53 protein-coding genes (2 of these 53 cut by a window edge) are annotated in these 56,384 nt (G+C 63.5%); 34 read left to right on the top strand and 19 right to left on the bottom strand.

Going from position 1 to position 56,384, the window contains the following annotated elements; translation table 11 throughout:
• The 3 genes from acnD to PQQ53_RS27055 form a co-directional block, all read left to right on the top strand.
• Positions 1–92: the 3' portion of a Fe/S-dependent 2-methylisocitrate dehydratase AcnD gene (gene acnD, locus PQQ53_RS27065; protein ID WP_408327431.1), read on the top strand. It extends 2,506 nt beyond the left edge of the window; 92 of the gene's 2,598 nt are visible here — the last part of the coding sequence; the start codon falls outside the window, past its left edge; its stop codon occupies positions 90–92.
• 150 nt (positions 93–242) lie between these two features.
• A complete protein-coding gene (prpF, locus tag PQQ53_RS27060) occupies positions 243–1,430 on the top strand; it encodes a 2-methylaconitate cis-trans isomerase PrpF (protein ID WP_408327428.1) in 1,188 nt (395 codons plus the stop codon).
• A 60-nt stretch (positions 1,431–1,490) separates the two neighbouring features.
• Positions 1,491–1,841, top strand: coding sequence for a VOC family protein (locus tag PQQ53_RS27055; RefSeq protein ID WP_408149959.1), 351 nt, complete (start codon positions 1,491–1,493; stop codon positions 1,839–1,841).
• A 35-nt stretch (positions 1,842–1,876) separates the two neighbouring features.
• On the opposite strand, the gene PQQ53_RS27050 is transcribed toward PQQ53_RS27055, so the two are convergent.
• From PQQ53_RS27050 to PQQ53_RS27025, 6 genes are all read right to left on the bottom strand, one after another.
• Positions 1,877–2,353, bottom strand: coding sequence for a hypothetical protein (locus tag PQQ53_RS27050; protein ID WP_408327425.1), 477 nt, complete (start codon positions 2,351–2,353; stop codon positions 1,877–1,879).
• A 258-nt stretch (positions 2,354–2,611) separates the two neighbouring features.
• Positions 2,612–2,812 (bottom strand): hypothetical protein, encoded by a 201-nt coding sequence (locus tag PQQ53_RS27045; protein ID WP_408327422.1) that lies wholly within the window; start codon positions 2,810–2,812, stop codon positions 2,612–2,614.
• A 297-nt stretch (positions 2,813–3,109) separates the two neighbouring features.
• Complete coding sequence (locus PQQ53_RS27040) at positions 3,110–4,105, bottom strand: MDR family oxidoreductase (RefSeq protein ID WP_408327420.1); 996 nt, start codon at positions 4,103–4,105, stop codon at positions 3,110–3,112.
• Between the two features lie 49 nt (positions 4,106–4,154).
• Positions 4,155–4,970: an enoyl-CoA hydratase/isomerase family protein gene (locus tag PQQ53_RS27035; RefSeq protein WP_408156253.1), complete on the bottom strand. Its 816-nt coding sequence runs from the start codon at positions 4,968–4,970 to the stop codon at positions 4,155–4,157.
• A 12-nt stretch (positions 4,971–4,982) separates the two neighbouring features.
• Positions 4,983–6,485 carry a class I adenylate-forming enzyme family protein gene (locus PQQ53_RS27030; protein WP_408327417.1) on the bottom strand — a complete coding sequence of 501 codons (1,503 nt, stop codon included), beginning with the start codon at positions 6,483–6,485 and terminating at the stop codon, positions 4,983–4,985.
• Positions 6,486–6,551: 66 nt separating this feature from the next.
• A complete protein-coding gene (locus PQQ53_RS27025) occupies positions 6,552–7,952 on the bottom strand; it encodes a short-chain fatty acid transporter (RefSeq protein ID WP_408327414.1) in 1,401 nt (466 codons plus the stop codon).
• A gap of 244 nt (positions 7,953–8,196) precedes the next feature.
• Here PQQ53_RS27025 and PQQ53_RS27020 point away from each other — a divergent pair, with 244 nt between their 5' ends.
• Complete coding sequence (locus PQQ53_RS27020; protein ID WP_408327411.1) at positions 8,197–9,450, top strand: MFS transporter; 1,254 nt, start codon at positions 8,197–8,199, stop codon at positions 9,448–9,450.
• 102 nt (positions 9,451–9,552) lie between these two features.
• A complete protein-coding gene (locus tag PQQ53_RS27015) occupies positions 9,553–10,173 on the top strand; it encodes a TetR/AcrR family transcriptional regulator (protein WP_408156245.1) in 621 nt (206 codons plus the stop codon).
• A gap of 124 nt (positions 10,174–10,297) precedes the next feature.
• On the opposite strand, the gene copM is transcribed toward PQQ53_RS27015, so the two are convergent.
• Both copM and PQQ53_RS27005 read right to left on the bottom strand, forming a co-directional pair.
• Positions 10,298–10,696 (bottom strand): CopM family metallochaperone, encoded by a 399-nt coding sequence (copM, locus tag PQQ53_RS27010; RefSeq protein WP_408149977.1) that lies wholly within the window; start codon positions 10,694–10,696, stop codon positions 10,298–10,300.
• 94 nt (positions 10,697–10,790) lie between these two features.
• Complete coding sequence (locus tag PQQ53_RS27005; protein WP_408149979.1) at positions 10,791–10,988, bottom strand: heavy-metal-associated domain-containing protein; 198 nt, start codon at positions 10,986–10,988, stop codon at positions 10,791–10,793.
• A gap of 270 nt (positions 10,989–11,258) precedes the next feature.
• On the opposite strand from PQQ53_RS27005, the gene PQQ53_RS27000 reads away from it, so the two are divergent.
• From PQQ53_RS27000 to PQQ53_RS26965, 8 genes are all read left to right on the top strand, one after another.
• Positions 11,259–11,483, top strand: coding sequence for a hypothetical protein (locus tag PQQ53_RS27000; RefSeq protein WP_408149981.1), 225 nt, complete (start codon positions 11,259–11,261; stop codon positions 11,481–11,483).
• A gap of 20 nt (positions 11,484–11,503) precedes the next feature.
• Complete coding sequence (locus PQQ53_RS26995) at positions 11,504–11,839, top strand: hypothetical protein (RefSeq protein WP_408149983.1); 336 nt, start codon at positions 11,504–11,506, stop codon at positions 11,837–11,839.
• Positions 11,840–11,972: 133 nt separating this feature from the next.
• Positions 11,973–12,287 carry a heme-degrading protein HmuQ gene (hmuQ, locus tag PQQ53_RS26990; RefSeq protein ID WP_121320886.1) on the top strand — a complete coding sequence of 105 codons (315 nt, stop codon included), beginning with the start codon at positions 11,973–11,975 and terminating at the stop codon, positions 12,285–12,287.
• A gap of 416 nt (positions 12,288–12,703) precedes the next feature.
• Positions 12,704–13,249: a fimbrial protein gene (locus PQQ53_RS26985; protein ID WP_408327408.1), complete on the top strand. Its 546-nt coding sequence runs from the start codon at positions 12,704–12,706 to the stop codon at positions 13,247–13,249.
• 131 nt (positions 13,250–13,380) lie between these two features.
• Complete coding sequence (locus PQQ53_RS26980) at positions 13,381–14,115, top strand: fimbria/pilus periplasmic chaperone (RefSeq protein WP_408327405.1); 735 nt, start codon at positions 13,381–13,383, stop codon at positions 14,113–14,115.
• 3 nt (positions 14,116–14,118) lie between these two features.
• Entirely contained in the window at positions 14,119–16,743 is a 2,625-nt protein-coding gene (locus PQQ53_RS26975) for a fimbria/pilus outer membrane usher protein (RefSeq protein ID WP_408327403.1), read from the top strand.
• Positions 16,740–17,801 (top strand): fimbrial protein, encoded by a 1,062-nt coding sequence (locus PQQ53_RS26970; protein ID WP_408327401.1) that lies wholly within the window; start codon positions 16,740–16,742, stop codon positions 17,799–17,801. The genes PQQ53_RS26975 and PQQ53_RS26970 overlap by 4 nt, the downstream gene beginning before the upstream one ends.
• Before the next feature lie 223 nt (positions 17,802–18,024).
• The gene (locus tag PQQ53_RS26965; RefSeq protein ID WP_408149994.1) at positions 18,025–19,032 is read left to right on the top strand and encodes a zinc-dependent alcohol dehydrogenase family protein; all 1,008 of its coding nucleotides are present in this window, start codon (positions 18,025–18,027) and stop codon (positions 19,030–19,032) included.
• 94 nt (positions 19,033–19,126) lie between these two features.
• Here the strand turns inward: PQQ53_RS26965 and PQQ53_RS26960 are convergent, their stop codons facing one another.
• On the bottom strand, positions 19,127–19,750 hold the full coding sequence (locus PQQ53_RS26960; RefSeq protein ID WP_408149996.1) for an ABC transporter ATP-binding protein: 624 nt from the start codon (positions 19,748–19,750) through the stop codon (positions 19,127–19,129).
• A 365-nt stretch (positions 19,751–20,115) separates the two neighbouring features.
• Here PQQ53_RS26960 and PQQ53_RS26955 point away from each other — a divergent pair, with 365 nt between their 5' ends.
• The gene (locus PQQ53_RS26955) at positions 20,116–21,429 is read left to right on the top strand and encodes an MFS transporter (protein WP_408327398.1); all 1,314 of its coding nucleotides are present in this window, start codon (positions 20,116–20,118) and stop codon (positions 21,427–21,429) included.
• Between the two features lie 3 nt (positions 21,430–21,432).
• Here the strand turns inward: PQQ53_RS26955 and PQQ53_RS26950 are convergent, their stop codons facing one another.
• On the bottom strand, positions 21,433–22,470 hold the full coding sequence (locus PQQ53_RS26950; RefSeq protein WP_408327395.1) for a helix-turn-helix domain-containing protein: 1,038 nt from the start codon (positions 22,468–22,470) through the stop codon (positions 21,433–21,435).
• A 311-nt stretch (positions 22,471–22,781) separates the two neighbouring features.
• Here PQQ53_RS26950 and PQQ53_RS26945 point away from each other — a divergent pair, with 311 nt between their 5' ends.
• Together PQQ53_RS26945 and PQQ53_RS26940 are read left to right on the top strand one after the other, a co-directional pair.
• Positions 22,782–23,066, top strand: coding sequence for a hypothetical protein (locus PQQ53_RS26945; protein ID WP_408150002.1), 285 nt, complete (start codon positions 22,782–22,784; stop codon positions 23,064–23,066).
• Between the two features lie 763 nt (positions 23,067–23,829).
• Positions 23,830–25,734, top strand: a complete 1,905-nt coding sequence (locus tag PQQ53_RS26940; RefSeq protein ID WP_408150004.1) for an ATP-dependent metallopeptidase FtsH/Yme1/Tma family protein — start codon at positions 23,830–23,832, stop codon at positions 25,732–25,734.
• A 123-nt stretch (positions 25,735–25,857) separates the two neighbouring features.
• On the opposite strand, the gene PQQ53_RS26935 is transcribed toward PQQ53_RS26940, so the two are convergent.
• Both PQQ53_RS26935 and PQQ53_RS26930 read right to left on the bottom strand, forming a co-directional pair.
• Positions 25,858–26,118 (bottom strand): hypothetical protein, encoded by a 261-nt coding sequence (locus PQQ53_RS26935; protein WP_408327393.1) that lies wholly within the window; start codon positions 26,116–26,118, stop codon positions 25,858–25,860.
• Between the two features lie 96 nt (positions 26,119–26,214).
• The gene (locus PQQ53_RS26930; protein WP_408327390.1) at positions 26,215–27,402 is read right to left on the bottom strand and encodes an acyltransferase family protein; all 1,188 of its coding nucleotides are present in this window, start codon (positions 27,400–27,402) and stop codon (positions 26,215–26,217) included.
• A gap of 586 nt (positions 27,403–27,988) precedes the next feature.
• On the opposite strand from PQQ53_RS26930, the gene PQQ53_RS26925 reads away from it, so the two are divergent.
• Together PQQ53_RS26925 and PQQ53_RS26920 are read left to right on the top strand one after the other, a co-directional pair.
• Positions 27,989–29,122: an OpgC domain-containing protein gene (locus PQQ53_RS26925; protein ID WP_408327448.1), complete on the top strand. Its 1,134-nt coding sequence runs from the start codon at positions 27,989–27,991 to the stop codon at positions 29,120–29,122.
• Positions 29,123–29,247: 125 nt separating this feature from the next.
• Positions 29,248–30,792 carry a tannase/feruloyl esterase family alpha/beta hydrolase gene (locus tag PQQ53_RS26920; protein ID WP_408327446.1) on the top strand — a complete coding sequence of 515 codons (1,545 nt, stop codon included), beginning with the start codon at positions 29,248–29,250 and terminating at the stop codon, positions 30,790–30,792.
• Between the two features lie 233 nt (positions 30,793–31,025).
• On the opposite strand, the gene PQQ53_RS26915 is transcribed toward PQQ53_RS26920, so the two are convergent.
• Positions 31,026–31,454 carry a hypothetical protein gene (locus PQQ53_RS26915; RefSeq protein ID WP_408150010.1) on the bottom strand — a complete coding sequence of 143 codons (429 nt, stop codon included), beginning with the start codon at positions 31,452–31,454 and terminating at the stop codon, positions 31,026–31,028.
• A 421-nt stretch (positions 31,455–31,875) separates the two neighbouring features.
• On the opposite strand from PQQ53_RS26915, the gene PQQ53_RS26910 reads away from it, so the two are divergent.
• The 3 genes from PQQ53_RS26910 (at position 31,876) to PQQ53_RS26900 (ending at position 35,040) form a co-directional block, all read left to right on the top strand.
• Positions 31,876–32,802 (top strand): ABC transporter ATP-binding protein, encoded by a 927-nt coding sequence (locus tag PQQ53_RS26910; RefSeq protein WP_408150012.1) that lies wholly within the window; start codon positions 31,876–31,878, stop codon positions 32,800–32,802.
• Positions 32,799–33,560, top strand: a complete 762-nt coding sequence (locus PQQ53_RS26905; protein ID WP_168664700.1) for an ABC transporter permease — start codon at positions 32,799–32,801, stop codon at positions 33,558–33,560. Before PQQ53_RS26910 ends, PQQ53_RS26905 begins: the two co-directional genes overlap by 4 nt.
• A gap of 64 nt (positions 33,561–33,624) precedes the next feature.
• Complete coding sequence (locus tag PQQ53_RS26900) at positions 33,625–35,040, top strand: amidase (RefSeq protein WP_408327387.1); 1,416 nt, start codon at positions 33,625–33,627, stop codon at positions 35,038–35,040.
• A gap of 96 nt (positions 35,041–35,136) precedes the next feature.
• Here PQQ53_RS26900 and PQQ53_RS26895 read toward each other — a convergent pair whose 3' ends face one another.
• A complete protein-coding gene (locus PQQ53_RS26895) occupies positions 35,137–36,138 on the bottom strand; it encodes an autoinducer binding domain-containing protein (protein ID WP_408150018.1) in 1,002 nt (333 codons plus the stop codon).
• 183 nt (positions 36,139–36,321) lie between these two features.
• Between PQQ53_RS26895 and PQQ53_RS26890 the strand changes: the two genes are divergently transcribed.
• From PQQ53_RS26890 to PQQ53_RS26875, 4 genes are all read left to right on the top strand, one after another.
• Complete coding sequence (locus PQQ53_RS26890) at positions 36,322–37,233, top strand: helix-turn-helix domain-containing protein (RefSeq protein WP_408327385.1); 912 nt, start codon at positions 36,322–36,324, stop codon at positions 37,231–37,233.
• A gap of 577 nt (positions 37,234–37,810) precedes the next feature.
• Positions 37,811–38,236, top strand: coding sequence for a DUF3830 family protein (locus tag PQQ53_RS26885; protein ID WP_408150022.1), 426 nt, complete (start codon positions 37,811–37,813; stop codon positions 38,234–38,236).
• A gap of 193 nt (positions 38,237–38,429) precedes the next feature.
• Positions 38,430–39,650 (top strand): sensor histidine kinase, encoded by a 1,221-nt coding sequence (locus tag PQQ53_RS26880; RefSeq protein WP_408327382.1) that lies wholly within the window; start codon positions 38,430–38,432, stop codon positions 39,648–39,650.
• Between the two features lie 365 nt (positions 39,651–40,015).
• Entirely contained in the window at positions 40,016–43,294 is a 3,279-nt protein-coding gene (locus tag PQQ53_RS26875; protein ID WP_408327379.1) for a YadA-like family protein, read from the top strand.
• Positions 43,295–43,362: 68 nt separating this feature from the next.
• On the opposite strand, the gene PQQ53_RS26870 is transcribed toward PQQ53_RS26875, so the two are convergent.
• The 3 genes from PQQ53_RS26870 to shiA form a co-directional block, all read right to left on the bottom strand.
• A complete protein-coding gene (locus PQQ53_RS26870; RefSeq protein ID WP_408148972.1) occupies positions 43,363–43,497 on the bottom strand; it encodes an MFS transporter small subunit in 135 nt (44 codons plus the stop codon).
• A gap of 10 nt (positions 43,498–43,507) precedes the next feature.
• Positions 43,508–44,911 (bottom strand): L-lactate MFS transporter, encoded by a 1,404-nt coding sequence (locus tag PQQ53_RS26865; protein WP_408327376.1) that lies wholly within the window; start codon positions 44,909–44,911, stop codon positions 43,508–43,510.
• A gap of 360 nt (positions 44,912–45,271) precedes the next feature.
• On the bottom strand, positions 45,272–46,591 hold the full coding sequence (gene shiA, locus PQQ53_RS26860; protein ID WP_408156210.1) for a shikimate transporter: 1,320 nt from the start codon (positions 46,589–46,591) through the stop codon (positions 45,272–45,274).
• 391 nt (positions 46,592–46,982) lie between these two features.
• Between shiA and PQQ53_RS26855 the strand changes: the two genes are divergently transcribed.
• The 6 genes from PQQ53_RS26855 (at position 46,983) to PQQ53_RS26830 (ending at position 51,692) form a co-directional block, all read left to right on the top strand.
• Positions 46,983–47,198 carry a hypothetical protein gene (locus PQQ53_RS26855; RefSeq protein ID WP_408148978.1) on the top strand — a complete coding sequence of 72 codons (216 nt, stop codon included), beginning with the start codon at positions 46,983–46,985 and terminating at the stop codon, positions 47,196–47,198.
• Positions 47,176–47,895 (top strand): GntR family transcriptional regulator, encoded by a 720-nt coding sequence (locus PQQ53_RS26850; RefSeq protein ID WP_408148980.1) that lies wholly within the window; start codon positions 47,176–47,178, stop codon positions 47,893–47,895. The genes PQQ53_RS26855 and PQQ53_RS26850 overlap by 23 nt, the downstream gene beginning before the upstream one ends.
• Before the next feature lie 364 nt (positions 47,896–48,259).
• The gene (locus PQQ53_RS26845; RefSeq protein WP_408327451.1) at positions 48,260–48,541 is read left to right on the top strand and encodes a thiamine pyrophosphate-dependent enzyme; all 282 of its coding nucleotides are present in this window, start codon (positions 48,260–48,262) and stop codon (positions 48,539–48,541) included.
• Between the two features lie 26 nt (positions 48,542–48,567).
• Positions 48,568–49,815, top strand: coding sequence for a formyl-CoA transferase (gene frc / locus PQQ53_RS26840; protein ID WP_408148982.1), 1,248 nt, complete (start codon positions 48,568–48,570; stop codon positions 49,813–49,815).
• A 60-nt stretch (positions 49,816–49,875) separates the two neighbouring features.
• The gene (locus tag PQQ53_RS26835; protein ID WP_408148984.1) at positions 49,876–50,697 is read left to right on the top strand and encodes a fumarylacetoacetate hydrolase family protein; all 822 of its coding nucleotides are present in this window, start codon (positions 49,876–49,878) and stop codon (positions 50,695–50,697) included.
• Positions 50,698–50,753: 56 nt separating this feature from the next.
• The gene (locus tag PQQ53_RS26830) at positions 50,754–51,692 is read left to right on the top strand and encodes an NAD(P)(+) transhydrogenase (Re/Si-specific) subunit beta (RefSeq protein WP_408148986.1); all 939 of its coding nucleotides are present in this window, start codon (positions 50,754–50,756) and stop codon (positions 51,690–51,692) included.
• A gap of 80 nt (positions 51,693–51,772) precedes the next feature.
• Here PQQ53_RS26830 and PQQ53_RS26825 read toward each other — a convergent pair whose 3' ends face one another.
• Both PQQ53_RS26825 and PQQ53_RS26820 read right to left on the bottom strand, forming a co-directional pair.
• The gene (locus PQQ53_RS26825; RefSeq protein WP_408327373.1) at positions 51,773–52,081 is read right to left on the bottom strand and encodes an HAD family hydrolase; all 309 of its coding nucleotides are present in this window, start codon (positions 52,079–52,081) and stop codon (positions 51,773–51,775) included.
• A 96-nt stretch (positions 52,082–52,177) separates the two neighbouring features.
• Entirely contained in the window at positions 52,178–53,125 is a 948-nt protein-coding gene (locus tag PQQ53_RS26820; RefSeq protein ID WP_175160082.1) for a LysR family transcriptional regulator, read from the bottom strand.
• A 398-nt stretch (positions 53,126–53,523) separates the two neighbouring features.
• On the opposite strand from PQQ53_RS26820, the gene oxlT reads away from it, so the two are divergent.
• The 3 genes from oxlT to PQQ53_RS26805 form a co-directional block, all read left to right on the top strand.
• Positions 53,524–54,867, top strand: coding sequence for an oxalate/formate MFS antiporter (oxlT, locus tag PQQ53_RS26815; RefSeq protein ID WP_408148990.1), 1,344 nt, complete (start codon positions 53,524–53,526; stop codon positions 54,865–54,867).
• A 30-nt stretch (positions 54,868–54,897) separates the two neighbouring features.
• Entirely contained in the window at positions 54,898–55,878 is a 981-nt protein-coding gene (locus PQQ53_RS26810) for a LysR family transcriptional regulator (protein ID WP_408327371.1), read from the top strand.
• A gap of 83 nt (positions 55,879–55,961) precedes the next feature.
• Positions 55,962–56,384: the start of an aldehyde dehydrogenase family protein gene (locus PQQ53_RS26805; RefSeq protein ID WP_408148993.1), read on the top strand. The gene runs 1,029 nt beyond the window's last position; only the first 423 of its 1,452 coding nucleotides appear in the window; the start codon lies at positions 55,962–55,964; its stop codon lies off the right edge, out of view.

Raw genomic sequence — 56,384 nt, 5'->3', positions numbered from 1 at the left:
ATACCGCTGAAGAGGCTTCCATCTACGAAGCCGGCGGCGTGCTGCAACGCTTTGCGCAGGACTTTCTCGAGTCGACGAAAGCGGCGGCTTGAGCGCGGTTCACTTGCATTTGACCGGCTCGATTGGATTGCATCGCTGGCATGCGCCGCAGCACGGCGGAGCAGCGATGAACATAATGCAGCATGGGCGGTGTGGCTTCGTTCGCGAGCCATGCCGCCCGCTCACATCAGGACAGGACATTCATGGCCCATAAACCGCAGATCAAGATTCCGGCCACCTATATGCGTGGCGGCACCAGCAAAGGCGTGTTCTTCCGCCTGCAGGATTTGCCCGAGGCGGCTCAGGTACCCGGCGCCGCGCGCGACGCGCTGCTGATGCGCGTGATCGGCAGCCCCGATCCATATGGCAAGCAGATCGACGGCATGGGCGGCGCGACGTCGAGCACCAGCAAGACGGTGATCATCGCGAAAAGCAGCCGGCCCGATCACGATGTGGATTACCTGTTCGGCCAGGTGTCGATCGATAAAGCCTTCGTCGACTGGAGCGGCAATTGCGGCAATCTCTCCGCCGCCGTCGGGCCGTTCGCGATCAGCGCGGGTCTCGTCGACGCGAGCCGCGTTCCGCGCGACGGCGTGGCCACCGTGCGCATCTGGCAGGCCAACATCGGCAAGACGATCATCGGGCGCGTGCCGATGACCGATGGGGCCGTGCAGGAAACCGGCGACTTCGAACTCGACGGCGTGACCTTTGCCGCGGCGGAAGTTCCGCTCGAATTCATGGACCCGGCCGCGGAGGAAGAGGGCGCGGGCGGCTCGATGTTCCCCACCGGCAATCTGGTCGACGACCTCGACGTGCCCGGCGTCGGCACGCTGAAGGCGACGATGATCAACGCCGGCATTCCGACCATCTTCGTGGAGGCGCAGGCGATCGGCTACACGGGCACGGAGTTGCAGGACGCGATCAATAGCGACGAGAAAGCGCTCGCGATGTTCGAAACCATTCGCGCGCATGGCGCGTTGCGCATGGGTCTCATCAAGCACCTCGACGAGATCGCGACGCGGCAGCATACGCCGAAGGTCGCCTTCGTCGCGAAGCCGGCCGATTACGTGGCGTCGAGCGGCAAACGCGTCGGCGCAGGCGACGTCGATCTGCTGGTGCGGGCGATGTCGATGGGCAAGCTGCATCACGCGATGATGGGCACGGCGGCGGTGGCGATCGGCACGGCGGCGGCGATTTCGGGCACGCTCGTGAATCTGGCTGCGGGCGGCGGCGAGCGTGAAGCGGTGCGCTTCGGGCATCCCTCGGGGACGCTGCGAGTGGGCGCGCAAGCGAGCCGCAAGGATGGCGAATGGACGGTGACGAAGGCCATGATGAGCCGCAGCGCGCGCGTGTTGATGGAAGGCTGGGTGCGAGTGCCGCAGGAGGGATGAGCCCCGGCTGGCTGGCGTACCGCTCAGGCATATGCTCGCTACACGGTTGCGGAGGGACCCATGAAAGTCAAAAGAATCGTCGCCAATATCGGCACGCAGGCAGTGGATGAAGCGACGCGCTTCTACCAGCAGATATTCGGCCTCGATCTGCTGATGGATCTTGGCTGGATTGCCACGTATGGGTCTTCCGAAACGATGACTGTGCAGATCAGTTTCGCGTCACAGGGAGGATCGGACACGCCTGTGCCCGATCTGTCGATCGAAGTCGACGATCTTGCCGCCGCGCTCGAACGCGTGAGGGCGGCGGCCATTCCGGTCGAATACGGACCGGTCGACGAACCGTGGGGCGTGCGGCGGTTCTATGTGCGCGATCCGTTTGGCAAACTCGTCAATGTGCTTGTGCACGTGTGACATGACGAGCAGTGTGGATCGCGCTGGCCTGTCATTCACGCCTGCACGGCAGCCGCTGGCGCAAAAGCCCTGAAATTCTCGGGCGTGGCGAAGGCCAGATACTGTCGCTGCATTTCTTCCGTCAAAACTTCGATCATGATGATGTCTTCGATCCACAACTCGATCACATCGAAGAAGTTGTGACCGCGCGTGCACCGAACCGCACGCCAACCCTCGCGCTCGCCGATTGCGAGAACCTCGTCAGGCGTCAGCTTGCTCGCGACGGCAAGGTGAAACGCGCTGTATTGCGCCGTCTTGCTCTCTGCCGGAACGAAGGAGTTCTGCCCACTGCCCGGGGAAATCACGCGATCGCTCGGATAGGTCTCGATGATCGAGCCACGGTCGTCGCCGGCGATCGCCATCCACGAATCGGGAAAGGAGGGGAATGGCGCGTGGAACCCGCCCCATAGTTCGGCAATGACGCGCGCGACGTTTTCCGGATTGCGAGCGGGGATGGACGCGTGAAAGAGCATGAGTGACCTCTGTCGAAGATTGGCGTGAAGAGTTCGGTCCTTGTATTGCGTCTTATAGATTGTTTTAGATGACCGCTTGCAGGCGGACTTGAGCGCCGTCTTTTGATGCTCGCATGCGGGAATAGCAGCGTCAAGTGGGGATAATCCAGCCGTTCAGGTCGGAGGAATTTGAAGTGTTCGATATACATCAGTGTCGGCCGCCGATGAGAGGTCGAGCTTCGCGACATCTCATCGGAGAGGCAGGCGAGCGTTGTCGGCTTAGAGCGGGTGAAGCTTGCCGTTGAGGTCCATCGACCACTTCGATCCATCGCCGAACGTGAGGACGCCGTTGATCGCGTCGATATGAGTCGGCTTGCCGGCCGGCTCTTTCTCTTTTCCGTCTCCGCCGACCACACGCGCCATCTCGGCGGAAGTCATTTCTTGATGGCGATGCAGTTCATCGATCCTGATTGCTTTCATGATGGTTCTCCTAAGGAAGGTTGCCTGATGAGCACGTTTTTCGGGTGCTCTCAGGCTGCATCGCATAGGGTGTGCCAATCATGCTTGACGGGCATCCACGTTGGATGAACAAGGGGCGCCGGCATGTTGAGCCGGTAGTTCGGTGGAAGAGTGGTGTAACGCACCCAACAGTTGAAAAATCGGCTGTCGGTGTGCGTGCGACAAACTGGGGGACTCGAACGGTTGCGCGGGCAGAACGAAACGCACGATCGCGTCGTCTTCCGTCCACCGCCCGCGAGCCCCGCCAACCACCAACACTCAATTCACATCCACCAGCACTCTCCCCTGGAACTTCCCGGCGAGCATCTCCGCTGCCGCGTCGCGCACTTCATCCAACGCGACCGTTTTCGACGTAATCCCGTCGAGCACCGACAGCGGCAAATCCTGCACGATCCGCTGCCATGCGTTGATCCGCTCTTTTGACGGCAACATGACCGAGTCCACGCCGATCAGTTTGACGCCGCGCAGAATGAACGGCATGACGGTGGTCGGAAGGTCGGCTCCGCCGGCCAGTCCGCAAGCGGCGACGACGCCGCCGTAGTTCATCTCGGCGAGCACGCGCGCGAGCACCTTCGAGCCGACCGTGTCGATCGCGGCGGCCCAGCGCTGGCCTTCCAGCGCACGCGGCGGCTCGGCCCACTCGGGACCGTCGATCACTTCCTGCGCGCCGAGTCGCTTCACGTAGTCGTGCTTGGCGGGATTGCCCGTCAGTGCGGTGACGTGATAACCGAGCTTGCTCAGAATCGCGATGGCCACGCTCCCCACGCCGCCAGCCGCGCCCGTCACCAGAACCGGGCCGCTTTGCGGCGTGATGCCAGCGGCTTCGAGCGCATTCACGCAGAGCATGCCGGTGAAGCCCGCCGTGCCGATCATCATTGCCTGCCGCGTGCTCAAGCCCGCCGGCAGCGGCACGAGCCAGTCGCCGCGCACGCGCTGATACTGACTGTAGCCGCCCCAGTACTTCTCGCCGACGCTCCAGCCGGTGAGCACGACTTTCTGGCCCACGTCGAGGTTCGGATTGGCGGTCTCGACCACTGTCCCCGCGAAATCGATACCGGGCACGAGCGGCCACGTCTTGACGATTTTCCCCGTGCCGGTGACGGCGAGCGCGTCCTTGAAGTTGATCGTCGAAAAGTCGATTTTGACGAGGGTGTCCTCGTTGGGCAGCGCGTCGAACGACAGTGTTTCGATCGTGGCCTTGGTCTTCCTGTCTTCTTCGCGAAGCAGCATTGCGTTGAAAGTCTGTGCCGACATATGAGTGATCCTCCAATAGGTCAAAAGGAAAGGGTTGTGCTTCGCGGCGTCAGCGGGCGAAGCGCCGGTCGCGCCATTGGATGGCTTCGCGCATACCCTGTTCGCGTGCGACCGCCATGAACGCCTTCTTGTCGGGCGAACCGGCGGATTCGATCGCGTGGTCGAGATCGAGTGCGTGTTGCAGCGCGGCCTTCATGCCGCGCGCTTCGAAATTGTGATTAATCGCGGCCTTCGTCACGCGCATGAGGTTGGGGTCGATCACCGACATCGTGTGCGCAATCCGTAGCGCTTCGCTAACATGCTCGCCTTCCGGCACGATGCGATTGACGAGCCCCAGCTCGCGCGCGGACTGCGCGTCGATGCGGTCGAGTCCGGTCAGGATGATTTCCTTCGCCTGTTTCGGGTTGGTCATCCACGGCAGCAGCATCGTGACGATGCCCGCGCCGAACTTCAGTTCCGGCTCGCCGAAGATCGCATCGGGTGTGGCGACCGTGATATCGCAGGCCAGCGCGATCTCGAACGCGCCCGCGAGACACGCGCCGTGCACCGCTGCGATGGTCGGCTTCGGCGAGTCCCAGAAGCGCATGGTGGTGTCGAAATCGCGTGCGAGGATTTCTCGCCATACGGCTTCGCCCTCGGGCCGCGCTTCCATCTGTTCCTTCAGATCGAATCCCGATGAGAATGCTTTGCCCGCGCCGCTGATCACGATCGCCTTGACGCCGTCGTCGGCCTCGGCGAGATCGAGCGCGGCGTTGATCTCCGTGAGCGACAGCTTGCCTAGCGCATTCAACCGCTCGGGCCGATTGAGCGTGATGTGCGCGACGTTCTGTTCAGCGGTGTAGAGCAGAGTGGAAAATTGAGTCATTGATCTGTTTTCCTATTGAACGTGACGGGTGAGCGGGACGAGCGTGCCAGTCGCCACCATGCTGCGCAATTCGCGCCGGTCCGCTTTGCCTGTGCGGCCGACCGGCAGCGCGTCGGCCTCGTAGAAGAAATCGGGGACCTTGTATTTGTCGAGCTTGAGACAAAGAAACGCGCGCAACGCGACGACGTCCAGCGCGTTGCCCGCGCAGGGCACGACCAGTGCGTGAATCCGCTCGCCGAGAATTTCATCGGGCGCGCCTACCGCCATCGCGGCGCCTACGCCTTCGAACATCGTGATGGCCTGCTCGATTTCCATCGGCGTGACCTTGTTGCCGCCGCGCACGATCAACTCCTTCTGACGGCCCATCAATTGCACGTCGCCATCTGTGGTCGTGATCGCCAGATCGCCGGTGCGGAACCACGTGTGCGTGAACGCGGCGGCCGTGAGTTGCGGCTCGTCGAGATAGCCGCGCATCAGATACGGGCTGCGCAGCTGCAATTCGCCGATCGTGCCGGACGGCACCGGCGTTTGCGTTTCATCGACGACGCGATATTCGACATGGCTCGACGGCAAGCCGAGCGACGTCGGCTTTGCGCGCCGATAGTTCGGAAACTGGAAGAAGTCACAGGTCGAGGTTTCAGTGAGGCCGAAAATGTTGATGAGGTCCGCGTTCGGAAACAGTGTTTCGATCTGCATGGCGAGCTGTTCGCTGAGCTGTTCGCCGCCGGTGAGAATCTGCCGCAGGTCGGGACACGCGAACGCCTGCGCATTGCGGCCGGCCGCGGGCACCACCGCCAGCAGGGCGCGCAACATGGTGGGCACGACGCCGACCCGATGGATGGTCCGCTCGCGCAATTGCGCAAGCAGCAGGGCCGGTTCGAACTTCTCCGGCAACACGACGGTGCCGCCGCCCAGCAGCGTCAGCAGGCTGACCCAGATGCCGAAACTGAACGTAATGTTCAGCAGCAGCAAGGTGCGCTCGGTCTTGCGGAAGTGGATCATCGCGTCGATTGAAAGCAGCTTCGCGCAGAACGCCCGATGCGTGACCACGACGCCTTTGGGCGCGCCCGTCGAGCCGGACGTGAAGATGATCAGCGCAGCGTTGTCGAGTTGCTCGCGTGGCGCAGGTGCGCTGGCGTTCGCGCCGATGAGTTCGATCGCATCCTGTTCGCCGCTGAATGCATGAGGCACGTCGACGGCGAAGCGCGCCTGCGTCCTGTCGAGAATCCGCGCGGTGACCGCTTCGGGAGACGTGCGGTGAATCGGCACCGCGACGCATCCCGCGAGCCATACGCCGAGTAATCCGGCGAAGTCATGCGGCTGATTCGACACCCGCACGTGCACCGGCTCGTTCCTGTGGACGCCGAGCTTGCCGAGCGCGGCTGCGAGCGCCGTCGCGGTTTCGAGTAGGCGCTCGTAGGTGACGGTTGCGCCGGGCGCGTCGATTGCGAGCGCGCCCTGATGCTGGCGGCACGCCATTGCAACGAGCGCGCCGAGATTGCCTGTGCTGTTCATGATGAGTCGTCTTCAATAGGAATTCGATTGAACCAGAGGCTGTTCAGAGGTAGGCCGAAAGGCCGCTCAATGCCCGAACATCAGTAGCGTTGCGCCCATCACCGCGAACATCACGAAGAAGATGATGACCGTGAAGCCCATCACCCGTCCCATGCCCACGCCCGCGATGGCGAGCAACGGAATGACCCACATCGGCTGGATCATGTCGGCGACGCCCTCGCCGAGCGCGACCGAAATCGCCACCGCGCTTTGCGGCACGTGCAGATGTTCGGCGGCAGGTACGACGAACGGCGCCTGCACGATCCAGTGACCGCCCGCGCTCGGCACGAACATGCTGATCAGTGTGGACGAGACGAAGCTCCAGAAGGGCAGCGTCTGCGTGGTGGAAAACCCTATGAACCACTGCGCGATCACATCCGCGAGGCCCGTGGCCGTCATGATCCCCATGATGCCGCCGTAGATCGGGAACTGCAGCAGGATCGGACCGGCCACGCGCGCGGCGTTGTTGATCGCGCGCAAATAGGCCTTCGGGGTCCAGTGCGTGACGAGCCCGAGCAGCAGGAAGATCATCACCAGCATGTTCAGGTCCATCGTGAACGCATTGCGCGCCACCTTCAATCCGATATATCCCAGCCCCAACGCGACGAGCACGAGATTGAGCAGCCACGCGTTGTCAAGTTTGCCGGCGACCGTTTTCGGCGGCGCTTCGTCGGACTGGACCGTGTCCTCGGCGATCAGACGCGCCGGGTCGGCAACGATCGACTCGTGCTCGCGCGGCATCATGATGCGAAACACCACGGGCACCGCGACGGCCAGCACGAGCACCGGAATGTAGTTGAGCGGGGAGAACAGGAAGTCTTTCATCGGCAGCACGTCGCCGGTGACTTTCTCGATCAGGTTCATCGGCGAGCCGCGCGTCGCGCTCAAGAGCGCAATCGAACTCGATATGCCGCACACGTAGAAGGACCAGCCCGCGTAAGCGGCGGCGACGAGCCACGCGAAATCGACACGAATCCGCTTGGCGATTTCACGTGCGAACAGCGCCGATACCACGAGACCGACGGCCCAGTTCAGCATGCCGCCCACCATCGATACGAAGAACGTGAGCGTCATCGCGCCGGCCGCGGTGGTCGGCAACGAGGCGATGCGGCGCAACAGTTTCGATACCGGCTTCGAGGTGGAGAGTGCGTGGCCGGTGACGAGGGTGAGCGCGACGAGAAAGGCGAAGCTGGCGATTTTGAACACGCCGTCGTACCAGCTTGTCAGCACCTCGGGAATCGAGGCTTTCGGCGCCATGGCGAAGGCGAGCGCGCAGGTCAGAACGGTGAGCAGGATCGCGATGACGAAGGGGTCAGGCATCACGCGCTCGACGAGGACAACGCACAGCCGGGTGATTCTCTGTAGACCGAAAGAGCCCGCCCGGTTGCTGGTGGCGACCGGGGGCGCATCCGCATTCAACTTTTCCATGTCGTGTCTCCGTTGTCTTACTCCAGTTCATCCGGCGGCGGCTGGCCCGCTGAAGGCCGTGCCCGCTATCGATTCCGGTTTGTAGACGACCGGTCAGTTAGGATTTATAGCCACTAGTTGACTGGTCGTCTACAAAAACCTATAGTTGCTCGGGTAAGTCCCGATCACGTGACACGACGGGGCCATCGATACCACAATGGCGCGTCGCGCAGGCCGGGCGAAAGAACGAGCCGCAGGAGGCAGGATGGAGGACAGGCTGGATGCTGCGGACGCAGCGGGCACGGCGAATACGGCGGATGCAGCCGCGATCGCGGCGCGGGCGAATCGCGCCGTGCTCGTGATCGCCGTGGCTCAACTGCTGGGCACATCGCTATGGTTCAGCGCGAACGGCGCGATGCGCGACCTGCAGACAGCATGGCAATTGAATGCATCCGGGATCGGCTGGCTGACGAATGCGGTGCAGGCGGGCTTTATCGTCGGCACGTTGCTCTCGGCGACGACAGGACTCGCGGATCGTGTCTCTGCCAGCAAGGTGTTCGCGGTGTGCGGCGTGCTCGGCGCCACGCTCAACGCGCTGTTTGCGCTCTACAGCAGCGGGCTGGCTTCGGCGATCGTATTCCGCTTCGGCGTAGGTGTCGCGTTGGCCGGCATCTATCCACTGGGGATGAAGCTGCTGGTGTCGTGGGATCCGCGCCGGGCTGCGCAAACGCTCGCGTTGCTGGTCGCGATGCTGACGCTCGGCACGGCATCGGTGCATGCGATACGGGCGTTGTTTGCGACCGTTCCCTGGCAAGCCGTGGTGCTGGCGTCGTCGGTGCTCGCGGTGATGGGCGCGCTGCTGGTCCTCGTGCTCGGCGAAGGGCCGCACGCGCGACGCGCCGGCAACCGGCGCGCGGGATTGTCGGCGGGCGTGGGGCAGGTCCTGCGCATCAGAGAGTTTCGCGCGGCCGCGCTCGGCTACTTCGGGCATATGTGGGAGCTGTATGCGTTCTGGACGCTCACGCCGCTGCTGGTGCAGCGCGCTTTTGCAGGCAGCGCGCAGGTGTCCGCGAGTGTCGTCGCGCTCTGGTCGTTTCTGATCATCGCGATCGGCGCGATGGGATGCCTGCTCGGCGGCAGGCTCAGCAAGTCGGTCGGCAGTGCGCGCACCGCCGCGCTCGCGTTGACGATATCGGGCACGCTGTGCGCGGTCTATCCGTTGTCGTCCGCGCTGGGTACCGCGGGGCAACTCGCGCTGCTGCTGCTGTGGGGCATCAGCGTGATCGCCGATTCGCCGCAGTTCTCCGCGTTGTCGGTCAAGGCTTGTCCCGCCGACAAAATCGGCGGAGCGCTGACCTTGCAGAACAGCTTTGGCTTTTTCCTGTCGGCGTGTTCGATCCTGTGGTCGACCAGTGCCTATCATTCGCTCGATGCACGGGTCGCCTGGCTGCTGCTGCCCGGCCCGATCATCGGCTTGATTGCGATGAGGCCGCTGCTTCGCAAGCGGCCGCCATGGTGAGCAGTATGTGATGCGTTTGCCGACCAACGCACGTACAACCAACGCACGTACACATTCGCAGACTTCAGCAGTTTCAGCAGTCAATGAGGAGAGGACATAAAAATGGCGACCGCAACAACCAGGCGCGACAATGGCCGACGCGCCGAACTGGTCCGTATCGGCGTAGCCATCCTGACGGAAAAGGGCTTCTACAACTTTTCGCTGGACGAACTGGTTGCGCTGGCCGGCGTGCCCAAAGGCTCGTTTCACTACTACTTCAATAGTAAGGACGCGTACGCGCTGGAAGTGATCGAGAGCTATGCCGCGTACTTTGCGCGCAAGCTCGACCGGCATCTCGGCGACACCACGCTCGATCCGATCAAGCGCATCGAGTCGTTCACCGAAGACGCGGCCAGCGGCATGGAGCGCTTCGACTTCAAGCGCGGCTGTCTGGTGGGCAACCTCAGTCAGGAGCTCGCCGCGCTCGACGAAACATTTCGTGCCGCCTTGCTGAACGTGATTCAGGACTGGCGCCGGCGCATCCAGGCCTGCCTCGACGAGGCCAAGGAGGCTGGCCAGATTCACGCGGATGCGGATACGGCGGCGCTCGCGCGATACTTCTGGAATGCGTGGGAAGGCGCGGTGTTGTGCTCGAAACTGGAGAAGTCACGCGCGCCGCTGGACGATGCGAGCGAGGCGTTCATCGCCCATCTGAAATGTGCGGCGAAACGCGTGGAGCAATAGGGTTGTCTGAAGGAATGCGCCGCGCCGCAGGGTGTTGTCATCATGACGACACTAACCCGCGGCGCGGCGCACGCTTTTGCAGCATGCTCCACGCCCAACCGACGGCGTAGGGCGTATGCGCCGCTTACTTGCCGCCGTGCTTCGCCTGCCAGCGACGCATGAACGCGATCTCGTCATGCTGCGCCTTGATGATGTTCTGCGCGAGGCGCTTGATTTCCGGGTCCTTGCCGTATTTCAATTCCACCTGCGCCATTTCGATCGCCCCCTGATGATGCGGAATCATGTGGGCGACGAAGTCCTTGTCGGCGTCGCCCGTATAGTCGGGGGCGCTCATGTCCTGCATCATTTTGTCGTGGGCGGTCATGAACGCTTGCGTCGATTCGCCTGAATCCGCATGCTCCGAACCGGACATGTGCATGCCGTGCATCGCGGGTGGCTGCTGCGCGTGGACCGGCATGGTGGCCACGGTAAACGTCAAGCCGCTGAAGAAACAAAGGGCACGAAATGCGCGAAGGTTTTTCATAGTGGATGTCCGTTGGTAAAAGAGTGTCTCGAGTGACCTGCTGCCGGGAAGCGAAAGTTTAACCAGGCGCCGTGCCTTCCCGCCTGCATGCCGTTCAATTTCCTGGAGAGGGATGAAAACCCGCTGCCTCGATCACCTCGATGAACCGCTGCCGGGGCAGCGTCGAGACGACCTCGACGCGCTTGAGGGCGACGTCGATGTCGAGCTTCGCTGCAGGGTCGAGACGGGTGACGGCGCGGCTGATTGCATTGGCGCATCCGCCACACGCCATGTCCGGGATTGTGAATTCCATTTCCTGCTCCTGTCAGAAACCAGGCTCAAGCGTGGACCTTCCCACGGCGGTAAGGTCAACCCCCTTTTGACGGATGTCAGGCGCCGAGCGGGCGCGTTCCAACCGACGGCCTGAAACCCGCTAACCGCGTCGTAGCGCAATGCGCGCATTTAATTCACAGAATTTTTATACCGTCCGCAGCAATCGTTTCGCGGTCTTGATGGCGAAGTCCCTAGAGTGTGTGACTGGCGTTTTGCCGTAAAGGAAGCAACGGTTTTTGCTGGAGGTGGTATGGCATTCGATCAGACGAAGGGGACCGTGCGCGTCGAAGCGTGCGTGTTTCCCGCTCCGGGGCAGCGGTTCAAGGGCGCACTGCGCGTCACGATCACCCGGCACGACAAGCAGGTTCAGCGGATTACCGGACGCGGTTGCGGCCGCCCGGTGCGCAGCTTCGCGACGGCGATGGCGCTGGCCGAACTCGAAGCTCGCCGCTTGTTGGGGCTCGACCTGTCATGAGAGCGCCGTCGAGATCCACCATGATGTTCCGAGGGCTGTGCAAGGTCGTGGCCGTTGCCTTCGTCACCAACCAGGTGCTCACGACCATCTTCACCTATGCCGCGCAGCAGCTCGACTCGGCGCTGCCGCATGACACGATCTGGCTATTCAGCTGCGTGACGTCCGGGCTGGTGACGCTCTGGCTGCAAGCCGATGCGCGGCGCGCGTTCGGCTTCGCGCGTGAGAAGGGCTTCGTGAAAAAAAGCGGCGAAAAAAGTGGCGACGCGGCGCAGCACGTGCAGATCGCCGAAGATTGTCCGAAACGGTGGCTGGTGATCCTGCATATCGAGTTGAATCCCGCAGCGATGCAGGCGTAGGCAGGCTGAGCCGGGCGTCGGCAAGCGCGGGCCTATAATAAAAAAACGCGTTGCGGGTTCTCGACTCGTGAATGAGTCGGATGGAAAGCCCGCTGCCCGCCAACTGTATCGCTACTGCAAAGAGGCCGACAGCATGTATATCGCCATGAACCGCTTCAAAGTGACGCCTGGGTCCGAGGCCGCATTCGAACATCTGTGGACGTCTCGTGATACGCATCTGAAAGAGGTTCCGGGCTTCGTGGAGTTTCATCTGCTGAGGGGGCCGCAAAAGGAAGATCACGTCCTGTATTCCAGTCATACGATCTGGCGCGACCACGCGGCATTCGAAGCGTGGACGAAATCGGAAGCCTTCCGGGCCGCGCATCGGAGCGCGGGCAACGAGAATCGCGTGCTCTATCTCGGGCACCCGGAATTCGAGGGCTTCGAAGTTATCCAGACGGTGAAGTAGTCGCTTTGAGGCGGTGTCCCGCATTCCGCTTGCCATGGCTGGCGAGTGGCGGGGCGCCGGCTCGGTCCGGGTTCACACCAGCGCGTCATTTCACCCGGTACGGAGAACGTCTCCGCTGCCATCAAGCACGCCACACCCATCTCCACTTCGATCGGACGAACGCGAATAAAGCAGCGTTAGCGTCTTCAGCAAGATTTTGCCCGCTGCGCGTCCTCCTGAGCCGCACCGACGCCTCCATTCCCCAGTTTGACATTGTTTAAACCATTCGCCGCTTTGTCTGACATTGATTGACGGTCGGCTTTCAAGGCTATCTTGATAATGTGTCCCGGCGCGACGGTTCGGGCACAACGCCATCGCTGAACTCGCCATACCTACATTTTCCAATAGATCGCACTACTTATCGAATGGGGATAACCATGAAAATCACGCGCTCGGGCGTTCTCGCGACGGCCCTCGCTGCTGCATTCACCATGCCGGCCGTTTCGCACGCGGCGGACGGGACCATCACGTTCACCGGTCAGATCACGAGCCAGACCTGTACGATCAGCGGCAACGGCGGCGGCAAGAACTTCACCGTCACGCTGCCGACGGTCTCGACCTCGGCGCTCGCCACCGCAGGGACGACGGCAGGCCGTACACCTTTCAACATCGCGCTGTCGAACTGCACGCCGAATTCGGGCAACGTGTCGACCTATTTCGAACCGGGCGCGACCGTCGATACGACGACGGGTCAACTGGTCAACGCTTCCGGCACGGCGACCAATGTCGAAGTCGGCCTGCTCAACGGTGACAGCAGCGCGATCACGCTCGGTGCGGCACAGGCGTCGCAGAACTCGAAGGCTGTCGCGCTCGCGAGCGGTGCGGCCACGCTCAAGTACTTCGCACAGTACGTGGCGACCAACGGTGCCTCGACCGCGGGTACGGTCAATACCACCGTGATGTACTCGATCGTCTATCAGTAAGCGTCAAAGCGCTACGGGGTGCCGGCCGGCGCGCTGAGTAAGCGCCGGCCGGCGAGGAGATCAGAGCGAAATACGATTTCGCCATGTAATGAGGATTGCAAATGACAGTGCGAAAAAAAATATCAACGGCGATGACGGTTTTCGCATTGTCATGGTTGGCAGGCGGTGCGCAGGCGGGCGTCGTGATCAGCGGTACGCGAGTGATCTATCAGGCCAGCGAGCGGGAAGTCACCGTGAAGCTCGGCAACGAAGGCGATGCCCCGGCGCTGGTTCAGGTGTGGCTCGACACGGGCAATCCGAACGCGTTGCCGGACGAGTCGAAGGTGCCGTTCACGCTCTCGCCGCCGCTGTTTCGCCTCGATCCGAAGAAAGGGCAGAGCCTGCGGCTGATCTATACACAGGAGCCGCTGCCGCAAGACAAGGAGTCGCTGTTCTGGCTCAACGTGCTCGAAGTGCCGCCGCGCGCCGACGCCGCGACGGGCTCGAACGATCCGAACTCGCTGCAACTGGCGTTTCGCTCGCGTATCAAGCTGTTTTTCCGTCCGGCGGGTCTGCCGGGCAATGCGGACGATGCCGCCGCACAGGTGCGCTGGAAATTCGTGCGCAAGGAAAACGGCGGCTATGCGCTCGAGGCGAGCAATCCGACGCCGTATCACGTGACGTTCAGCAGGATCGTCGTGGCGGACGGCGCGACGAACTGGACTAGTGACAAGGGAGGCATGGTCGATCCGGGCGCGAGCGCCGACTTCGATATCGGCAACCTCGCGCCGCACGCCACCGTGCCCGCGCAGGTCGACTACACGTTCATCAACGACTACGGCGCCGGCGTCAACGGCAAACGTCTGCGCGATGGGACCAGCAAGTAAGCCATGCGAACCCGGGGACAATCTCGATGGCCGCGTGCCGGAACGTGGTTCACGCTCAGGCGCAGCCATGCCGTGGTGCTTGGCGCGCTCGCCGCATGGAGCGCCGTGCCGGCCTTCGCTGCTTCGGCCCAACTCGCCGACGTGCAGTTCAACAGCGACTTTCTGATGAAGCCGAAAGGGCGAAGCGTCGACGTGTCGCGTTTCGAGCGCGGCAATCCGGTGCAGCCCGGCGAATACACGGTGGACCTCTACGTGAACGGCAACTGGGTCGGCCATGACGCATTGCGCTTCGTGGTCCGCGAAGGTGCGGCCAACGCCGAGCCGTGTCTGGACAAGACGCTGATCGAACGCCTCGGCCTCGACTACACGACGCTGTCGGACAAAGGGCGCGGTGAACTCGCGAAGGCTCAGGCGGGCGAGTGCGCGAGCCTTGCCGACTTGCTCGACGGTGCGTCACAAACGTTCGATCTGTCCGATCTGCGGCTCGATCTGAGCATTGCGCAGGCCTCGTTGCTGCGCAATCCGCAAGGCTATGTGAGCCCGGAGTTCTGGGACGAAGGCGTGAATTCGGCTACGCTCGGCTACAACCTGAATTCGTTTCACGTGAGCGGTGCGGGGGCATCGGGCACGCAGACGTATCTTGGTCTGAACGGCGGCGTCAACATCGGCAGTTGGCACTTCCGGCAGAACTCCGCGCTGACGTGGCAATCGAACGGCCCGCGCACGTATCAGAACATCGCCTCTTATCTGCAGCACGATCTGCCGTCGCTGCGCAGCCAGTTGACGCTGGGTGACGCCTTCACGGACGGCGCGGTGTTCGACAGCATCGGTATTCGCGGCGTCGAACTCGCGAGCGACGACCGCATGCTGCCCGATTCGCTGCGCGGCTATGCACCGCTGATTCGCGGCGTCGCGATGACCAACGCCCGCGTGAGCGTGACGCAGAACGGCAACCGGCTGTACGAGACCACGGTCGCGCCGGGCGCGTTCGAAATCAACGACCTGTACGCCACCGGATACGGCGGCAACCTGCTCGTCACGGTGACGGAAGCGGACGGCAGTCAGCACAGTTTCTCGGTGCCGTATGCATCGGTCGCGCAATTGCTGCGGCCCGGCATCACGCGTTTCAATGTGGCGGCCGGCCAGTTGCGCGACGCTCAGGTGAGCGAGCGCGACAATCTCGTGCAGGCGACTGTGCAGCGCGGCTTCAACAACGTGATAACCGGCTATGCGGGGACCATCGTTGCGCAAGGCTATCTGGCCGGCCTGCTCGGCGCGGCGGTCAATACGCCGTTGGGTGCGGTTGCGCTCGACGTGACCGAGGCGCGCGCGAGCATTCGCGGCGTGACCAACACCACCGGCCAGAGCGTGCGCATCAGCTACAGCAAACTGCTGCCCGCTACCGACACGAATTTCACGGTCGCGGCGTATCGCTATTCGTCGAGCGGATTCTGGGCGTTGCGCGATGCCATGCTCGCGCGCAGCGTGGTCGCGGCGGGACAGGACCCGAGCGCGGTCGACCGTCAGCGCAATCAGGTTCAACTGACGATGAACCAGAGCTTCGGCAACGGCTGGGGCAATGCCTACGTGGTTGGCTCGACGTTGGATTACTGGAATCGCGGCCGCACCACCACGCAGTTTCAGATCGGCTACAACAACGTGCTGCGTGCGCTCGACACCAGCTTCAGCTACAACGTATCGCTGTCCAGACAGCGCGACGCCCTGAGCGGACAGATGAACAACCAGTTCTTCGCGAGCGTGTCGATTCCGCTCGGCACGGGCCAGCACGCGCCGACCCTGTCGACGAGCTTCACGCACAACAGCGCGAGCGGCTCGTCCGCGCAGGCGATGCTGAACGGCGCGGCCGGTGTGGACAACGAATTCACCTATGGCGTCACGGCGAATCACGCGCCGGGTTCGAGCGCGGGCGGCGTGAATGGCCAGTACCGCAGCCCGTACGCGACGCTCGCCGCGAGCGCGAGCGGCGGCTCGGGCTTCTCGCAGATGTCCGCGGGCGTGAGCGGCGCGATCGTCGCACATCCAGGCGGCGTGACGTTTGCCAACGATCTCGGCGACACGATCGGCGTGGTCGACGCGCAAGACGCGAAGGGTGCGCGCATCACGAATTCATCGGGCGTACGCGTGGACCGCTTCGGCTATGCGGTGATTCCGTATCTGACGCCATACAGCCTGAATACGGTCGAAATCGATCCAAAGGGTATTCCACTCGACGTCGAATTCAAATCGACCAGCCAGCAGGTCGCGCCGCGTGCGAATTCGGTGGTGATGATTCACTTCGGCACCGTGAGCGGCAGGGCGGCGGTGATCGGCGCGCGCCTGCCGAATGGTGCGCCGTTACCGTTCGGCGCGAGCGTATACGACGCGAAGGGCGCGAGCGTCGGCGCGATCGGGCAGAACAGCCGGATCTTCGTGCGCGGCGTGGCGGACGAGGGCGCGCTCACGGTGAAGTGGGGCGACGCCGCCGACGAGCAGTGCGCATTCGGCTACCAGCTGCCGCCGAAGGGCGAAGACCGCGGTGCGTATGCGCATATCGACGCGGTGTGCGGCTCGACGAGTGAAGTGGCGAAACAGGCAGCGGCTTCGTCCGCAGAGGGAGCAACGCAATGAGCGGAGTTTTGTCACGCAGGCTTGCGTCGCGCGGGCGCGGCGTGATCGTCAAATCATTGGGCATCCTGACGATGTGGGTGGCGGGATGCGCCGCGCTGCTGATCAGCTTGCCGGCGCAGGCGGCGCTGCAATGCACGATCAGCGGTTCCGCGGCGATCAGCTTCGGCACGCTGACGGTGCCGCGCGATACGCCGGTGGGCACGGCGATCGGGCCGCTGCGCTCGTCGACGGTATCGGTGAACTGTCCGTCGAATCCCGGCACGGTGCCGCCGTACAACAACGGCTGGTACATCCAGTATTACCCGCAACTGAGCGTCAGCGCGGTGGCCGGCGTGTGGAATACCGGCATCGCGGGAATCGGCATTCGCGTAATCGACGTGACCTATGGCAACAAGACGATGTCGACGCTTAACGTCGGCAAGTGGGACGATTTCGGCGCGCCGATCACCAATACGGCCGCGTTTCAGGGCAGCTTTACGTTCACCTATCAACTGGTCAAAACCGCCGCGCAGGTGACGACGGGCGGCGCGATCAACATCCCGCAACTGTTCACGCTGGTTAGCCACAATGTCCCGGCGAACGTCACGTCACCGACGCTGGTGACGATCTCGGTGAACAACACATCGATCGTCGCGATAACCTGCACGGTGACTACACCGTCGATCAGCGTCACGCTGCCGGCCGTCAACGCGAGCGCGTTGAGCCCGACCGGCACGACAGTGGGTAACACTAGTCTCAGCATCGGTTTGTCATGCCAGGCCGGCGCGAATGTCTACGTCACGTTGACCGACGCGACCAATCCCGGCAACACCACCAGCAATCTCACGCTCGCGAGCGGCTCGACCGCGACCGGCGTGAAGCTGCGCGTGTTGAACAGCGGCGGCTCGCCGGTGAGCTACGGGCCCGACTCGGCGGTTGCGGGCAATCCGAACCAGTGGCTGGTCGGGGCGTCGTCGAGCACGACGCGCATTGCGCTGACCGCGCAATACATCTCGACGGGCACAGTGGGCGCGGGCACGGTCAAGGGAATCGCGACGTTCACGATGAGCTATCAGTGAACGCGTTGAGTACGGCGGCCTATGCGCGTGTGCCGACGCGCAAATCGCGCATGCGGTATTCTTTTGCGACTCGAACGGCGGGTGGGTGCTCGTTGCGTGGCAAGCATCGAGCGATGCGGGCCACGCTACCGAAGCGTGCTTGCAAAGCGCGTGCGTAATGTGAGTCGCGCACGTCGCTCACCAGGCCCACGAAGCCGACAAAGCTCACGAAAGGAAAACAGACATGAAAGCCGTCAAGATCGGTTCGCCCGCCACCGTGGCGAATCTCCAGGTGGTCGATCTGCCCGATCCCGGTCAACCCGCGGCGGGCCAGATTCGCGTGCGCATTCACGCGAATTCGTTGAACTTCCACGACTTTGGCGTGGTGAACGGCAACCTGCCTGCCGAAGCTGGCCGCATTCCGATGGCGGACGGCGCGGGCGTCGTTGAAGCAGTCGGCGAGGGCGTCAGCGGATTCAAGGCGGGCGATCACGTCGTGTCGTGCTTCTTCCCGTTCTGGGAAAACGGCCCGCCGGCGATCGCCGATTTCTCGACTACGCCCGGCGACGGCGTCGATGGCTACGCACGCGAAGCCGTCGTGCTGCCGAGCCACTACTTCACGCACGCGCCGCGCGGCTACAGTCACGCCGAAGCCGCCACGCTGACCACGGCCGGGCTGACCGCGTGGCGCGCGCTCGTCGTCGACGGTCAGTTGAAGGCGGGCAGCACGGTGCTCGTGCTCGGCACGGGCGGCGTGTCGATCTTCGGCTTGCAGATCGCCAAGGCGATGGGCGCGTCGGTGATCGCGACGTCGTCATCGGAGACGAAGCTTGCGAAGCTGCGCGAGCTCGGGGCGGACCATACGATCAACTATCGCGACAACCCCGAGTGGGGCAAGCAGGTTCGTCAGCTGACGGGCGGGCGCGGTGTCGATCACGTGATCGAAGTGGGCGGTCCGGGCACCTTGCCGCAATCGATCACCGCTTGCCGGATCGGCGGCCATATTGCGCTGATCGGTGTGTTGACCGGCCGCGCGGGCCCGGTGCCGACGGCGGCGCTGATGGCGAGGCAGCAGCGCTTGCAGGGGCTGATCGTCGGCAGCCGCCAGGATCAGCTCGACATGATCCGCGCGCTGGAGGTGACAGGCATCAAGCCGGTGATCGACAGCACGTTCGCGCTGGAGAAGCTCGGTGACGCCTTCAGGCACGAGGAATCGGGCGCTCACTTCGGGAAGATCTGCGTGGCGGTGTGAGCTGTTCACTTGGCAGACGGGCGTGGCGCCAAGGTTCGCGCTGCCACGCCCGTTGCTGCCGCCATGGGCGTGAGAGGCGACGCGTGATGCTCCGCTAGCCACGCCTTGCTAGTTCGGCGAAGCTGATGCTGGCCGCCTCGCACGCTTGAGTAAAAGCCGCGTCGTAGCTCGTGAAAAACACGGTGCGGGTTCGGGCCAGCGTCTTGAACAGATCGGCGAGCACGGCGCGTGCGCTTGCATCGAGTCCGCCGACCGGCTCATCCGCAATCACCACACTGGTTTCGCCAAGCGCGGCTGCCGTCAGGAAGAATTTTTTGCGGCTGCCAAACGACATCTGCTCGAAGCGCTTGTCGAGATGCGGTGTGAGACCGAAGCGATCCGCCAGATCGAGCGTATCGCTCCCCACGGTCGTCTTTCTCTCCGACGCCACATGGTTCAGGTACTCGCGGCCGGTTCGGTCCGGCGAGGGCATGCAGTCTTCGGGCACATACGTGAGCACGGCTTGCGCGGCAAGCGGCGCACTGCGCAGCGAATGGCCGCCGAGCCACACTTCGCCGGCGTCGGCTGCGAGCGTGCCGGCGAGGATGCCGAGCAGGGTCGATTTGCCGCTGCCGGATTCATCGTTTAACGCGACGCATCCCGACGCGACGTCGTAATGCAGGTCTTCAAAGATGACGCGTTCGTTGTACCGCTTGCTGAGGTGGTCGAATCGAAGCATGAGTTGGAGCGTGGGTCGGCGCGACAAGGGCGCGTGGTTGGGCTGGGCGGTTGGCGTCGCGCCAGTGTAGCAGCGCCACGTGCGCCGGCGCGCCCAGTTCTCGCGCTTGAGTCCCGGCTTAGGATCGTGTTCTCATCCGGGATCGAAATCGAACGGAGCGTGCATCGTCATGGCGGGAAGTCTGGAGCGCGGCAAGCGCTCGTGAAGAAGACACCGCCGCGCGCTTATCAAGTTGTGTGGCGGCGCGCCGTTAATCATGGGAGACGATGGCAGACGACGGGAGACCGAACGCGAGACCCGTAACGAAAACCCCTTGGCCACGCCTTTCCCCCGAACCCCTTCGACGAACCCGCCGACCGCCACCCATGCACACCGCCGCCGGCACCCAGGCCCCGCCATCCCGCGCCGAACTCCGGCGCATCATTATCGCGATCGTGATCGGCAACGGCTTCGTTGCGTATGACTTCACCGTCTACAGCTTCTCGGCCGTGATCATCGGCAAGCTGTTTTTCCCGGCGAGCAATCCAGCGGCGTCGCTATTGCTGTCGCTCGCCACTTTCGGCGCGGGCTTCGTGATGCGCCCGCTCGGCGCGCTGATGATCGGCCACATCGCCGACAGCCGCGGCCGCAAGGCCGGTCTCACGGTATCGCTCGCACTGATGACGCTCGGCACGTGGCTGATCGCGTGCTTGCCGGGCTACGCGTCGATCGGTCCGGCGGCGGCCGTGCTGATGGTGCTCGCGCGGTTGATGCAGGGACTCGCGGCGGGCGGTGAGATCGGCCCCGCATCCGCCTCGCTGATGGAGTCCGCGGGTGACCGGCAGCGCTGCTTCATGGTGAGCTGGCGCGGCGCGAGCCAGGGCGCAGCCGCTTTCGCCGCCGCGCTGGTCGGCGCGAGCACCACGGCGTTGCTGTCGCCCGCCGCGATGCTCGAATGGGGGTGGCGCGTCCCGTTCGTGCTGGGCGGCCTGATCGGCCCGGTCGGCTGGTATCTGCGCCGCCGCATGCCGGCGGCCGCGCCGCGCCAGCGCGTGCGGCTCGACCCGCGGCGGCTGTTCGCGGAGCACCCGCGAGCACTCGTCTGCGGCATGCTGATGATGGCCGCGCCGTCGGTGAGCATCTACATCACTGTGTTCTACATGCCGGCCTACCTCGTTCGGACGCTGCATCGGCCGCCGGCGATCAGTCTGCTGACGGCCTGCCTCTCGGGCCTCGTCATTCTCGTGGTGACGCCACTGGTCGCGCGCGCGGCCGACCGGTTCGCGAGCCGCAAGACCTTGCAGTACGCGTTGCTATGGGCGTCGCTGCTGGTGGCCTGGCTGGCGTTCCGCGCACTGACCCACGGCGCGGGCGACCTCGCCGCGCTCGTCATCATCACCGCGTACGTGGCGCTGGCCGTCAACAACGCCGGCGCCGGTTCGGTACTGATGATGGAGGCGTTTCCGGCGCACCGGCGCGCGGCCGGGCTGTCGGTGATCTACAGCGTCGGCGTGGTGCTGTTCGGCGGCTTTTCGCCGTTTCTCGTCACCTGGCTGATCGAGCGCACGGGCGATCCGATGATTCCGGCCTGGTATCTGATGGGCGCGACCGTGCTGACGCTGATCGCGCTGAAATCGTTTCCGGAGCAGGCGGCGCCCCTTGCGTGCGCCGACAGCCGCGTGGCCCGGCCACTTGCCTGAGCGCTACGCCAGCTGGCGACGCTGCAAGTCCAGCGCGCGAAGGCGCATGTCCTGTGGGCTCATGTCGAAGGCGCGGCGAAACGCGCGGGTGAAATTGGACGCGCTGTTGAAGCCCAGTCCGTAGGCAATTTCCACGACGTGCCGGTGCGGAAACCGGACCAGTTCGTCCGCCGCTTCCCGCAACCGGCGATGGCGAATATAGGCGGCGAGACCGCCTTCGTGCTCGAACCAGCGATAGATCGTTGCGCGTTTCAGTTGCAGCGCCTCGACCACGCTGGTCGGCGTGAGGTCGGGCTGGTGCAGGTTGGCTTCGACGTGGCGGCGCACCCGTCCCATCAACGCGGCCTGCAGCGCGGCGCGGTCCGTGCCGCTCAGATGCGCCGCCTTGCGAAACGCCGCGACCAGCAACTGCGCGCCGGCGTGCAGCGCCTCGATGGCGGCGGCCGGATCGAGAGTGGGGATTTCGCGGGCGACCGCCGCGAGATGGTCGAGCACGACGCCCGCCAGCGGCGACTCCTTCTGGACGATGCGGCCGTGAATCCCGGCGCCGTCGCGCAAGCCCTCGTCGACCAGAGCGGCGGGCACGAACAGGCTCAGGAGGCGGCTCTCGGGGCGTTCGGCGCGAAACGGCTGGTTCAGGTCGAACGCGACGATGCCCTGCACCGAGCCCAGATCGCTGCGCTTCTTGCGCATGCCCGTCACGTGGCCGACTTCTCCTTCGAGAAAGAGCTGAAATACGTAATCGCGCCGCGTGTCGGTGGACACGCGCGCCACCGAACGTTCCAGCAGCATCGAATCGGTGCGGCAGTCCGTCAGCACCATCCCGCCGACCGCATAGAGGTCGATTTCACCGCGAAAACCCCGCGCGAGCTGCTCCTTCGACGGCGGCGCGTCGACCACGTGCCCCACGCGCTGACGCCAGGCGAGGAATTGCTCGTCGGGCGCGAGTCCGCGCGTGCTGAAACGGCTCGTCGAAATGATCGAGCGCGAATCGGCGGCGGCAGCCGCGGCCAGGTGGGACGGCAGTGAACGCTGGTTCATGAATCGGTTGGGGCGCCCAGGTAACGGCGGTTGACAGCGGTTCCGGCGACGGGACGGCGGCAAGTGCCGGTCAACGAATTTTTCTCGCGCCGCGCGTCCAATATTGAGACAGATGGTAAAGCCTAACAAAAAAGCTGCGATATCGTCGCACGATTAGATTGCAGGTCGGTTTCGCCGACGGCGCCGCAGATTGGCTGGCTGACGCCCCGCACCGGAATCGCAACTGCGCAAGACAAGCCGACCCGCCGGGTACGGCGCAATGGGCGGCGAGGTCCACGCTTTGCCAGCAGGCAAGACACGGGGTATGAACGATGAGCGGCACGATCAAGCAACCGACCGCGCAACGCGGCGGGCGGCGTCCGGCCAATCTGGTGGACAGCCAGTTGGAACATCTTGAGAACATGGTCGAGTACGTCACGCGCGCGGGCACGGCGCACTTGCAGCACGGGTTCGACCATGGGTATTGGGAAAAGCGCGTCCGGCTACTGGAAGAGACGCACGAACTGATTGCGAGCCAGCGACAACGGAGCGCCAGGCTGCTGGAAAGGCTGGCGAGCGAAGCGCGAATCGGGTTGAAGCGGCGCACGGCCGCCTGAGCCGCTTAGTGGCTGGTTAGCGGATGGGAGTGCGAGGGCCGGGGTAGCAAAGCAGAGGAGAACGCTATCGACGCGGGCCAGCGTCGATCATAAAAACCGTAGGACCTGAGAGAAAGTGGCAATGATGCGAACGGGCCCACAGAGGCTCGTCGCTCATCTGCCTTGGCCTGAAAGACGACTGGCCGCGTGAATCCATGCGGTTTCGCCGGCTGGCCTTGATCGCAGGCGTGCCGGTCACGTCAATAACCTTACCATCCGTTGTTCGCCCGCCTGAGGGCACGCCGCGCCGCGTGAGTATCGTCCGCAACAGGCCGACATCCTGCCGTAGAGGAAACAGGTCATCATGGCCTGCCGGTTATTTTAACGGGCATTTAAATAAATTGAGACTGAAGTAATTCTGACCGCTTTAATTGGGGTGCGGTTAAATATAGCTAATCAAACTACGCAGCTAATTTAACGCTGATAAACTGTGCGCCGGAGCAGTGCGGTAATGCCTCTCAAATCTTCACCCCGCTTCGTTGATTCCGGCAGCGTAAAACGCCGGATTGACGGCAGAAACAGGCCTTTTCCGTGATTTGGAAGACGCATTCACACGACATACTGTCGCTAGTGAATGCGGCAAAAAGGGACGCATGCCTGGTTGTCCTTTCTTCCACGCACGCGCGGTGCTTATCGCTTCAGCCGATTTTCCCCGCCACTCTCCACCTCCCTGATTTTGACAAGTATTGGGGCTTGCCTTTGAGCCCGTTTTTGGAAGTGACTTATGAAGCCGGGAAACAATTCGCTTGGGAAACGACGTACACGCAAGGTCGCCGTCGCGGTGATGGCGGTGCTAATCGCGGCATTGCTCGCGCTGGGCTTCTGGCATTCCCGGCAGCGCGCGGCGCAGGCGGCGCCGGCGCTGACCGGCGTGGCGAGCCAGATGCGTCACGACCCGTCCGCATGGACGCACGAAGAGAAAGACGCGTCGGAGATGCTGCGCGATATTCACGACGCCAGGGTGACCGCGATCGGCGTGAGCCCCAGCGCGATCCTCGTGTCGACCCGTGACGGGGCGAAGTATTTCGTCACCGACCACAACGCGACGTTCTCGCACGCGTTGCTGCTCGGCGAACCCAAATCCGGCGAGGCTACGCCGTATCAACTCGTGTGGCTGCCCGATGCGGACATCCGCACCGACGGCGCGCGCCTGACCCAGGCGTTGGACCATGTGCGCGACGCCATCAGCGTGCTGTTGCCGCTGCTGCTGATCGGCGGGATGGTGTGGTTCATGCGGCGCGAAATGAAGGGCGGCGCGAGGCTGCTCAGCGAAACGCCGGCGCTGCGTTTCGACGATGTAATCGGCGCGGGTGAAGCGAAAGCCGCGCTCGCCGACATTCGCGGCTATCTCTCCGATCCGAAGCAGTTCACGTCGATGGGCGTGCGTGCGCCGTGCGGCATTCTGATGGTAGGCGGCCCGGGCGTCGGCAAGACGCGGCTCGCGCAGGCGCTGGCCGGCGAGTGCGGCGCGAGCTTCATTTCGATTACCGGCAGCTACTTCAGCGCGAAGTACTACGGCGTCGGCATCCAGAAGGTCAAACATCTGTTCGAACTGGCGCGCAAGAATGCGCCGACGGTGATCTTCATCGACGAGGCCGACGGTCTCGCGAAACGTACCGACACCGGCGGCGGCCCCGTCGAAGCCGAGAGCAACCGGATCATCAATCAGTTGCTGGCGGAAATGGACGGCTTCGCGTCGAACGAAGGGGTCATCATCGTCGCCGCGACCAACCATCCCGACAATCTCGACGAGGCGTTGCGCCGGCCGGGCCGGTTCGATCGGACCGTGCAGGTGCGTTTGCCCGACCGCGAAGACCGCGCGAAGATTTTCCGCTTCTACGCGGAGAAGCTGAAGTCGAAGGCGGCGGATATCGACTACGACCAACTCGCGCGGCTAACCACGGGCCTGTCGCCGGCCACGGTCGCGATGGTGGTGAACCAGGCCGGGCTCGTCGCGCGCAAAGCCGGCGACACGGAAATCGCCGCGAAGCATTTCATGGAAGCGATCAAGATTGCGCGCATCGGCGACGTGAGCGGCGCCGAGCGCGCGCTCAGCGAAGACGAACGCACGCGCATCGCGGTGCATGAAGCGGGACATGGACTGGTTGCCGCCCTGCTGGACACCGGCGTGCTGGAAGAGGTGACGATTTTGCCGCGCGGCGGCGCGTTGGGCGTCGCGCTCATCACCAAGGCGCAGGACAAGCATCTGTACCGTGAGACCGAAATCCGCAACGAGATCCAGGTGTTGCTCGGCGGGCGCAACGCGGAAATTCTGACGTTTTCCGAAGCATCGAGCGGCGCCGCATCGGATTTGCAGGAGGCGTCGCGGATCAGTCTCGACATGGTGTCGAAGTTCGGCTTCAACAGCGACGGCGATCTGTTCAGCCTCGCGGCGCTGCCGTCGCAGTACGCGGGCTTGCAGATGAAGAGCGCGATCGAGCATGCGAACGTGCTGCTCAAGGAATTGAACGAGCTTTGCTACAAGCTGCTGCATGCGTATGAACCGGTGCTGCGCGCAATCGCCGACGAACTGCTGGAGCATGAAACCGTTCCTGGTGAAACAGTCTATCGGTTGATCAAGGAACACAAGAGTACGCTCACGATCGTGCACGAACCGGCTGCGGCCTGAGCGTAAGAGCGGCCTGCCGAACGCGGCTTCAATCTCAACGCGCACGGAAGCGCGGACCCTTTACGGCCGCGCGCTCGCCGCCTCGGACTTGCTCTTTCCCGAGCGTTGCCGCTCGCTATGCGGCTATGCGAAGTCGGACGGTCCGGGGTCAGGCACACCCGGCGGCGTGTCGGTATTGCCTGACGGGGTGCCGTCGCCTTCATCTTTCTCCGGCACGGGGTCCTCGCCTTTGTGCGGCAACGGCTGATCGAGGCCGGGTTCGACCGGTGTCGGAATCGCATCTCCAATCGGTTTGGACACTTCGGTGGGCGGGCTGCCCGGGTCTTCGTCGGCCCGCCGCTCATGCTCGTCATGCTCGTTCGGGACATTTGCGGTGTTTGCCACGACGTTCTCCGGTTGATGAGGTTCAACGGTACGCCGCAAGCCGCGTTCCACGCCCCCTTTGAGGTCTCGATATAGCGCTCGACGCAGCGCGAGCGCTCACGCAGCATCGGAGGTGGTGCTGTCTTCGCGCAGCGCGCGTCCATTGCGCAGCTTCAACGCAGATGGCGTTTGCGCCGCAACCGGGCGCGCCGCGTGCGCAGCAGACTTGCGCCGCGTCTTCAACCGGAGAATCGGCTCCTCGATCAGCCGCCAGGAGAGCACCGCTATCGCCAGCGAGATCGCAAACGACGCGGCAATGCCCGCCGCGTGCGCCCACATCGGCACCGTGCCGCCGAAAAACGCCGCAGCGTGATGGTTGCGGGTCAGATCGGGAATCAGGTTGTGATAGAGGTAGAAGCCATAGCTGATGCGCCCGAAGCTCACCAGCCACCCCGCCTCGAGCATACCGATGACAACCGCATTGCGGCAGCACGCGATCGAGCCAACCAGCGCCGCGATGCATACGCCGTACACTGCGCTGATCACGGTGAACAGCATTGGATTGTCCAGTTCGCTCCACCTCGGCTCGGTCGCGCACAAGCCCACGAGAGCGAGACTCAAAGCGAACAGCGTCATACCGCGCCCGAGCCAGGCCCGCAGGGCGCTTTGCTCGCGGGCGATCATCAGACCGCCGATCCCGCCCAACGCCAGCAGCCAGAAGTTGGTCAACGGATGCGTGTAGATCGTGATCTCGTCCCAATGCGCGGAGCGCATCGCCAGCAGGGAAATCAGTCCGACCACGACGATCGTCCAGCACACCGCGCGATGCCGACGTGCGGCGACCAGCAGCAATAGCGGCGCCACCACGAGATAGAACTGCTCCTCGATCGCCAGACTCCACAGATGCGAGTAGCGCCCCGGCCAGTAACGCAGCACCGAACCGATCCAGAAGTTCGTCAGATACGCGAAATGAAACGGCATGCCGCTCGCGAGTTCGGGACTCGCGAGACCGAACGCCATCAGCACGCACATCACCACCAGCATCAGGTAGTAGATCGGAAAGATGCGCAGGGTCCGGCGAAACAGAAAGCGCCTGAGTTCGGCGCCGAACCGGCTGGCACCCGCTTCGATGCGCGCACGTTGCGAGGAAAGAATGCCGATGATCAGAAAGCCGCTCAGCGCGAAGAAGATCCATACACCGAGATGCCCGATCTCGCCGATGTCGCCAAACAGCCGGTGCTGAAAAAATACCATCAGCACTGCGATGGCGCGCAATCCGTCGAAGCCGGCGATTCTGTTGTTCATGTGGTTGTCTTCCAGAGCGAAGGCGTGCGCGGCGCGCAGCCGTTCAGGGCAGTAGTGGAAGGACCGGCGTGCCCAGCGATGGCGAAGCCTGGCCGCGGCGAAAAGATGGCGTCGTCATGACGCCTGGCGAGCCGACCGTTCGAGGTTCGGCTGGCAACGTGTCCGGTCCACATGAGTGGCCGCCGCCGGAAGAGGGCATCGCGCGACTGGCACGCGCGAGCTCCGGCGGGCAAGCGTGCAACCATCGTACGATGAAAAAAAGCGAAAAAAATCGCAGCGCGCGTTCGGTGATTTTTTTTCCGCAGTCATGACCGGGCGTGTGCGCGTTTTGCGTGCCAAACCCGCAAAACTTGCCGCGAATCGAAGGCGCGATGACTCAGTATTACCGCACGCCGACAGCCCGATTTCAGATTGCCGTCTTGAGGAACGCAATTAAAGGCCGGTTGTCAGCGCGCGTTGGCAGCACGCACGAGGCCGGCCGGAACGAATTATCGTCATGGTGTTCGTACGAACGACGGCGGCTCATGGATCATTGCTCATGGCCGCTTTTCCCGGCGCGTCGTTCGCGCCATTCTTCGAGAGCCTGATGGACATTCGTCGCGGCCGTTGCGAAGCAAGTCCCGCAAGGGGGCGCTCGATCGAAGTGGATTTCTTCCGCGGCGTCGTGCTGATCGTCATCGTGCTGGACCACATTCCAGGCAGCACGTTGTCGCATCTGATGTTGCATGCGTACGCGTTGTGCGACTCGGCGGAAGTGTTCGTGTTTCTCGGCGGCTATGCGTCGGCGGCGGCGTATACGGCGGTGCTCGCGGGCCGTGGCGAGAGCGCGGCGAAAATGCGCTTCGTCAGACGCTGCTGGGAAATCTATCGCGCGTATCTGTTGACGGCGATGTTGACGCTCCTGTCCGGCGCGGTCCTCGCGCTGCTGCATCTGAATCCGCCGATGGTGGAGCTGACCGGCTGGACGCGGTTCGCGGGTGCGCCGCTGCGCGCGGCGTTCGATATCGCGGTGCTGCGGCGTCAACCGTATCTGTCGAGCGTGTTGCCCATGTACGTGATGTTTGCACTGTGCGTGCCGTTCGCGGTGCCGTTCGCACGCCGTGCGCCGTGGATCGCGCTCGGTCTGAGCGTGGCGATCTGGGCGTTCGCCCGGCCGCTGGCCGCGTTATTCAGCATTGACGACATGGCCGACTGGGCTTTTAATCCGTTTGCATGGCAACTGATGTTCGTGCTCGGCATGCTGTGCCGGGTGCAGCCCATCAGCGAGCGCTTTCACGCAAGCCGCACCGCGCGCTGGTTCACGCGCGCCGCGGTGGTCGCGGTGCTGGCGTTCGCCGTCGTCAAACTCTTCGTGCTGACGCAACCGTTGCCCGGCACGTTTAAACAGAACCTGTCCGTGGATCGCGTGATCAACTTCATCGTCATCGCCTGGCTCGCCGCGCAACTCGTGCGCATGGGCAGCATCGCGCGGCTCGCGCGGCGGCTGCCCGCGGTCGTGACGGTCGGCCGCACCGGGCTGGTGTGTTTCGTCGCCGGCACGCTGGTGTCGTTGATCGTCGATACGGCGACGCCGCATACGTTCCATGGCTTTCGCGGCGTGCTGATCGGGCTTGGCGGCGATCTCGTCGCGATCGGCGCCGTGCTGATGATCGCGCGCGGCTGGAGCGGCTGGAAAGGGCAGCAGTCGGGTGCGCCTGCCAACGGCGCGGGTTACGGATGACGGTGCGGTGGCGCGCCCGGCGTCGCAGAGGGAATGCGCGTACGGCTGCCGGGGTCGTCGCCGGCATACTGCTTTCGCTTGCGGCTCAAGCGGTATTTGCCTCGCCCGGTGGCGAGCCTCTCGTGATGCGTTGCGCGGAGTTCGCGGGCGCGGTGCTGTCTCCTGAGCTGATTGCGTTGCCCACTGCCGGCGCGCAGATCGAAACCGCGGCCATGGTGCGCGCGACCGCGCCCGGCAATCAGCAAGGCGGCGAGTATTGCCGCGTCACCGGGCGTATCAAGGGGCTCAAGGCGAGCACGCCCGATATCCGTTTCGATCTGAATCTGCCGCGCCGCTGGAACGGCCGCGCGCTGCAGATCGGCGGGGGCGGCTACAACGGCGTGGTGGTGAGCGGCACCGGCGTGATGCCGTTTTCGCCGGATCGCGCGCCGCTCGCGCAAGGCTATGCGACGTTCGGCGACGACTCGGGGCATGTCGGCGATTCGTCGCTGGCGGTGTTCGGCCTCGTCGACGAGGCGGTGACGAATTTCGGCTATGCGCATCTGAAGAAGACCCATGACGTCGCGCTCGCGCTGATCGCGCGCGCTTACGGCCGGCCGCCGCAGCGGCTGTATTTTGCCGGCGGCTCGACCGGCGGGCGCGAAGGCTATACGGTGATGCAGCGCTTTCCCGACGACTACGACGGTGTGATCGCCAATTCCCCCGCGCTCAATTTCTCGGGCGTGCGCCTGCTCGGCGTGAAGCTCGGACGCGCCGAGTACGCGACGCGAGGCGGCTTCATTCCGCCGCCCTTGCTCGACCGCATTTATCAACGCACGCTCGCCGCCTGCGACCGGCTCGACGGCGCGGCGGACGGCATCGTCAGCGATGTCGCCGCCTGTCGCGAGCACGAGGCGGAGATCGTCGATTCGCTGCATTGCGCGGGGTCCGCGCACGCATCCGACGAGTGCCTGACGGACGCGCAGCTTGCCACCTTGCTGGTGATGCGCGACGGCCTGTCCTTGCCCTACCGGTTGGCGTGGGACGTGACGGGTTACCGCGGCTACAACGTTTTTCAAGGCACGCGTCTGACCGGGCTGCTCGGGCTCGCGCATCAGCCGGAGCGCCTGCCGGTGCCGACGTTCTATGCCAACGGTTATCTGTTCGCGCAGGGCGACGGCTATATCCGCTATTTCGTGACGCGGGACGCGGACTTCGACCCGCTCGGATTCGACCCGCAGCGGCCCGGAAAATATCGCGCGCAACTAGTCGCGCTCTCGCAGACGATCGGCGCGATGAACCCCGACCTGTCGCGCTACATCGCACGCGGCGGCAAACTCATCACCGTGCAAGGCCTGGCAGACGAAGTCATCAGCCCGAATCAGACGATCGCGTATCGCCAGGCGCTGATCGATCGATTCGGCGTGGGGCCGGTCGACGGTTTCATGCGGCTATACATGGTGCCGGGGTTTCAGCACGGCAGCGGCGCGTTCGTGCCGTCAGTGGATCTGCTGGGCGCGCTCGACAACTGGGTGACACGCGGCGTGCCGCCCGAGACCTTGACGGCGACCGACATCGCCGCGGCGACCAATGGACGCTCACGGCCGTTGTGCCGCTATCCGCTGTTTCCGCGCTATCTCGGCAAAGGCAATATGAATCTTGCGGACAATTTCGAGTGTGCCGAGCCGTGAGGGGCGGCAGTCGCGAGATGGCGTCACGATGTGCCGGCCTCGCGGCCGGTGTCGTGCTTGCAAAAACTGCCGTTGGGTTGAAAGGCTAACTTGTCGGCTCGATGCCGCTGCCTTGCCGCAAATTTGCCGCAGAAAGCAGAAAGGCGACGGCGCCTCCATCGGCGTCGTCGCCTGTTCGAAGTGAGCCGCTGACCCGCGCGGCTGCGCTGCCTCGCTACCGCTTCGGCGATGGCTTACTGGCCTTTCTGCATCGTGCCGCCAGCCCCGTTGTTCATGTCGTTCATGCCGTTGCCGGTGCCACTGCGCGTGCCCTTGTTCATCCCGTTGTTCATGTCGCCGGTCGAGCGGTTCATCGACGGGCTATTGGGCGTTGCGCCCGTGCCGGTGCCCACGCCGCCGCCGGTGCCGGTCACGCCCGGCGAACCGTAGCCCGAGTTGTTGGGGTTCTTCATCGAGCCGGGGCCGACGCCAGGTGTGGCAGTCCCGCCCGCGCCGCCCGTGGTGCCGCCGCCGGCGCCGATGCCGTTACCGCCGCCGGCCCCCGCGCCCCCGGTGCCGCCCGCACCACCACCGCCCGCGCCGCCGCCCGCTTGCGCATAGGCGCCGCCCGACAGTGCCATCACGAGTACCGAAGCGAAAATCGTCCTGGTCATGTGTTTCATGATTACCTCCAGAGAATCGGGTTGATATCACGCAAGCGTTTTCGCTTACATGAATGAGCTGCCGCAAGCGGTGTGCCTCAGTCGTCGAGTGAAAGCACATGCCGCGATACCTGGTCGCTTCTTCTTTGGCGGGGCTGGGAGACGCGCATGCCGCATGCCTGCACCCAGCGGTCGGCTCAAAGATCGAGCCATCGTCAGATCAATATGGAACCCGAACTATTTTGCATTGCAGCGAAGTGATGGCTTGGCTTCGCCGGACTGCTTCGAAAGGCGGCATTGAAGGACGGGATGGCCACACCCGCTTCCGACGCCGCCACCCGGCGCGCTGCACGCTTTCGCACTTTCCATTACATTGCGGGTGCGGTCGAATATTTGCGCCGCTCCTTCCAATTCAATCACGGTGTCTGCCATCCTCGAATCCATGCAGCCAATCGTCTCGGTCACGAATCTGTCGAAAACCTATGCCAGCGGTTTTCACGCACTCAAAAACATCAACCTGGCCATCGACCGCGGAGAAATCTTTGCCTTGCTCGGGCCGAACGGCGCGGGCAAAACGACCCTCATCAGCATCATCTGCGGCATCGTCAATGCAAGCGAGGGCAGCGTGACGGTGGACGGCCGCGACATCGCGACGGACTATCGCGGCGCGCGTTCGCTGATCGGCCTCGTGCCGCAGGAGCTGACCACCGACTCGTTCGAAACCGTCTGGGCGACCGTCTCGTTCAGCCGCGGGCTGTTCGGCAAGCCGAAGAACCCCGCCTACATCGAGAAGGTGCTGCGTGACCTGTCGCTGTGGGAAAAGCGTGACAGCAAGATCATCACGCTGTCGGGCGGCATGAAGCGCCGCGTGCTGATCGCCAAGGCGCTTTCGCACGAACCGCGCGTGCTGTTTCTCGACGAACCGACCGCCGGCGTCGACGTCGAGTTGCGGCGCGACATGTGGAAGCTGGTGCGCTCGCTCGCCGAAAGCGGCGTGACGATCATCCTCACCACGCACTACATCGACGAAGCGGAGGAGATGGCCGACCGCATCGGCGTGATCAACGCGGGCGAGATCATGCTGGTCGAAGAGAAAACGGAACTGATGCGCAAGCTCGGCAAGAAGCAGTTGACGCTGCAACTGGAGAGCCCGCTCGCGCACGTGCCGGCGTCGCTGGCCGGTTATGCGCTGGCCGTCGCGAAAGACGGCCACGAACTGATCTACACATACGAAGGCGAGGGCGGCCGCACCGACATCATCGCGCTGCTCAAGGCGCTCGACGACGCCGGCATCCGCTTCAAGGACCTGCACACCACGCAGAGTTCGCTCGAAGACATCTTCGTCAGTCTGCTCCGAGGTGACCAATGAATATCTACGCGATGCGCGCAATCTACAAGTTCGAGATGGCGCGCACCTGGCGCACGCTGATGCAAAGCATCATCGCGCCGGTGATTTCGACTTCGCTTTACTTTGTCGTGTTCGGCTCCGCCATCGGCTCGCGCATCAAGGAAGTGGACGGCATCAGTTACGGCGCGTTCATCGTGCCGGGGTTGATCATGCTGTCGCTGTTGTCGCAAAGCATTTCGAACGCATCGTTCGGGATTTACTTCCCGCGCTTTACCGGCACGATCTACGAGTTGCTGTCGGCGCCGGTGTCGTATCTGGAGATCGTCGTGAGCTATGTGGGCGCGGCGGCCACCAAGTCGATCCTGCTCGGCCTGATCATTCTCGCAACCGCCGGACTGTTCGTGCCGTTGCAGATCCAGCACCCGTTCTGGATGGTGCTGTTTCTGGTGCTGACAGCGGTCACGTTCAGTCTGCTGGGGTTCATCATCGGCATATGGGCGGATGGCTTCGAGAAGCTGCAGATCGTGCCATTGCTGATCGTCACCCCGCTGACCTTCCTCGGCGGCACTTTCTATTCGGTCAACATACTGCCGCCGTTCTGGCGCGTCGTGACGCTGTTCAATCCGATCGTCTATCTGGTCAGCGGGTTTCGCTGGAGCTTCTTCGGTCTCGCCGATGTGAACGTCGAGTTGAGCCTCGGCATGACGGTGCTGTTTCTGCTGGTGTTCCTCGTGATCGTCCATTGGATCTTCAGGACCGGCTACCGGCTCAAGAGCTGATCGACGCTAATCGACGCGGCATGCGAAACTGGCGCGCACCTTCACCACGGAGCCGATAGCCAACATGTCCGTCGATTTGAGTCTGATTGAGCGCAGCGCGTGCGATGTCGTCGAGTTGCTGCGCGAGGAAGCGGTGAGTCCGCATGATCTGCTCGACACGCTTGCCGCGCAGGTAGCGCGCGTCGAGCCGCAGGTCAATGCGCTGCCCACGCTGTGTTTCGAGCGCGCGCACGCGCATGCCGACGCGCTGCTGAAAAAGCCGGTGGCCGAGCGCGGCCTGCTATGCGGCCTGCCGGTGCCGATCAAGGATCTGACCGATGTCGCGGGGGTGCGCACCACGCGCGGCTCGCTCGTGTATCGCGAGCGGGTTCCCGCTACCTCCGACGCCGGCGTGACGCTGCTCGAAGCGCGCGGCGGCGTCGTCTATGCGAAATCGAATACGCCGGAGTTCGGCTCGGGCGGTCATACGTACAACAGCGTGTTTGGCATCACGCGCAATCCGTGGGACCTGTCGCGCTCGGCGGGCGGGTCGTCGGGCGGCGCGGCGGCCGCGTTGGCGTCGGGCACCGCATGGGTCGCGCAGGGTTCCGATCTGGCGGGATCGCTGCGCACGCCGTCGGCGTTCTGCGGCGTGGTGGGTCTGCGCCCGACACCGGGACGCGTGGCGTACGGACCGGCCGCCAATCCCTACGACACGCTCGGCATTCATGGGCCGATGGCGCGCAACGTAACCGACGCGGCGCTGCTGCTCGACGCGATGTGCGGCGAAGTGGATAGCGCGCCGTTGTCGCTGAGCGAGCCCGCGCATTCGTTTCTCGCGCAGGCGCGCAGCCCGCGGCGTCCGGCGCGCGTCGCGTTCAGCGCGGGGCTCGGCATCGCCACGCCGGAAGCGGAGATTCTCGCGATCTGCCGCAAGACGATGGACCGGCTGGCGGGGGCGGGCGTCGGGGTGGAAGAAAGCGATCTCGATCTGAGCGCGGCGAAGCCGGCGTTTCACACGTTGCGCGGCATCGCGTACGCGACCAATTACGAGGACGTGCTCGCGCAGCACCGCGATCTGCTCAACCCCAATGTCATCTGGAACATCGAGTTCGGCCTGCAACTGGACAACCGCGCGATGCGCTCGGCGCAGCGCACGCGCGCCGAACTGTTCCACAAGATGAACGCGCTCCTGCACCGCTACGACGTGCTGATCTGCCCGGCATCGATCGTGCTGCCGTTCCCGGTCGAAGCACGCGACATACGTGAAGCGGCCGGCCAGCACTTCGACACCTACATTGACTGGCTCGCGATCACCTATGCGTTGACGCTCACCGGCATGCCGGTCATGGCGATTCCGTGCGGGATGAGCGCGAGCGGTCTGCCGGTGGGGATACAGATCGTCGGCAAGGTGCGTGGCGAGGCAGCGTTGCTGTCGGCGGCACGCGCGATCGAGGAGATCATCGGCACGTGGGCGACCGGTAAGCCGGAAGTCCGCTGAGCGTTCAGCGAACCGGCAGGCGAGACGCTCATGCCGCCTGCCGCCCGAGCGAAGTCACGGCGTGGCGGCATTCGCCGCCACGCCGTTAGCAGTCCGCTACGACACATATGCCTGCGCGACGTTGATCAACTGCACGCGATTGCGCACGTTGAACAACTGCCGCAACCGGCGCAGGTGATAGTCGACGTTATGCGGCGACAGCCCGAGGAAATAGGCGATTTCCTTGTCCCGCTGACCCTGCACCACGGCCTTCAGCACCGCGTGCTGCAACTCGCTCAACGCGACGCGCTGCTGCTGCGCGGGCGTAATGCCGATCACGCTCTTCGCGTGCGTCCAGATGAACTCGTGAATCGAGTGCGCGAACATCAGCGTTTCGGCGACGATCGATTCGGTCATCCAGCGCGGGTTGCCGATCTCAGAGTTGAAGCACAGGCTCGCGCTCAGTTCCGGCTCGGGCAGCGGCATCTGCGTGAGAATCCCGCTCTTGCGGCCGGTCGCCTCCAGCATGTCGATCAGCCCGCCCAGGCGCTCGCTGCGCATTTGCGCGCGCGGCAGATCGGCGCGCATGTCGACGGTGTTCCACAGGAGCGGCAGGCCGGTCGGCGACGCGAGCGCGACGCGCGGGTCCAGCTCGAAATAGCGCTCGCGGAAGTAGCGCGTGAGCCAGGTCTGCGACTCGTAGCTGGTCAGCGCGAACATCGTCTTGTGATGCGACGACGTGCGCGTGGCCGTATAGCTGAACGAGTCGAAGCCAAGCTGCCTGATGCGCCGCCGCACGAATTCGATGCGGTCCTGCGCGCTGCCGAACCGCCCCAGCGGACTGATGATCGGCGCGGCTCGCCGCGCGGCGGGCACGGGCGTGCCGATCTCTTCCTCGGTGAAGAGGGTGAGAAAGCCATTGGACGCCGCAGCGGTGGCGGCGCGGGACGATGCTCTCGATGCTTCAGCCGCGTGGACTGATTTCACGGCTTGCCGCGCGGCGGCCGGGTAGGCCGGGTGTGCGGAAGCCGCTGACTTGTATGCTGCCGACGCGTGCCCGGCTTCACCTTGCGGCGAGCCGGCCAGCCAGTGCGGCAGCGTATCGCATTCGTGTTCCATGAAACGGTAGCTCCGGCGTTCGAAACGCGTGAAAGACGACAACCTGAATGATTAGCTATTTCCAGAAATTACGGTAGCCGGTTCCTTGCTATCATTTTCGCGATCTTGCGCTGACAGCGGACCGGCAACGCGGGTATGGCGGGGTTTCTCCTTGCATACGGCACCTCCCTGGGAATGGATGTGATGGTACGAATTCCGAAGCTGACAACGACGCTCGCCTACGACCGCTACATGGCCGGCCAGAGACTGGTGTCGAGCGTGGACCGGCCGTGGCGTCACCTGGTCTTGCGCTCGTATCTCGAACCGGCCGAGCAGGAACTGCTGGAGGCGCCCGGGCTGCAGGACCTCACGCTGATGACGCTCGCGAGCGGCGCCGAGCATCTCGAACGCAATCTGAACGGACGCTGGGAGCGCGCCGACATGCGCGTAGGCGATGTCTGGTTCGTGCCATCCTCGCCGATCTCGTGGCGCTGGCGCTCGCTCGGCGACGAGCCGCTGTCCACCGTGCATTTGCACATCGAGCGCGCCCTGATCGACAGCGTCGCCGAGCAGATGGAACTCGGCGGCTCGCGCGAACTGTCGCTGGGCGACGCGATGCGTTTTGACGATCCGTTGATCGCCACGATGCTCAGTGCGTTGCATCGCGCCGCCGCCGATCCGTCCGACTCGCGTCTCTATGTCGACGCGCTGGCTCACGCGCTCGCCGCGCATCTGTTGCAGCATTATTCGCGTGGCCGGCCTGCGCCCGGCCGGCTGCCGGCCCAGGCAGAACGGCTGGTGCCGCGCCGGATTCGCCGCGTGACCGACTACATCCGCGCCAATCTGGCCGCCGATCTGAGCATCGGAGAACTGGCCGGGCAGGCCGGGCTAAGCAGTTTTCATTTTGCGCGGGTGTTTCGCCGCGAGGCCGGCGAGACGCCCCATCAGTTCGTCACGCGCTTGCGGCTCGAGGAGGCGGCGCGGCAGCTGCGCGCCACCGATCAGACCGTGTTGCAGATTGCGATTGCGGTTGGTTTCGAGAGTGCCAGTCATTTCTCCGTGCAGTTCAAGCGTGGCTATGGCGTGACGCCGCTCGCCTACCGGCTGCGCGGCTGAGTACGGATAACCGATACCGCGGGGTAGCGCAACGCGACACGGGCGGCGTTCAGCGAGGCGGCGGATCGGGTTAAGGCGGCCATTGGCGGTGGACGGCGGCGGGAAGCCTGGCCTCGTTCGGCGCCTGCGACGCGTTTATCTCGTCATGTGTCTCGTCTGTGGCGCTGGCCATTGCCCCCGCTTGCACCGTTTTCATCGTGCGGCGGAGCGGTGGTGCCGATGTGCTGCGCTGCGACTTATGGCCAGCCGCGCGGGTTCATCGCGAGGTGTTGTCAGCGAGTACATGCGGACAAGCAGGCCTCTGGTGGGAATCACGCGCAATGCGCAGTGTGCTTCGCATTGCGCGGCTTGCAAACTACGAACTTTCGTGGCGGCAGTCTGCAAGACCTGGCATGACCATGCCGTGCGCGCGTTCCCGGCACGTTGGGTACTGCAGGGCACTCACAGGTCTAACTGGCCTGACCGGTGCGGAAGCAACTGTACCTGTCGAAGCCTTGCGCCGGACGACAGAATGGTACGCGCTCGGCCTCGCCAGCCAACGCTCTCGGTTCAACCCCTCACACCGGACACCTTTGCGATGACCCGACTTCGAATCACCTCCTGCGGCCATGAGTTCATCGCCGAAACCCATCCCGACGCGCCGCACACGGTGGCTGCGTTCCTCAAGCTGCTGCCGTATCGCCAGAAGATCATTCACGTGCGCTGGAGCGGCGAAGGCTGCTGGGTTCCACTCGGCGATTTCAAGCTGGAGAACGACGGCGCGGCGGTCGGCTTCGAGAACCACACGAGCCACCCGTCGGTCGGCGACATCCTGTTCTACCCGGGCGGCTACAGCGAGACCGAGATCATCCTCGCGTACGGTTCGTGCTGCTTCGCGAGCAAGCTGGGGCAACTGGCGGGCAACCACTTCCTGACCGTCGTCGAAGGCCGCGACAAGCTGCGCGAACTCGGCACCAAGGTGCTGTGGGAAGGCGCGCAGGAAGTGCTGTTCGAGAAGATCTGAAGCGCTCGCGCGGTCCATCCGTCTTAAACCCTGGTTAATTTTTGTCCGCCAGATCGCGCATACTGGAGGCGCGGGAGCGGCTGGCCGAGCGCTCACGATCTGCCTCGCGAGCGCGGTTTGCAGCCCCTGCAGTCGCGTTGCGCAGGGAGCGGCACACTTATTTTTCGCCGTGTTGCGGCGCCAGGTCTCCTAGATGACAGACTCGCAAGTCCCCCCGTTGACTGCCTTCGCCGCCCAGTTGCGCTCGCAACAGGTCGATTTGACCGAACGCTGGATGAAGGCGGTCTTTCGCGACGCCGAACTGACCGAATCCGACCGGCTGACCTACGAACAACTCGCCGATCACATCCCCAACATCCTCGACGAAATCTGCAGCGTGCTGGAGAATCAGGACCTCGACCACGTGGAGGATGCGATCGAGCGCGACGCACGCCTGCACGGCAAATTGCGCTGGAAACAGGGCTACCGGATCGACGAACTGGTGCGTGAACTCGATCTGTTCCGGCAGATGCTGACGGGCGCGATCGTCGAATTCAGCGAAGCGCGGCCGTCTTTCACGCGGCGTCACGAGGAGCGGGCGCGCCATTTCATCGACGAAGCGGTCAGTTTCGTCACACTGACGTCAATCCGCGAGGTCGTCAGCGAGCGCGACAGGAAGATCGACGACTACACGGGCCGGCTCGAGCGCGCGAATCACGAACTGACGCTCAAGCAGCGGCTGGTCGGCGATCTGCACGAATCGCGCATGCAGATCACGCGCAGCGTCGTGCACGATCTGCGCAACTTCCTCAATGTGTTTTCGATGGCGCTGCAACTGATCAGCCGCGCGCCGGCCAGAATCGACACGGCGCTTGCGCTGGCGAACCGTCAGGCCGCCGACATGAAAGCGCTGGTGGATGAACTGGTCGAATACTCGGTCGTCCTCGGCGACAGCAGTCCGCCGGTGCTGGAGCGTTTCGCGCTGCGCGAGCTGTTCGACGAACTGGTGAGCGCGTGCGCACCCGCGATCGAAGCGAAAGGGCTGCGCCTTCAGAGCGCATTCGACGGCGCCCTGGACGAGGTCGTGTCCAATCGGCTGAAGCTCAAGCAGATCGCGCTCAACCTGCTGACCAACGCGGCGAAATACACGAAGGCCGGCCAGATCGAATTGACGATGATGGCTGCACAGGGCGAGCGCTGGCGTCTGCGTGTGTCGGATACCGGCGTGGGAATCGGCGTGTCCGATCGGGAGCGCGTGTTCAAGGAGTTCGAGCGCGCCACCGACGACGACATTCCGGGCGTCGGCCTGGGTCTCGCGATCGTCAAGGAATTGTGCCGGGTGCTCGAAGGCGACATTCGTTTCGATTCGCAGGAAGGCGAGGGGACCATTTTCGAGATCACCTTTCCGATGCGCTTGCCGGTGGCGGGTGCCTGAAGCGGCCGCTGTCGTTTTTCCTTCCATTGCCCTGAGTTGGGTTCGATGACCCATGTCCGTCTCTTTACTCTGAGACGAATTCAGCGCGCGTCTTAAAGCGACCTAAGAAAACAACGCTCCAGTTAGGAAATCTGGCAGCTTTCGTCTTAGTATCGCTCTGCCGTTTTTCTTAATTGAGCTAAAAAATACTCTTTTAAGAGTAGTCGTATTTCCCAATCCGATTCTGTCGAGGACACTGGGCACTTCGCTTTTGCCGGCCAAGTGGAAGCGCGCTGCATTCCTAAGTGATGGCGTGATCAGGCTGATTACTTAGGATGGCGTAGGAAAAATCTTGGCGAGTGAATCTCAAAAGAAGATTGGGAGCCGTGTTGAACAAGACATATCAAACCGTATGGAACAGAACCACCCGCATCTATGCGGCCGTCTCCGAGCTGGCAACGCGGCGAGGCGCGTCCGGCGTCTCGGTGTGCCGGGCGCTGACGGCCGCCTGCGCCGGTCTGTTGGGCGCGCTGACGCTGTCGCAGGCTGCCCGCGCCGACGATTGCACGCCGCAGGTGCCGAGTTGCATTAACCTCGCGCAGGCGTTGACCACGCAAGTGGCAAGCGCGTCCAGCCCGGCCGCCAATGACGCTGCGATGTCCCCGGAAACCGCTGCCGCGATCAACAACGCCAGCGTGTTCGCCGGCACGCCGGTGGATGGGGATGGAAGCGCGGCGAGTCAGCCGATCATGATGCTGGCGGCGGTGGCTCCCACGCCGGTGACCGATTACATCTCCGTGAGCCCCAATGTCGTTCAGGGGAGCAGCACCAGCGCATCGGACGCGCTGAACGCGATGGCGATCGGCCCCGTGGCCGCGGCAACGGGTATCAATGCGCTGGCTGTCGGCGGGGGCTCGGCGGCGGGTAGCGACGGCTCGACCGCAGTCGGCTCCTCGGCGGGCGCGCTGTCGGTGAACTCGACTGTCGTCGGCGCGGGGGCGACGGTCGGCGCACTGTCGGACAACTCGATCGCACTCGGCTACAACTCCCGTTCGAGCGGGCTCAACAGCGCGTCGATCGGCGGCCTCGCGAGCGCGACGTCGGCTGGCGCGGTGGCGATCGGCTATGACTCGTTCGTCAGGCAGACGGCGCCGAACGGGCTGGCCATGGGCTCGAACGCCACGGCCACCGCGGCGGGGGCGGTGGCGTTGGGCAGCGGCTCGATGGCGGATCGCGCGAACGTGGTCTCGGTCGGCAACAGCGCGCTGAACCGGCAGATCGGGTATCTCGCGGCCGGCACGCAAGTCACCGACGCGGTCAACGTCGGCCAGCTCGCTGGCGTGGCCGCCGCACTCGGCGGCGGCGCGTCGGTCGACTCGGATGGTGCGGTGGTCGCGCCGTCCTACACGGTGGGCGGCGCGACTTATCACGACGTCGGCGCGGCATTGGCCGCGGCCGCGTCGGACGGCGTGGCCGCGAGCTCCGACGCCTTGCGCTACGACACCACGGCGCATGACATCGCGACGCTCGGCAATCGGGGCACGGCCGTCAAGCTCACCAACATCGCGGACGGCACGCTCAGCGCCGATAGTTCCGACGCCGTGACCGGCGCGCAGTTGTATGGCGTCGATCAGGCGGTCACGCAAAATTCGACGGCCATTACCAATATCACCAACAACGTCAGCAATATCGCCGACGGGACCTTGGGTCTGCTTCGGCAGGATCCGGTTTCGCGCGATCTGAGCGTCGCGAAGGACACGGACGGTGTGCATGTCGACTTCACGGGCAAGGACGGGCCGCGCGAGCTGCTCGGCGTCGCGGCGGGGACGACGGCGGGTTCCGCGGTCAATCTCGGACAGCTCGGTCCGGTCGTCGAGTCGCTCGGAGGCGGCGCAACCGTCAATCCGGACGGCACGATCCAGAAGCCCGTCTACAGCATCGGCGGATCCACATATGGCGACGTCGGCGCGGCACTCGCGGCAGCCGTCGCGACAAGCGTGGGCGCGGGCGCCGATGCGCTCCAGTACGACTCGGCGGCGCACGACAAGGTCACTTTGGGCAACCTGCCCGTGCCCGTCCAGCTCACCAACGTGCGCGCGGCCAATCTTGCCGCCGATAGTTCGGATGCCGTCAACGGCGCGCAACTGTTCAGCACCAATGAGGCCGTCGCGCAGAACACCGGCAGCATCACGAACCTCGACCAGCGCACCACGACGATCGAAGGGGACGTGAGCAGCATCACGAACCAGATCACGAACGGCGAGATCGGTCTCGTGCAGCAGGATCAGGCGTCGCGCGATCTCAGTGTGGCCAAAGATACGGACGGCGCCCGCGTCGATTTCACCGGCACGGCTGGCGCGCGCGAACTGACCGGCATTGCGGCGGGCATGACGGATTCGTCGGCGGTCAATCTCGGCCAGGTCAGACCGATGGTGGCCGCGTTGGGCGGCGGCGCGCAGATCAACGCAGACGGATCGGTGAGCGGCCCCACGTATCACGTGCAGGGCGGCACACAGGCCAACGTCGGCGACGCGCTCGGCTCGCTCGACAGCGGACTCGCCACGTTGCAGCAGAACATGGAGACTGGCGGCATCGGCATGGTCACGCAAGATGCGGCAACCCGCGTGATCAATGTCGGCGCGGCGACCGATGGCTCGCTGATCAACATGGCCGGCACGGCGGGCAGCCGGGTCGTCACCGGCGTGGCGGCGGGGGCGGTCGGTCCGTCGAGCACCGACGCGGTCAACGGCGCGCAACTGTATTCGCAGGCAGCGAACACGGCGGTGGCGCTCGGCGGCGGGGCGACGGTCAATCCGGATGGAACGATGACCGCGCCGTCATACAAGGTGGGCGGTACGGTCGTGAGCAATGTCGGCAGCGCGCTGACCAATCTCGATGGCCGCGTGACGCAGAACAGCACGGACATCGCCGGCTTGCAGGGCACCCTCGTCAACCTCAACGGCGCGGTCGCGAATGCGGTGCAGTACGACAGCTCGGCCCACGACAAGGTCACGCTCGGCGGCACGGCCGCCAATGCGCCGAAGGTGCAGTTGACCAATCTGAAGGATGGCGAACTATCGGCCACCAGCAGCGACGCCGTGACCGGCGCGCAACTGTGGAGCACGAACCAGCAGCTCGGCAGCCTCAATCAGGTCATCAACAATATTCAAACCACCGGCGACACGTACGTATCCGTCAACAGTTCCGGCAACGCGGCGCAGGCGATCGGCAATGGTTCCGTCGCGCTCGGCGGCGGCGCGAAGGCCTCGGCGCCGAACTCGGTGGCGATCGGCGAGGGCTCGGTGGCCGATCAGACGGGCACGGTGTCGGTGGGCTCGGCCGGCAACGAGCGCCGCATCACCAACGTCGCGGCGGGGCAGGCGCCTGCAGACGCCGTGAACATGCAGCAGTTCCAGGGCGGCATCAACGAGGTCGCGCGCAATGCGTATTCGGGCACCGCGTCGGCTATCGCGCTGACCATGGTTCCGGAGGTCGATGCAACGAAGAACCTCGCGCTCGGTGTCGCGACGGCTGGCTACAAGGGATATCAGGCGGTGGCGGTGGCTTTGTCCGCGCGCGTTACGTCGAATCTGAAGGTGAAAGTCGGCGCGGGCGTCAGTTCCGCTACGACGACAGTCGGCGCCGGCGCATCGTACCAGTGGTAAGGAGGGAGGACTTGCTACGCGCTTCGTCGGCACCCCGTCGCCTGAGCGGACGGGGTGCCGGGCGGGTATTACTTGAACAGCTTCATTGCCTGCGAGATCGTATTGACCACGCCCCATGCCAGCGGCAGCGTCACGTACAGCCAGAAGATGGCGAGCTTCGCCTTGCTGGACTGAGGCACGGTTTGAGTGTGAGCGGTCGACATGCGGATCTCCTTAAGCGCCCTTGGCGAGCTGTGCGTCGGTCATGTGGTGCTTGTCATCCACACGCTTGACCAGCAGGTTGCAGACGAAGCCGATCACCAGCAGCACAGCCATGATATGAACGGTCATCGTGTAGGCGTCGGCTTTCGCGACGCCATTCGCGACTTCATACGCGCGGATGTAGTTCACCAGCACCGGACCGGCGACGCCCGCGGCGGCCCACGCCGTCAGCAGGCGGCCGTGAATACCACCGACGAAGGCCGTGCCGAACATGTCCGCGAGGTACGCGGGCACCGTCGCGAAGCCGCCGCCGTACATCGACAGGATCACGCAGTAGGCGAGCACGAACAGCGCGATCTGGCCGGAAGCCGCGAAACCCGGCACGAGGTAGTACAGCACCGCGCCAAGCGCGAAGAAGATGAAGTAGGTGTTCTTGCGGCCAATCCAGTCCGACGCCGAGGCCCACAAGAAACGGCCACCCATGTTGAACAGCGACAAAAGGCCCACGAAGCCGGCTGCCGCAGCGGCCGTCACGGTGTTCTTGAAGCTCTCCTGGATCATCACCGAGGCCTGACCGAGAATGCCGATGCCGGCCGTCACGTTGAGGAACAGCACGAGCCAGATCAGATAGAACTGCGGCGTCTTCAATGCCTGGTCGATGTGCACGTGGTTACGCGAAATCATCTTGTTCTGACTCGTCGCGGGCGGCGTCCAGCCAGCCGGCTTCCAGTCGGGGGCCGGCACGCGAATCGCGAGTGCGCCGATCGACATCGAGATGAAGTAGGCGATACCGAGCACGACGAAGGTCTCGGCCACGCCGATGCTGGTCGCGCTGCGGAAGTGGTTCATCAACGCCACCGACAGCGGCGCGGCGATCATCGCGCCGCCGCCGAAGCCCATGATCGCCATGCCTGTCGCCATGCCGCGGCGGTCCGGGAACCAGCGGATCAACGTCGACACCGGCGAGACATAACCCAGTCCCAGCCCGATTCCGCCGATCACGCCATAGCCGAGATACAGCAGCGCGATCTGATGCAGGTACACGCCGAGTGCGGAGACCAGGAAGCCGCCGCCGAAGCAGCATGCGGCGGTAAACATCGTGCGGCGCGGGCCGACGTGTTCGAGCCATTTGCCGGCAAAGGCCGCCGACAAGCCGAGGAACACGATCGCCAGCGAAAAGATCCAGCCGAGAGCGGTCAGCGACCAGTCGTCGGCGGCCGATTGCGTAACGCCGATGACTTTGGTCAGCGGGCCGTTGAACACGGAAAACGCATACGCCTGGCCGATACACAGATGCACGGCAAGGGCTGCGGGCGGAACCATCCAGCGCGAAAACCCCGGCTTCGCGATGGTGGCCTGTTTCGAAAAGAAGGGGGCGGAGCCTGGCTGGCCGCCTGGCTCGGTAATGCTGCTCATCGTCGGTCTCCGGTGAGGAAAGCTTTGTTATCGGCGTTTCATACACAATGCTTGAGGCGGCGCAGTGTAAAGCTTGCGGGCTTTCGCGTCATCGATATATGCATTCTATTTTCATGTGACTCGGCCAAATTCATGAGGAATTTTGCTTTGACGAACGATAGGGCGCGAAGTTGGCCTTTGCAATATGAGGTGCAAAGACATAAGGCATTGTCCTGGTGAAATGCGACAGTAACCTGTCGATGCGCGGCAACGCGGCGCGGACCGCGTAGCGGTTACCGCGGGCGCAAAAGCAAACGGGCCGGCGGTGGCATCTGCGCCACGCCGGCCCGTTTGTTCTGGGCGGTTATGGATTGCCGGGTGTCAGGCGACGCCGCGCCCGGTCTTCATTCTGGCCGCCACCAGCACGGAGATCAGGCAGCCGATCGCCAGGTACGCGGCCACCGGATGCCACGAGCCGCCAGCAAAGCTGACCAGCGCCACCGCGATGAACGGCGTGAAGCCGCCGCCGACCACGCTCGCCACCTGATAACCGACGCCCGCGCCGCTATAGCGGTACTCGGTACCGAACAGCTCGGTGAACATCGGCTGCTGCACGCTCACCACCATATCGTGCGCAACGTTCGCGAGCATGACCGCGAAGACCACGATCCACACCGTCGAGCGCGCGTCGAGTGCGAGGAAGAACGGCACCGCGCTGAACATGCCGACCAGCGCGCCGATGATGTACACGCGGCGGCGGCCGAAGCGGTCCGCCAGCAAGGCAAAGCACGGGATCGTCACGCAGCTCACCGCGCCGACCAGCAGGCCGATCGTCAGGAAGAATTCGCGCGGCATGTGCAGATTCGCCGTCGAGTAGTTCAGTGCGAACGCCGTCACGATGTACATCGTGAACAGCTCGGCAAGACGCAGCGCGATAATCAGCAGGAACGCTTTCGGATGCCGCAGCAGCGCTTCGACGATCGGCAGCCGCGCGCGACGCTCGCCGCGCTTGCCCACTTTTTCGACGAACTCCTTCGACTCTTCCATGCTCGAGCGGATCCACAGCGCGATCAGCACCAGCACGACACTGAACAGGAACGGCAAACGCCAGCCCCAGCTCAGGAACGACGCGTTGTCCATCGAACGGCTGATCAGCGCGACGAGGCCGGTCGACAGCACGAGGCCCACGCCATAGCCGACCTGCACGCCGCTGCTGTAGAACGCCTTTTTCTTTTCCGGCGCGCTTTCGACCGCCATCAGCGCCGCGCCGCCCCATTCGCCGCCGACCGCGAAGCCCTGAATCGCGCGCAAGGTCACGAGCAGCACCGGCGCCCACCAGCCGATCGCCGAAAAGGCCGGCAGCAGGCCGATCGCCGCGGTCGACAGACCCATCATCATCACCGTGAGGACGAGCATTCGCTTGCGGCCGAGGCGGTCGCCGTAGTGGCCGAACACGAAGCCGCCGAGCGGACGGAACAGGAAGCCGACGCCGAAGGTCGCGAACGCCGCGAGCGTGCCCATCGCCGGGCTGACTTTCGGGAAGAACTCGGCGTTGAACACCAGCGCCGCGACGATGCCGTACAGCAGAAAGTCGTACCAGTCGACCACGGCGCCGACGAAACTGCCGAGCGCCGCCTTGCGCGCCTGGTTGCGCGCTTTCTGGTGGTCGGCCATCGCGGCTGTCGGGAGGGTGCTGCTCATTGTCGTTGTCTCCTTGAAATGCTCGGATTGCAGGGTGAGACCGGGCGGAGCGGGCAGCGCCGTGGCCGCCGTCGATCCGCTCAGAATGTCCGGAAGGTTAATGATGCGAAGCGGATCTCACAATCCGCGCGGGGGTGAAACTGCGCGATCATCGGACGCGTCTGCGCGCATAGCGCGCGTTTTGCGCGTTTACACCGAGCGTCGGCCAATGATCAGGCGCGGATCGAAGCGGCCAGCTGGCAAACCAACCGGGCTGGCGCGTGCTAACTTGGGGAATGTGAGCGTTACGTGAAAACAACATTTACTGATATACTACATACCGAATATTGAAAAATGCGGCGATGCAGCATATGATTGAGTCATTCGTTCACTCAATCGTTTGGAGTTACAAATGGAATTTGTGTCTCTTCTGCTGCTCGCCATTGCTGTTGTGGGTTTGGGCGCCTCCGCCACCGTTCTGCTGACCGACTGGATTCCGCAATCGGTCGCGCAGCTTGCATCGCAACATGGCCGGTTCATCGGTCTGGGCGAGCAACCGCGCGGGGCGACGTCGTATCGCGCGCATGTTCAATCCGAGGCGATGAATGTCGTCAGAACTTCAAACTGAAACAGTGGCAACACCGTTGACCTTGTCATTGCAGCCGATCGGCGCGAGCGCGAGCTTGCGTGATCAGGCGTACGCGATGCTGCGCCAGGCGATCGCCGACGCGGATATATACCAGAATCGCGATGAAATCCGCCTCGACGAACGCGTGCTGAGCGAATCGCTCGGCGTGAGCCGCACGCCCGTACGCGAAGCGATGACGCTCCTCGAACAGGAGGGCTTTCTGCGCATGGTGCCGCGGCGCGGTATTTATATCGTGCGCAAGAGCAAGCGCGAAATTGTCGAGATGATCCAGATGTGGGCGGCGCTCGAAAGCATGGCGGCGCGGCTCGCCACGCTGCACGCCTCGGACGGGGAAATCGCCCGTCTGCGCCACATGTTCGACAATTTCCGCGATGCGACGCCGGCCGAGCATATCGCCGAGTATTCGGACGCCAACATCGCGTTTCATCAGGCAATCGTCGAATTGTCGAAGTCGCAGATCATTCTCGACACGATCAAGAACATCTTCATCCACGTGCGGGCGATCCGTCGCATGACGATTTCGCAGAGCGACCGCGCGTCGCGCTCGATCGTCGATCATCTGCGGATCATCGAGGCGCTGGAGCAACGCGATACCGAGCTGGCCGAACGGCTCGTGCGTCAGCATTCGCTGGATCTCGCGGCATTCGTCGAGGCGAATTGCGATTTTCTAGATTGATGGCTGCGTAAGCGATTGACCGGCGTTGCCGGCGAAGAGGCCCGCGGTGTGCAAACACCGCGGGCCTTTTTGTTTGTGCGTGGCTCGCGGGACAGGGATAACCCATCCTTGACGGCCTAAAAAATATGGTATGTGATATATCAACTTTCCGAATCAGCCACTGTCGACTCGGTATTTTCCCGAGCCGCACCCGAAACCGCAGTCGCTTTTTCGTTGCAAAGCCGCGACCAGCAAGCCGTAGCGGCAAGTGTTCCGACGCACACGCATCTCGAAATTGGCCTTGCTTGAATCTGATATATCACATACGGTATGTGGCAGAGACGGTGCCGGCATAAGCGCCAAAGCAACGACACAGGAGACAACCATGTCTGCAGTTGTTTCATCGCTGAACCCGAGGGACAGGATGACGGCCGACGACACGCTCCGGCAGAAGACGCGCAATGCCGCTGTCATCTCGGGCGGACCCCTGTTCGCCGACATGCTCGGCAGCCACGGCGAGGAAGTGCGCGACCCCGCGCAGATCGCCGGCGCGTTGCAGCGCGGTCGCGAAGCGATTCATCGGACCGGTCGTTCGGCGGTCGTCAATATCTGGGTCGACCCGTGCGAGTACGCGCCGGGCACGAAGAACCAGACCATGTACACGTAAAACACAAGGCGTTCAGGAGATAGGACATGGGCAAAGCACTCGACGGTGTACGCATTCTCGATTTCACGCATGTGCAATCGGGGCCAACCTGCACGCAATTGCTGGCATGGTTCGGCGCGGATGTGATCAAAGTGGAGCGGGCCGGGGCGGGCGACATCACGCGCGAGCAGTTGCGCGATATTCCCGACGTGGACAGCCTGTACTTCACGATGCTCAACCACAACAAGCGTTCGGTCACGATCGATACGAAGAACCCCGAAGGCAAACTGGTTCTCGAAGCGCTGATCCAGAAATGCGATGTACTGGTCGAGAACTTCGCGCCGGGCGCGCTGGATCGCATGGGCTTCACGTGGGAGCGGATCCAGGAGCTGAATCCGCGCATGATCGTCGCGTCGGTGAAGGGCTTCGGTCCCGGACCTTATGAGGACTGCAAAGTCTACGAGAACGTCGCGCAATGCGCGGGCGGCGCGGCGTCGACCACCGGCTTCGACGACGGGCCGCCGGTCGTGACGGGCGCGCAGATCGGTGACAGCGGGACGGGTTTGCATCTGGCGCTCGGCATCGTCACGGCGTTGTATCAGCGCACGCAGAGCGGTCGCGGGCAACGCGTGCTCGCCGCCATGCAGGACGGCGTGCTCAATCTGTGCCGCGTAAAACTGCGTGACCAGCAGCGGCTCGATCGCACCGGCACGATGAAAGAGTATCCGCAATATCCGAATGGGACGTTCGGGGAAGCGGTGCCGCGTGCCGGCAATGCTTCGGGCGGCGGTCAGCCGGGCTGGATTCTGAAGTGCAAGGGCTGGGAGACGGACCCGAATGCGTACATCTACTTCATCACGCAAGCGCCGGTGTGGGCGAAGATCTGCAACGTGATCGGCAAGGAAGAGTGGGCGACGGATCCCGACTATGCGACGCCCGCCGCGCGTCTGCCGCACCTGAAAGAGATCTTTGCCGAGATCGAGCGCTGGACCATGACCAAGACGAAATTCGAGGCCATGCAGATCCTCAACAAATACGACATCCCGTGCGGGCCGATCCTGTCGATGAAGGAAATCGCCGAGGAGCCGTCGTTGCGCAAAACCGGCACGATCGTCGAAGTGGATCATCCGACGCGCGGCAAGTATCTGACCGTTGGCAATCCTATCAAACTGTCCGACAGTCCGACCGACGTCACACGTTCGCCACTGCTGGGCGAGCATACCGACGAAGTGATGGCCGAACTCGGCTATTCGCCCGAGCAGATCAGCGCGTTGCGCACGGCCGGCGCGATCTGAGTGCGCGGAAGTCGAAATCAGTCAACCCAGGATTGTCCTGGAACGCTCAAGGAGCGAGGTATGGATACGTGGATGCGGTTCATGTCGAACGACGGTGGCATCGTGTTCGGCCGTGTCGAAGGTGGCTATTTGCATGAATACGAAAGTCTCGAACAACCGGTGCCGACCGGCGCGGTATTGTCGACGCGCGCGCTGACGCCGCTAGCGCCGTGCGCGCCCGGCAAGGTCATCGCGCTGTGGAACAACTTTCACGCGCTGGCGGCGAAGCTCGACAAGCCGGTGCCCACGCATCCGCTTTTTCTGCTGAAACCGGCGGCCTCGGTGATCGGCGCGGGTGCGCCAATCCGGCGGCCTGTCAGTTACGCGGGCAAGATCGTCTACGAAGGCGAGCTGGGCATCGTGATCGGCCGGCGTTGCCGCGACGCGACTCTGGAGGAGGCCGCCGACGCGATTTTCGGCTACACACTCGTCAACGACGTGACCGCAGCGGATCTGCTGAACGAGAATCCGCATTTTCCGCAATGGTGCCGCGCGAAAGGTTTCGATACGTTCTGTTGTATCGGGCCGGCGATCGTCTCCGGGTTCGCGTGGCAGCAGGCGCATCTCGTGACGAAGCTCGACGACGTCGAGCGGCAGAACTATCCGCTCGCCGATATGGTTTTCTCGCCCGCGCAGCAGGTGAGTCTGATCTCGCAGGACCTCACGCTCGAACCCGGCGATGTGATCGCGTGCGGTACGTCGGTCGGCGTCGGATCGATCAAGGATGGCGCGACCGTGTCGATCACGATCGACGGGATCGGTACGCTCAGCAATACGTTGAGCGCCGCTCGCGCGGAGCCGGTCGCACCGGTACCGCCGGGCGTCGCGGCGGGTGTGGTCTGACGGTGAACTGAATCATCGGTCCAGCAGTTTTTGCATCGCAACTCGAAGGAGTACGCATGCTGCAGGCGTCTGACAGTACCGCATGGATGGGCGTGCTCTTCTCGCTGGCCGCCGGTCTCGGTGCGGCGTTGATCTCCGTGTTGACGGTTGCGCTTGCAGCGGTCGGGCAACGGCAGCTCGAAATGCGGGCGACGCGTCGGCCGTACTGGCATGCGGGCGCATTCGCAGCCGTGTTCACGGGACTGTTCGCCGCGGGAATGGGAGCGAGCGGCGCGGTGATCGACGCCGCGCTGCTGGGCGCCGTGCTCGGAGCGTGGCTCGTACGCGGTTGCGATCTGACGCGGCGGCCGCGTCTCGTCGCGCTACTGGGCAGCGGCATGGGACTCGCTGTCATGTCGGGCGGCATCGTGCGCTATTTGTCGACGGATGCGCGGGAAAGCGCCGAGCGTATCGAACTCTATGCAGCCGTATTCATCGGCGCACTGATCTTCGCGACTTCCGCGATTGCGTTCTGCAAATTACGCGGCGCATTGCAGTTGAATACGATCGCGCGTCCGGGCCACCGCATCGTCAATCTGTTCGCGATGGTGCTCTGCGGATGGCTCGGTTACGGCTTCGCAACCGAGCAGGCGCAGCCGTTTGGACTCGCTGCATTGCTTGCAATGAGCGCGCTGGCGTCCGCCATGGGCGCGCATCTGATGATCAGCCGCGAGTATTGCGTCGGTCACGGCGAAGGGCGAGCGTTGCACGCGCACGCTTTCGCCGCACGTTGCGATGGTGTGGACATGGGCAAGGGAGGGCTGCTCGCGCGCATCGAGTGGCATGGCGGCGAAGAACTGGCGTGGGCACTGCGCGACATGACGCCGGGCACGATCCGTACGGTAGCGTATCGACACCGCGGACACCGCGCGAGCCGGCATGACAGCGGGCGCGCGAACAGACGTCAACGCGCGTGTGTTCGCCATCGTCCGACTCATTTCACGGCACGCCATTGAAGATGAGCCAATGCATGAATGCGCAAACTCATCGACTCGCAGACGCGACGCACGGCGGGACCATGATCCCGCCTGTGTCCTCAAGCGCCTGCGGCCGCGAACTCGCTGTAGTACCGGTCCTTCTTGTGCAGGATCATTTGCGCGAGAAAGTCGGCGTCGTAGGCGCGGTGAAGATGACTGTGATACCGCTCGATGTACGCGGTGATGCGCGCGACTTCGCCATTGAATTCCCTCAGCAGTTCGAGCGTCGTGTGATCCCAGCGGAATCGCAGTCCGAGGTCGCTGAACGCGGCATTGTATGCGCTCAGATGGGCGTCGTCAGAAGCGTCCGTGGAAAGACGGACGGCGCGCGTGCCACTGGTATGAGACTCAACCGGAGCATGGTTCATGATCGGCCTCCTGGGCTGACAAGTGAGAGAACTCGCTTGCAGCATAGAAGTACCGGTCAATTTGAAATAGTTAAAGTTTTATTGGGTGTCCATAGCTTACTGCTTATACACGCTCAATTCCTTGACGCGCGTGATCTTCTCGATCAGGTTCGCGCCTTCCTCCATCAGGAAGCGTTTGAAGGCGACCGCCACCGGCGGCAGGCGCTTGTTCTTCCGGTGCACGACGTACCAGTTGAGCATGACGGGAAAGCTCTCGACATCGAGCACAACCAGATGTCCCAGCTGCAATTCGAGGCTGATCGTATGCGCGGACAGGAACGCGATGCCCATGCCGGCGATCACCGCCTGCTTGATCGTCTCGGTGCTCTTGATCTCCATGGCGATCTTCAGATTGGAGAGGCGTCCCGCAAAACCTTCTTCCATCGAATTCCACGTGTCCGAACCGCGCTCGCGCACGATGAAGGCCTCGTTCGCGAGTTGACTCATCCGGATGTTGCGTTTCTGCGCGAGCGGATGTGTGGGCGCCGCCACGATGACATACGGGTGCGGTGCAAACGGCTCGTTGGTCGCGTCGGTCTCGTGCGGCGGGCGCACCATGACGGCGAGATCGGTCTGGTTGGTCGCGAGTTGATGCAGCAGTTCTTCGCGATTGTGCACGGCAAGATTGAGAACGACGCCGGAATAGCGGCGTGTGAATTCGGCGAGCACGCGCGGAAAGAAGTAGTCGCCCGCGCTAATTACCGCGACATTCAGCTTGCCGCCGGAGACGCCTTTGAGCTGGGACATCGCTTCGTCGACTTCGTGGAACTGCTGAATGATCGCGCGACTGTAGTGAAGCATTTCGGTGCCGGCCGGCGTCAGATAGATCTTTTTACCGAGCTGTTCGAACAACGGCAGTCCCGCATGTTCTTCGAGCTGCCGGACCTGGGTGGAGACGGCGGGCTGCGTCAGATGCAATTCTTCTGCGGCACGCGAAAAGCTCAGGTGGCGCGCCACTGTTTCGAAGACCTTCAGTTGCCGTAGAGTCGCATTGCGCATCGTCATGGCCGATGTATAAGCAAATATGAATCGACATAATAACAAACTTTAATTATTAGTAATTCAGCAATGACCCTAGCATCAGCCTGTATAAGAAAGCGAAATTGTCGTCACAGCATTCGGGTTAACGCTTGGATGTCAGGCGTGGCGGACGAGGCAGCCGGTCGAGATGTCCTGTTGACGGTTAATTGATCGGAATAAAGAAGTTTTGAAAAATGCGATGAATAAAAACCGGGTGTTTTAAAGAAGTGGATTAGAGAGGCAAATATTAAATATCCCCGAAAGGCAAGGCTTTTTGGGTTCTAACCATAAGGTGGGACGCATACAGCGCGGCGCGTCCTCCGAGGACACTTTCCTTCGGGGCGTCGACCGGCTGCACCAGACAAATAGCGGAGACAAGACTCATGGACAATATCACCGAGGAAACAACGACCCGCAGGTTTTTGGGGAATCGTTGGTGGCAGCTCGTGATCGGCATCGCATGCATGGCGCTGGTGGCTAATCTGCAATACGCATGGACGCTGTTCGTCGCGCCGATGAACGCCAGGCATCATTGGGGTGAAGCGTCAATTCAGCTTGCCTTCACGATTTTCATTCTGACCGAAACGTGGCTCGTGCCGCTCGAAGGTTTGCTGGTCGACAAATTCGGGCCACGGCCGGTGGTCGCGGTGGGTGCCTTATGCGCGGGCTTGTCGTGGGTCATGAATTCGTATGCGACGACATTGGGTGTTCTGTACGCGTCTGCAGTGATTGGCGGCATCGGCGCGGGCGCCGTGTACGGCACGTGTGTCGGCAATGCGCTGAAATGGTTTCCCGACCGACGCGGTCTCGCAGCGGGTCTGACGGCTGCGGGCTTCGGCGCGGGCGCGGCGATTACGGTGATTCCGATTGCCAACATGATCACGCGCTCGGGTTTCGAACACACGTTCTTCTTCTTCGGCATTTTGCAAGGCGTCAGCATTTTCGTGCTCGCGATGCTGTTGGTCCGGCCGGTGCTGCGTCAGCAAGGTATGCGCAAGAGCAAGTTCGCCGTGTCGAAGGCCGACTTCACGTCGCGCCAGATGATCAAGACACCGGTATTCTGGGTGATCTATGTGTCGTTCGTGGCGGTTGCCGCAGGCGGGCTGATGGCGACGGCGCAGATCGGCCCGATCGCGAGAGACTGGGGGCTTGCCCGCATTCCGATGTCGTTCCTCGGACTGACGTTGCCGCTGCTCACCGCCACGCTTTCGATCGACAACATCCTCAACGGCTTGACACGCCCGCTGTGCGGTTTCATCTCCGACAAGATCGGCCGCGAAAATACGATGTTCGTGATCTTCATCGGCGAGGGCCTCGCACTGCTCGGCTTGATGCAGTTCGGCACCAATCCGTATGCGTTCATGGTTTTCGCCGGGCTGATCTTCCTGTTCTGGGGTGAGATCTTCTCGATCTTTCCGGCAATCTGCGCCGATACTTTCGGCAGCAAATACGCGACGGCGAATGCGGGTACCTTGTACACCGCGAAGGGTACGGCGGCTTTGCTCGTGCCGATCGCATCGGTACTGGCGGCCGCGGGCGGCTGGAATCTCGTCTTCATCGTCTCCGCGGTCATCACGATCGCCGCAGGCGTCTCGGCGAAATTCATCCTCGCACCGATGCGCTCGCGCTGGATCGAGTCGCACAACGAGCCTCAAGGCGCGCTGGCGGTCGCAGGCAACGGCAATGCTTCGCGGCTGAGCCACTGGCCCGAACAGACCGGGGAATAGCATGAACTGCCCGCGCCCGGCGCAGACGTCATGAACGTTTCGCTGCAGCAGCTCAAGGTGTTCGTTGCCGTCGCGCGTGAGCGGAGTTTCACGCGCGCGGCGCGCGAGTTCGATCTGACGCAATCGGCGGTGAGCCGCTGTGTGCGCGAGCTCGAAGATGCCGTTGAATTGAAACTGTTCGATCGCACCACACGCCAGGTTGAACTGACCCATGCGGGTGCGAGCCTCGAGCGCCGGATTGGGCGGCTGCTCGACGAGATCGAACTGACCTTGCTCGAAGAGCGCGCCGCTTACGACGGACATACCGGTGTCGTGGTGCTGGCAAGCAATCCGGTGTTGTCGTCGAGTTGGGTTGCGCAGGCGCTTGCACGTTGCGCATCGGCGTTTCCCGAGCTGATCGTATCCGTCAGGGATCAGCCGCAATGTGGTGTACTCGCGAGCGTGGAGCAAGGCGAAGTGGACTTCGGCCTGGTGTCGTTGGCCCAGCCGTTCGACAATGAATTGCTGCACGCGCAGGTGATCTTCAGGACGCCGCTGCATGCGGTGATTCCTCCCACCCATCCATTGGCCAGTCATGACAGCGTTGCATGGCGAGCTTTACGGGAGTGCTCGCTCATCACGCTGAATGCGGACACGGGTGTGCGCACGGCGCTTGAGCTCGCGTTCAGCACCAATGAATTGAAGCGGCGCCCGCTGCAGGAACTCGGCCATGTGGCGGCCGTGTCGCGCATGGTCGAACTGGGCCTCGGCGTCGGCGTGCTGCCTGTCGATGCGCATTGGCCGGCACCGGCGGGATCGCTGGTGAGCCGGCCTTTGGTGCCCGAAGTGACCGTGACTACCTTCCTCGTGCATCGCCGGAACCGCTCTTTACGACCCAACGCCGCGGCGGCCTGGACACAGTTCGCCGCGCCGGAGTCTATCGACGCACATGGCGGCGCGACATCATCTCCTTCGCAAGCGATCACAGGGCCGGCATTTGCGCCGCGCGGCGCCCTTTTGCATGAGCCTTAGCGTGAGCCGAGATGGCCGGCACGTCTGCCCAAGCGATTCGCCGCGATCAGCCACACGACAATATCCATTCAAGGAGCTTCATGATGGAAACTGAAACCGACCTCAGGCGCCATGATCTGCTGATCGACGGCAAGCGTTTGCCGCCGGGCACAGGCGAGTATTCCGTCGATATCAATCCGGCCACCGAAGAACCCATTGCGCTGGTGGCGCAGGGCAGCGCCGCCGACGTGGATGCGGCGGTGCACGCCGCGCGCGCTGCGCTGAAAGTGTGGAATTCGATTCGTGCGGCAGAGCGTGGCCGCATTCTGATGCGCCTCGCCGGCCTGATGCGCGCCAACCTCGACGAGATCGCCGCGCTCGAAAGTCTCGACGCCGGCAAGCCGATTGCCTCGGTGATGCGCCAGGACATTCCGGCCGCGATCGATACGCTCGAATATTACGCAGGCTGGTGCGACAAGATCAACGGTCAGGTGGTGCCGACGCGGCCCGATGCGTTGACGTACACG

Source organism: Paraburkholderia strydomiana, assembly GCF_046030495.1.
Classification (GTDB): Bacteria; Pseudomonadota; Gammaproteobacteria; order Burkholderiales; family Burkholderiaceae; genus Paraburkholderia; species Paraburkholderia strydomiana_A.
Note: the sequence above shows the minus strand (reverse complement) of the source record. Positions and strands in the feature narration are given on the sequence as shown.

Bases quoted from the DNA above. Each gene is read 5' to 3' on its own strand.
- PQQ53_RS26995 (WP_408149983.1), top strand. From the start codon at position 11,504: ATGATGTTCCGAGGGCTGTGCAAGGTCGTGGCCGTTGCCTTCGTCACC.
- PQQ53_RS26845 (WP_408327451.1), top strand. From the start codon at position 48,260: ATGTCTGCAGTTGTTTCATCGCTGAACCCGAGGGACAGGATGACGGCC.
- PQQ53_RS26870 (WP_408148972.1), bottom strand. From the start codon at position 43,497: ATGTCGACCGCTCACACTCAAACCGTGCCTCAGTCCAGCAAGGCGAAG.
- PQQ53_RS26980 (WP_408327405.1), top strand. From the start codon at position 13,381: ATGACGGTTTTCGCATTGTCATGGTTGGCAGGCGGTGCGCAGGCGGGC.
- PQQ53_RS26885 (WP_408150022.1), top strand. From the start codon at position 37,811: ATGACCCGACTTCGAATCACCTCCTGCGGCCATGAGTTCATCGCCGAA.
- frc (WP_408148982.1), top strand. From the start codon at position 48,568: ATGGGCAAAGCACTCGACGGTGTACGCATTCTCGATTTCACGCATGTG.
- PQQ53_RS27005 (WP_408149979.1), bottom strand. From the start codon at position 10,988: ATGGAATTCACAATCCCGGACATGGCGTGTGGCGGATGCGCCAATGCA.
- PQQ53_RS26950 (WP_408327395.1), bottom strand. From the start codon at position 22,470: ATGAACCAGCGTTCACTGCCGTCCCACCTGGCCGCGGCTGCCGCCGCC.
- PQQ53_RS26955 (WP_408327398.1), top strand. From the start codon at position 20,116: ATGCACACCGCCGCCGGCACCCAGGCCCCGCCATCCCGCGCCGAACTC.
- copM (WP_408149977.1), bottom strand. From the start codon at position 10,696: ATGAAAAACCTTCGCGCATTTCGTGCCCTTTGTTTCTTCAGCGGCTTG.
- PQQ53_RS27000 (WP_408149981.1), top strand. From the start codon at position 11,259: ATGGCATTCGATCAGACGAAGGGGACCGTGCGCGTCGAAGCGTGCGTG.
- PQQ53_RS26850 (WP_408148980.1), top strand. From the start codon at position 47,176: ATGTCGTCAGAACTTCAAACTGAAACAGTGGCAACACCGTTGACCTTG.
- PQQ53_RS27015 (WP_408156245.1), top strand. From the start codon at position 9,553: ATGGCGACCGCAACAACCAGGCGCGACAATGGCCGACGCGCCGAACTG.
- PQQ53_RS27030 (WP_408327417.1), bottom strand. From the start codon at position 6,485: ATGAACAGCACAGGCAATCTCGGCGCGCTCGTTGCAATGGCGTGCCGC.
- PQQ53_RS27045 (WP_408327422.1), bottom strand. From the start codon at position 2,812: ATGAAAGCAATCAGGATCGATGAACTGCATCGCCATCAAGAAATGACT.
- PQQ53_RS26925 (WP_408327448.1), top strand. From the start codon at position 27,989: ATGGACATTCGTCGCGGCCGTTGCGAAGCAAGTCCCGCAAGGGGGCGC.
- PQQ53_RS26895 (WP_408150018.1), bottom strand. From the start codon at position 36,138: ATGGAACACGAATGCGATACGCTGCCGCACTGGCTGGCCGGCTCGCCG.
- PQQ53_RS26915 (WP_408150010.1), bottom strand. From the start codon at position 31,454: ATGAAACACATGACCAGGACGATTTTCGCTTCGGTACTCGTGATGGCA.
- PQQ53_RS26940 (WP_408150004.1), top strand. From the start codon at position 23,830: ATGAAGCCGGGAAACAATTCGCTTGGGAAACGACGTACACGCAAGGTC.
- PQQ53_RS26945 (WP_408150002.1), top strand. From the start codon at position 22,782: ATGAGCGGCACGATCAAGCAACCGACCGCGCAACGCGGCGGGCGGCGT.
- prpF (WP_408327428.1), top strand. From the start codon at position 243: ATGGCCCATAAACCGCAGATCAAGATTCCGGCCACCTATATGCGTGGC.
- hmuQ (WP_121320886.1), top strand. From the start codon at position 11,973: ATGTATATCGCCATGAACCGCTTCAAAGTGACGCCTGGGTCCGAGGCC.
- PQQ53_RS27020 (WP_408327411.1), top strand. From the start codon at position 8,197: ATGGAGGACAGGCTGGATGCTGCGGACGCAGCGGGCACGGCGAATACG.
- oxlT (WP_408148990.1), top strand. From the start codon at position 53,524: ATGGACAATATCACCGAGGAAACAACGACCCGCAGGTTTTTGGGGAAT.
- PQQ53_RS26880 (WP_408327382.1), top strand. From the start codon at position 38,430: ATGACAGACTCGCAAGTCCCCCCGTTGACTGCCTTCGCCGCCCAGTTG.
- PQQ53_RS27035 (WP_408156253.1), bottom strand. From the start codon at position 4,970: ATGACTCAATTTTCCACTCTGCTCTACACCGCTGAACAGAACGTCGCG.
- PQQ53_RS26890 (WP_408327385.1), top strand. From the start codon at position 36,322: ATGGTACGAATTCCGAAGCTGACAACGACGCTCGCCTACGACCGCTAC.
- PQQ53_RS26900 (WP_408327387.1), top strand. From the start codon at position 33,625: ATGTCCGTCGATTTGAGTCTGATTGAGCGCAGCGCGTGCGATGTCGTC.
- PQQ53_RS26865 (WP_408327376.1), bottom strand. From the start codon at position 44,911: ATGAGCAGCATTACCGAGCCAGGCGGCCAGCCAGGCTCCGCCCCCTTC.
- PQQ53_RS26905 (WP_168664700.1), top strand. From the start codon at position 32,799: ATGAATATCTACGCGATGCGCGCAATCTACAAGTTCGAGATGGCGCGC.
- PQQ53_RS26985 (WP_408327408.1), top strand. From the start codon at position 12,704: ATGAAAATCACGCGCTCGGGCGTTCTCGCGACGGCCCTCGCTGCTGCA.
- PQQ53_RS26810 (WP_408327371.1), top strand. From the start codon at position 54,898: ATGAACGTTTCGCTGCAGCAGCTCAAGGTGTTCGTTGCCGTCGCGCGT.
- PQQ53_RS26975 (WP_408327403.1), top strand. From the start codon at position 14,119: ATGCGAACCCGGGGACAATCTCGATGGCCGCGTGCCGGAACGTGGTTC.
- PQQ53_RS27055 (WP_408149959.1), top strand. From the start codon at position 1,491: ATGAAAGTCAAAAGAATCGTCGCCAATATCGGCACGCAGGCAGTGGAT.
- PQQ53_RS26835 (WP_408148984.1), top strand. From the start codon at position 49,876: ATGGATACGTGGATGCGGTTCATGTCGAACGACGGTGGCATCGTGTTC.
- PQQ53_RS26830 (WP_408148986.1), top strand. From the start codon at position 50,754: ATGCTGCAGGCGTCTGACAGTACCGCATGGATGGGCGTGCTCTTCTCG.
- PQQ53_RS26855 (WP_408148978.1), top strand. From the start codon at position 46,983: ATGGAATTTGTGTCTCTTCTGCTGCTCGCCATTGCTGTTGTGGGTTTG.
- PQQ53_RS26910 (WP_408150012.1), top strand. From the start codon at position 31,876: ATGCAGCCAATCGTCTCGGTCACGAATCTGTCGAAAACCTATGCCAGC.
- PQQ53_RS26930 (WP_408327390.1), bottom strand. From the start codon at position 27,402: ATGAACAACAGAATCGCCGGCTTCGACGGATTGCGCGCCATCGCAGTG.
- shiA (WP_408156210.1), bottom strand. From the start codon at position 46,591: ATGAGCAGCACCCTCCCGACAGCCGCGATGGCCGACCACCAGAAAGCG.
- PQQ53_RS27025 (WP_408327414.1), bottom strand. From the start codon at position 7,952: ATGGAAAAGTTGAATGCGGATGCGCCCCCGGTCGCCACCAGCAACCGG.
- PQQ53_RS26820 (WP_175160082.1), bottom strand. From the start codon at position 53,125: ATGACGATGCGCAATGCGACTCTACGGCAACTGAAGGTCTTCGAAACA.
- PQQ53_RS26960 (WP_408149996.1), bottom strand. From the start codon at position 19,750: ATGCTTCGATTCGACCACCTCAGCAAGCGGTACAACGAACGCGTCATC.
- PQQ53_RS26965 (WP_408149994.1), top strand. From the start codon at position 18,025: ATGAAAGCCGTCAAGATCGGTTCGCCCGCCACCGTGGCGAATCTCCAG.
- PQQ53_RS26920 (WP_408327446.1), top strand. From the start codon at position 29,248: ATGCGTTGCGCGGAGTTCGCGGGCGCGGTGCTGTCTCCTGAGCTGATT.
- PQQ53_RS27050 (WP_408327425.1), bottom strand. From the start codon at position 2,353: ATGCTCTTTCACGCGTCCATCCCCGCTCGCAATCCGGAAAACGTCGCG.
- PQQ53_RS27040 (WP_408327420.1), bottom strand. From the start codon at position 4,105: ATGTCGGCACAGACTTTCAACGCAATGCTGCTTCGCGAAGAAGACAGG.
- PQQ53_RS26825 (WP_408327373.1), bottom strand. From the start codon at position 52,081: ATGAACCATGCTCCGGTTGAGTCTCATACCAGTGGCACGCGCGCCGTC.
- PQQ53_RS26970 (WP_408327401.1), top strand. From the start codon at position 16,740: ATGAGCGGAGTTTTGTCACGCAGGCTTGCGTCGCGCGGGCGCGGCGTG.